Source organism: Streptomyces sp. NPDC001270 (genome assembly GCF_042896695.1).
GTDB lineage: Bacteria > Actinomycetota > Actinomycetes > Streptomycetales > Streptomycetaceae > Streptomyces.
In genome coordinates this window covers 337304-394974 of record NZ_JBIAXM010000001.1, presented here as the reverse complement: position 1 = coordinate 394974, position 57671 = coordinate 337304, and the positions used below count along the sequence as shown (strand labels likewise).

The window sequence follows — 57671 nt, the reverse complement described above, 5'->3', positions numbered from 1 at the left end:
ATCATCGCGAGCAGGACGATCGCCAGCCCCAGCACGCCGTAGGTGGCGATGTCCGTGAAGCGCGAGCGGACGGCGAGCATGCCGACGCCGGGCAGGAACCAGCGCAGTGCCGCGCCGGCCAGCAGGGCGGCGCCGACCAGCAGCATCCCGAACCGGAAGACGTCGAGTGCGGTCAGCAGCAGGCCGAGGGCGACCGTGCCCAGCACTATGAGGATCGGCCACTGGCGGGCCGGCGCCGGCAGGTCGCCGGAGGCGGCCCGGCCGCCGCCCTCGGGGCGCGCGGTGTCCCTGGTGAACAGCGGGAAGCGGCGCGTGACCCGCTTGGGGCGCCCGGCCGCGTCGGGTGCGCTGATCGCGTCGCGGACCGTCGGCTCCGTGTCGTGGTGGGTGTTCTCAGCCGGCACTGCGCTCCGCCGCCTCGACCACGTTGACGAGCAGTTGCGCACGGGTCATCGGGCCCACGCCGCCCGGGTTCGGGGAGATCCACCCGGCCACCTCGGCGACACCGGGGTGCACATCGCCGACGATCTTGCCGTCCGCGCTGCGCGAGACGCCCACGTCCAGGACCGCGGCGCCCGGCTTGACGTCCTCGGGCCGGATCAGATGGGCGGATCCGGCCGCCGCGACGATGATGTCCGCGCGCCGGAGGTGGGACGCCAGATCACGGGTGCCGGTGTGGCACTGGGTGACCGTGGCGTTCTCGCTGCGCCGGGTGAGCAGCAGCGGCATCGGCCGGCCGATGGTCACACCGCGGCCGACAACCACCACCTCGGCGCCCTTGATCTCCACGCCGTGGCGGCGCAGCAGGGTCAGCACGCCGTTGGGGGTGCAGGGCAGCGGGGCCGGCTCGTTCAGGACGAGACGGCCGAGGTTCATCGGGTGCAGGCCGTCCGCGTCCTTGTCCGGGTCCATCAGCTCCAGAATGCGGTTCTCGTCGATGCCCCTGGGCAGCGGCAGCTGGACGATGTAGCCGGTGCAGGCCGCGTCCTCGTTCAGTTCGCGGACGACCGCCTCGATCTCCTCCTGCGTCGCCGTGGCGGGCAGCTCGCGCTGGATGGAGGCGATGCCCACCTGGGCACAGTCCCGGTGTTTGCCGGCTACGTACTTCTGGCTGCCGGGATCATCCCCGACCAGGATCGTGCCGAGGCCGGGCGTGATGCCCCTCTCCTTCAGCGCCGCCACGCGGGCGGTCAGATCGGACTTGATCGCGGCTGCGGTGGCCTTGCCATCGAGAATCTGGGCGGTCATGCCCCCCATCCTCCAGGATGACCGCCCGTTGGTTCCAATCCGGGGCCGTCGGCGTCCCCTCCGTCGTGGCGGCCGGGGCCGCTTCGGTCCGGGACCGTCCGTTTCCTCCGTCTCCGGTTCGCCCAAGATCGTTGATGTTTCGCTTGCACAACGCCTGTCGTAAGTGGCTGGACAAGGGGTCTCCCAGCCATGACGATGAACGGCGCAGTACCGCGGTCCGTGTTGGGGGGCAAACCGCTCAAGTTCTGACGTTCCTCCGCGCCTGTCCGCGTCGTCCCCGCAGTGCAACGGAGGAAATCCGCCATGAGTTTCGGCTCGCCCCAGAACCCCTACGGACAGCCGCAGAATCCCCAGCAGGGTTACGGCTACCCGCAGCAGCCCGGCCAGCCCGGTCAGCCGGGACAGCCGGGTCAGCCCGGCTACGGCTACCCGCAGGCGCCGCAGGGAGTTCCGCCGCAGCAGGGTTACGGCTACCCGCAGCAGCCGGGTTACCCCCAGCAGCCGGGCTATCCGGGCGGTGTCGGCCCGCGGGTCGCGTCGATGGGCCGCCGCCTCGGCGCCCGCGTGATCGACGGTGTCGTCTTCGGCGTCGTCTACGGCATCCTGGCCGCCGCCGGCTTCGCCAGCCTCATCGGCGCGGCCAAGGACTGCGACCCCAACGCGGCCAACTACGACACCTGCATCAACAACGCCAGCTCGGACTTCGTCGCCAAGTTCGGCGCGGTGATCGGCGTGCTGGCGATCATAGGTCTGCTCTACGAGTGGCTGATGACCGCTCTGGTCGGGGCGACCGTCGGCAAGCTGGCCGTCGGCATCCGCGTGGTGAAGGTCGACACGGGCCGGAAGCCCGGCATCGGCTCGGCGCTCATCCGCTACATCATTCCGGTGATCGGCAGCTTCGTCTGCGGTATCGGGGCGCTGATCGTGTACCTCTCCCCGTTCTGGGACAAGTCGGGCCGCCAGCAGGGCTGGCACGACAAGGCCGCGAGCACGATGGTCGTACACAACAGCTGACCGGGGCGGACGCGGACCCGCGTCGGCACGCGAGATACGGCCAAGGGCCGTGTCCCACTCGTACGGTGGGACACGGCCCTTGGCCGTACCGGGCCGGCGACAGCGGCCGGCCCGGCCCGGCGGACGGGGGGGAATCCGTATCAGTGGAAGAAGTGCCGCGTCCCCGTGAAGTACATGGTGACGCCGGCCTTCTGGGCGGCCTCCACGACGAGTTCGTCGCGGACCGAGCCGCCGGGCTGGACGACGGCCCGGACACCGGCCGCGGTGAGGATCTCCAGGCCGTCCGGGAAGGGGAAGAACGCGTCGGAGGCCGCGTACGCGCCCCGCGCGCGCTCGGCGCCGGCCCGTTCGACGGCCAGCTTCGCCGAGTCGACCCGGTTGACCTGGCCCATGCCGACGCCCACCGACGCGCCGTCCTTGGCGAGCAGGATGGCGTTGGACTTCACCGCGCGGCACGCCTTCCAGGCGAACGCGAGCTGCGCCAGCTCGTCCGCGTCGAGCGCCTCGCCGGTCGCCAGCGTCCAGTTGGCCGGGTCGTCGCCGTCGGCCTGGAACCGGTCGGTGACCTGCACCAGGACACCACCGTCGAGCTGCTTGGTCTCCACCCGGCCGGACGGGCCGTCCGGTGCCTTGAGGACCCGGATGTTCTTCTTCTTCGCCAGGGCCTCCAGCGCGCCGTCCTCGTAGTCGGGCGCGACGATGACCTCGGTGAAGATCTCGGCGACCTGCTCCGCCATCTCCCTGCTGACCGGCCGGTTCACGGCGATCACACCGCCGAAGGCCGACAGCGGGTCACAGGCGTGCGCCTTGCGGTGCGCCTCGGCGACGTCCGCGCCGATCGCGATGCCGCACGGGTTGGCGTGCTTGATGATCGCGACGCACGGCTCGTCGTAGTCGTACGCGGCACGGCGGGCGGCGTCCGTGTCCGTGTAGTTGTTGTACGACATCTCCTTGCCGTGCAGCTGCTCGGCCTGCGCGAGGCCGCCGCCCGCGGCGGAGCCGCTGCCGGACGCCGTGTCGACGTAGAGCGCGGCGGGCTGGTGCGGGTTCTCGCCGTAGCGCAGGGTGCTCGCCCGCTCCCAGGTGACGCCGAGGAAGTCGGGGAAGCCCGACTCGTCGACCGGCGCGTACTCGCCCGCGAACCAGCTCGCGACCGCGACGTCGTACGCCGCCGTGTGCTGGAACGCCTCCGCCGCCAGCCGTTTGCGGGTGGCGAGGTCGAAGCCGCCGTCCCGCACGGCCGCGAGGACGTCGGCGTACCGCTCGGGGCTGGTGACGACGGCCACGGACGGGTGGTTCTTGGCGGCGGCCCGCACCATGGAGGGCCCGCCGATGTCGATCTGCTCGACGCACTCGTCGGGCGAGGCGCCGGAGGCGACGGTCTCACGGAACGGGTAGAGGTTGACGACGACGAGGTCGAACGGCTCGACGCCCAGCTCGGCCAGCTGCTCGCGGTGGCTGTCCAGCCGCAGGTCGGCGAGGATGCCCGCGTGCACCTTGGGGTGCAGCGTCTTGACCCGGCCGTCCAGGCACTCGGGGAAACCGGTGAGGTCCTCGACCTTGGTGACGGGGACGCCGGCCGCGGCGATCCGCCCGGCGGTGGAGCCGGTGGAGACGAGTGCGACGCCGGCCTCGTGCAGCCCGCGCGCCAGCTCGTCGAGTCCGGTCTTGTCGTAGACGCTGACGAGCGCGCGACGGATCGCCCGCGTACCGCTCCCGTTGCTCTCGGAGGTCACTGGATTACTACCTTTCGTCCCTCAATGCGATGGCCGTGGCGGGCGAGCCGGCCGACGACCTCGACGAGCAGCCTTCGCTCGACTTCCTTGATGCGCTCGTGCAGCGCGCTCTCGTCGTCCTCGTCCCGGACCTCGACCACGCCCTGCGCGATGATCGGCCCGGTGTCGACGCCGTCGTCGACGAAGTGGACGGTGCAGCCGGTGACCTTGACGCCGTACGCGAGCGCGTCCCGCACGCCGTGGGCCCCCGGGAAGCTGGGCAGCAGAGCGGGATGCGTGTTGACGAGCCGTCCGCCGTAGCGTGCGAGGAACTCCTTGCCGACGATCTTCATGAAGCCGGCCGAGACGACGAGATCGGGCCGGTGGCCGGCGACGGCCTCGGCGAGCGCGGCGTCCCATTCCTCGCGGGTGCCGTAGTCCTTGACCCTGCGCACGAAGGTCGGCACCCCGGCGCGCTCGGCCCGGGCCAGCCCCTCGATGCCGTCGCGGTCGGCGCCGACGGCGACGATCCGGGCGCCGTAGCGCTCGGCACCGGTGGCCGCGATCTCGTCGAGGAGCGCCTGCAGATTGCTGCCGGATCCGGAGACCAGCACGACGAGGCGTTTGACCTCGGGCTTGGCGGCCACGGTGGGGCCCTTTCTCGGGGGAACTGCGGGGAACTTCGGCACAGGACTTCGCTGGGGAACTGCGGTACGGAACTTCGTCACGGAACTTCGCTGCGGCGGCCGGACACCGTACGGAGGTTTGTACATTCGTACGATTGCTTCGCGCCCCTGGATCCGGGGAACCCTACGAAGCAGTCGGCCGTCAGCAACGATACCGGCACTCGGAACGGCCCCCGCGGGACGGGGGCGTGGCCGGAAGGTAGCGTCTGAGACGAAGCAACTCGGGAACGCTGTCGTCGGGCGGTGCGTTGCCGAAGTGTCAGCTCTTGTCGGACAGCCTTATTCACCTAGGGAAGACGCTCATTTGATGCCGGACCGCAGTCTGCGACTCCTCACGTTCCCCCCGCAGTCGGTGCAGGGAGGGGGGCTTGGTGCCGTGCTGGTGCGGGAGCGGCCGTCCTCGCCGCCCGACGCACCCTCGGGCGGACAGCACACCGGCACCCCCTCGGACAGGCAGAACGGGGACGAGCGGGGCGGCGCCGCGCAGGACGACAATCCGTTCGCGCCGCCGCCCGAGGGCACGCCGGACCGTCCCTGGCAGCCGCGGCGACCCGTCGGCGGCGGGGACGACTCCGCCCCGGACGAGAGCCGCCCTCCGCAGCGCCCCGCTCCCTGGGGCAGCCAGTGGAGCGACCAGCAGCCCGGCCGCTCCCCCGGCGGCTTCGGCGAGCGCCCCGGCGCCGGTCCCGAGGGTCCGGGCGGCGGTGCCCCCGGTCCCGCCATGCGGTGGGACCCGACGGACCCCGCCCAGCGCCGCGCGCGTTACGCCCTGCTGTGCGGCATGTGGGCCTTCTTCTTCGCCCTCTTCAGCTGGGCGTACGTGGCGCTGCTGCTGGGTGCACTGGCTCTGTACTGGGGCATCAGCGCGCTGCGCGCCAAGCCGCGCACCCCGGACCCGGACCGCCCGGCGCCCGTGCAGACCGGCCGCCCGCAGACCACGGCGGCGATCAGCGGTCTGGTCACCGCCCTGCTGGCGCTCGCGGTGGTCGCCGCGACCTTCACGGCGCAGCTGGCCTACCGCGACTACTACACCTGTGTGAACGACGCCCTCACCAACGAGGCCAGACAGTCCTGCAACCACCTGCTCCCCCAGGAACTGCGCAGCCTGCTGGGCACGAACAGCTGACCGCGGGGGGGGCCGGCTGCCTCCTCGGTCCTCGCGGGTTTCGCGGCTTTTCCCCTCTCTTACGGGCCGTCCGGCGGTGCGGCTTCGCGCAGTGCCGCCCAGCGGGCCTCCCGGGAAGCCTCGTCATGCCGGGTCTGCACGCCCTGCTCATGGCCCGCATCGGCCACACCACCCGCACTGGCCACATCGGCCACCCCATCGGTCACGTCGGCCACAGCGACCGCTTCGGTCACGTCGGCCGCCTCAGCCGTATAGGTCGCACGGGGCGCGACCGCGGGCAGGAAGTCGTACGCCTCGGCGCCGACCGCCCCACCGGACCGAGCCCCGCCGGACCGCGCGGCGCCGACCGCCCTGCCGCCCCGGCCCGTGGGCTGTGCCGCCCGGCCCGCCTCCGGCTTGGCCGTGCCCGCACCCGTACCCCGCGTAGCCCGCTCCCGTCGCCGCCACCCGAGCAGCCGCCAGGTCCGCAACCGCCACGCCCGTACCAGCAGCGCCACCGGGATTCCCACCCCCGCGATCCAGATCCCCGCCGCGCCGCCCGACTGCCACCACACCGGCCCGAACCGGGCGAGCGCCGCGCTGCCGAGCGGGCCGCCGGCCGTCTCGGCGAGCAGCGCGAACACCGCCCCGCACAATCCGCCCGCCAACGCCACCAGACCCGCGGTCCGCGCGGCCGACCACTCGGACCGTGCCGCCCGCGGTGTCCGGCCCGAAACCGCACCCGAAGCCACAGCCGCAGCAGCCACGCCCGCACCCGCAGCGGTGTCTCCGTGTGCGGGCCGTCGTCCCACGGCCGATCCCGCCGTGAACCAGGCCACCGTCAGCCCCGCCACCACCGGAACCGCCCCGGCCACCCAGTTCAGCGGGCCGCCTGCCCCCGCGTCCGGGACCGCCGCCAGCAGGGGGAACGGCGGCAGCAGCGGCGCGGGATCGGAGGACAGCGGGGACACCATGTGCCCCGTGCCGAGGACGAACCCGGGCCCGAGACCGTAGGCGGCCGCCCAGACCGCCGCGTTCGGCACCAGCCCCATGCACAGCAGCAGCACCGCGCACCGCCCGGACCAGCCCTCCGTGAGCTGCAGAAATGCGCCGCGCGCTGCCCCGCCGTGGGTCACCAGGGACACCGTGAGCAGCAGCGCCCCGCCGCCCAGGAGCACCGCGGTCCCGGCCCCGGCGGCGCGCGCGGCGGTACCGAGACCACTGTGCGCGCCCGGCCCGGCAGCCGGTCGGCGCAGCCGCCCCGGCCACAGCGCCGACGCACCGGAGAGCCACCCGAGCGGGCGGCCGTACGCCGTCCACACCCCCACGCCCGATGCCCCCGCCGCGACCAGCGGCAGAGACAGCGCGGCCCAGACCCAGTCGGGCCGCAGTGCACCACCGGAGGCGTACAGCGTGGCGAGGACGCCGACGGTGAGGTAGCCGAGGACGACGCCGGCCCACGCCCTGCGCGCGGCGACCGGCGGCCCGTCGGAGTCCTCGGGCGCGTCCACCGCGTCGCGCGCCGCCCGGTACAGCAGCCACACCGGCGGCAGGAGCAGCAGCAGCGGGGTGATGCCCATGGGCGCGGGTGCACCTGACAGGGTGTCGGTACGGATCAGTTCGACGCCGTGCGCGAGCAGCCACAGCGATGCGGCGACGTGCAGCGCGCTGCCCGGACCACTGTCGGGATACGGCGAGCTGATCCACAGCACCGTCACCAGCGCGGCAGCCGCGCCGAGTCCGAGACCCGCGGCGATCACACCGCCCACGAGACTCGCGCCCCACCCGGGCGCGCGGTCGCGCAGCCGGGTCAGCAGGGACGACAACGACGGTCGGCGAGCGGTCATCTGCGTCACGCCGGCCATGCTCCCAACGACACGCGCTTTCCCGCTGTAACAGGCGAACCGCCGAAGTGTCGCTCAATATATGTTTATGTTCTTTTTCGCACGAAAGGGCGTACGGTGATGCGGAGTCCTGCGAGCCCACCACCACGGTCCGACGAGGAAGAGACGACGGACCGTCACCACATCGCGGGATCGGCAGAGGTGACGGCGCCCCAGCCCGGCCTGGCACCCTTGACGAACGAGGACGCGGCACTGCCCGGCCTGACGCCCGCTCAGGCGTTCGACGCGCTGTACGCGTTCTGTGCCCCCGCCCTCGTACGGCAGACGTATCTGCTCAGCGGGCGGCCCGAACTCGCGCGCGAATCCGTGGAGCGGGCCTTCCAACTGGCCTGGCAGAGCTGGCCGGAGGTGGCCCTGGACCGGGATCCGGCGGGCTGGGTACGGGCGGCGGCGTACGAGTACGCCCTCTCCCCCTGGCACCGTTTCCGCCCCCGATACCGGCGCCCCGATCCCCCGCCCGCCGACCCGGGCGACCGCGCGCTGCTCAACGCCCTTCTCGGGCTTCCGCCCTCCTACCGTCGCGCGCTCGTGCTGTACGACGGCGTCGGGCTCGGCCTGCCCGAGACCGCGGCGGAGACGGAGGCCAGCACCCCGGCGACGGCGAGCCGTCTGACCCGCGCCCGCGCGGAGGTGGCCGCGCGGGTCCCCGAGGTGTCGGACCCCGCGGTGCTGCACCGGCGGCTGGCGGAACTGGCCGCCGCGGAGCGGCTGCGCCCGGCGAAGCCGGAGCCGGTGCGGACCCACGGCGAGCGCCGGAACCGCTTCTGGACCCAGGCCGCCATCGCCTTCACGATCACGATCATCGGTTCGACGGCTCTCACCCTGCGCACCGCGCCGACGCACTACGAGCCCCCGCTCGCGCCGGCCCAGGCGATCCGGGGCGTTCCGGCCGAGGCGGCGCTGGGTCCGTTGTCGCACGCGGAACAGCAGCTGAGGACCAAGCTGCGGACGGCGACCACGAACGGACCGGAGCGGCTGGTGCCGGTGAGCCGGTGAGCCCATGAGCCGGTGAGCCCATGAGAAGAGGGCAGACGGAAGGGGTCCGCATCCGGTCGGGATGCGGACCCCTTCGTCGATGCGCCGGTCAGCGTCATGTGCCGGTCGGCGTCATGCGCCGGCGGGCCTCATGTGCCCGCTCGGCGTGGGCGCGGGTGCGCCCGGTGGTTTCAGCTGCCGAGGATGCCGCGGGCGAGCTTGGCGGTCTCGGTCGGCGTCTTGCCGACCTTGACGCCGGCGGCCTCCAGGGCCTCCTTCTTCGCCTGCGCGGTGCCGGACGAACCGGAGACGATGGCACCGGCGTGGCCCATGGTCTTGCCCTCGGGGGCGGTGAAGCCCGCGACGTAGCCGACGACCGGCTTGGTCACGTTCTCCTTGATGAAGGCCGCGGCCCGCTCCTCGGCGTCGCCGCCGATCTCACCGATCATGACGATCAGGTCGGTGTCGGGGTCGTCCTGGAAGGCGGCCAGGGCGTCGATGTGGGTGGTGCCGATGATCGGGTCGCCACCGATGCCGACGGCCGTCGAGAAGCCGATGTCCCGCAGCTCGTACATCATCTGGTAGGTCAGCGTGCCGGACTTGGAGACCAGGCCGATGCGGCCCGGCTTGGTGATGTCGCCCGGGATGATGCCGACGTTCGACTGGCCCGGGGTGATGATGCCGGGGCAGTTCGGGCCGATGATGCGGGTCTTGTTGCCCTTCTTGCCGGCGTACGCCCAGAAGGATGCCGAGTCGTGCACGGCGATACCCTCGGTGATCACGACGGCCAGCGGGATCTCGGCCTCGATGGCCTCGACGACCGCGTCCTTGGTGAACTTCTCCGGTACGAAGATGACGGAGACGTCGGCGCCGGTCTTCTCGATGGCCTCCTTGACGGTGCCGAAGACGGGTACCTCGGTGCCGTCGAAGTCCACGGTCTGACCCGCCTTGCGCGGGTTCACGCCGCCCACGACGTTGGTGCCGTCGCCGAGCATGAGCTTGGTGTGCTTCATGCCGGTGGCGCCGGTCATGCCCTGGACGATGACCTTGCTGTCCTTGTTGAGCCAGATAGCCATGGTGTCTTGATGTCCTCGTCCTAGGTGCTTACTTGGCGGCGGCCAGTTCGGCGGCCTTGTCGGCCGCGCCGTCCATGGTGTCGACGCGCTGCACCAGCGGGTGGGCGGCGTCGGAGAGGATCTTGCGGCCCAGCTCGGCGTTGTTGCCGTCGAGGCGGACGACGAGCGGCTTGGTGACGTCCTCGCCCTTGTCCTCCAGGAGCTTCAGGGCCTGCACGATGCCGTTGGCGACCTCGTCACAGGCGGTGATGCCACCGAAGACGTTGACGAACACGGACTTGACGTCCGGGTCGCCGAGGATGATCTCCAGGCCGTTCGCCATGACCTGGGCGGAGGCGCCGCCACCGATGTCGAGGAAGTTGGCGGGCTTGACGCCACCGTGCTTCTCACCGGCGTACGCGACGACGTCCAGGGTCGACATGACCAGGCCGGCGCCGTTGCCGATGATGCCGACCTCGCCGTCGAGCTTGACGTAGTTGAGGTTCTTCTCCTTGGCGGCGGCCTCCAGCGGGTTGGCCGCGGCCTTGTCGTGGAGCTCCTCGAAGTCCGGGTGCCGGAACTCGGCGTTGTCGTCCAGGGACACCTTGCCGTCGAGGGCGATGACCTCACCGGAGGCGACCTTGGCCAGCGGGTTCACCTCGACCAGGAGGGCGTCCTCCTTGATGAAGGTGTCCCACAGCTTGACCAGGACGTTCGCGACCTTGTCGGCGACCTCGGCGGGGAACTTCGCGGCCTCGACGATCTCGCGGGCCTTCTCCGGGGTCACACCGTCGATCGCGTCGATCGGGGTCTTGGCGACCGCCTCGGGGCGGGTGGCCGCCACCTCTTCGATCTCCATGCCGCCCTCGACCGAGGCGATGGAGAGGAACGTGCGGTTGGCGCGGTCGAGGAGGAAGGAGACGTAGTACTCCTCGACGATCTCCGGGGCGGTCTCGGCGATCATGACCTTGTGGACCGTGTGGCCCTTGATGTCCATGCCGAGGATGTCCGTCGCCCGGGCGACGGCCTCGTCCGCGGAAGCGGCCAGCTTGACACCGCCGGCCTTGCCACGACCACCGACCTTCACCTGCGCCTTGACGACGGACTTGCCGCCCAGTCGCTCGGTGATCCCGCGCGCCGCCTCAGGCGTGTCGATGACTTCACCGGCCAGCACCGGTACATCGTGCTTGGCGAAGAGGTCCCTCGCCTGGTACTCGAACAGGTCCACGCGCTTCCGTCCCTATCAGTGATCTCGCGGTTCGTTGGATGCGTGGGCGTGCCGCGAAGGGCAACGTGACGTCCGCATGTGTCACTAGGGAGGCGCACACGGTGTCCGAGCGCGCGGCATGTCCGTCTCGCAGGTTATCGCTGGTTCAGGGGGGCCTCTAAATCGCGGGTCACACCTGAGCGGTGATACCTGTCACATGATGCCGAGTTTGCTGGCACGGCGTGCCAGAGCGGGGCGACGGCGCGGGACCCCACCGGGCTGGGGTTGACCCGGTGGGGCCCCTGGAAGGGCCCCGAAGGGGCCCGGGGCGGCTGATCCCCACCCCAATGAGGACCGACCTGCCCGCCCGCGGGATACGGACCGGACGCCACACCCGTCACACAGATCACGCTCATCAGCCCCCTCGCGGTTGTCAGGTCACAGCTGTCAGGCTCGTCACTCTTGTCAGAGCCGTCACGCCCGTCAGTGGGGGCGTGACGGCTGTCAGTGAGGCGTCTGTGCCCGTCCGGACACAGACCGTCGGACCGGACACAGACGTCAGACCCGGCACAGACGTCGGACCGGTCCCGAGTGCCCCCATGGATCACACGATTCACGCAGGTCATGGCAGGTCACGCGCGTCACGTGACCCATGTGCGTCACACAACCCACTCCGCCGCCGAGGGAGGCAGACGAGGACCCCGCACGGGGGCCGCAGCGAGTGAGACGCGGCGGCCCCGCCGCACGCCAGGACTCAGGGCCAGGCCACGCCACGCCACGCCACGCCACGGGAACGGCTGCGCCGCGAGCCGAACCGTAAACGCCGACGCCCCACGTCGGGATGGGTTGTCACCCCCTCCGTCCTTGGCCTCACCCGCCGTCCGGTATCGGCAGCGGGCGCTTCTCGATCGCCGCCGCCATGATTTCGGGGAACAGGTCGGGCGTGCAGGCGAAGGCCGGTGCGCCCAACGCGGCCAGCGCCGCCGCGTGTTCATGGTCGTATGCGGGCGCCCCCTCGTCCGACAGCGCGAGCAGAGTCACGAACTGCACTCCCGACGCCTTCATCGCCGCGACCCGCTTGAGCATCTCGTTCCGTATGCCGCCCTCGTACAGGTCGCTGATGAGGACGACCACCGTCTCTGTCGGCCGGGTGATCTGCGACTGGCAGTGGGCGAGCGCCCGGTTGATGTCCGTGCCACCGCCGAGTTGCGTACCGAACAGGACGTCGACCGGGTCGTCCAGTTGGTCGGTGAGGTCGACGACGGCCGTGTCGAAGACGACGAGCCGGGTGTCGATGGACCGCATGGACGCAAGCACCGCCCCGAACACGGAGGCGTAGACGACGGACGCCGCCATCGATCCCGACTGGTCGATACAGAGGATGACTTCCTTCTTCACGGACCGCGAGGCGCGCCCGTAGCCGATGAGCCGCTCCGGCACGATCGTGCGGTACTCGGGCAGGTAGTGCTTGAGGTTGGCCGCGATCGTACGGTTCCAGTCGATGTCGTGGTGGCGCGGCCGGTTGATGCGGGCGCTGCGGTCCAGGGCACCGGTGAGCGTGGCCCGGGTACGGGTGGCGAGCCGCTTCTCCAGGTCCTCGACGACCTTGCGCACGACAGCCCTCGCGGTCTCCTTCGTGGTCTCCGGCATCGCCTTGTTGAGCGAGAGCAGTGTGCCGACGAGGTGCACATCGGCCTCCACCGCCTCCAGCATCTCCGGTTCCAGCAGCAGGGAGTCCAGCCCGAGCCGGTCGATGGCGTCGCGTTGCATGACCTGGACGACGGAGGAGGGGAAGTAGGTGCGGATGTCGCCGAGCCAGCGGGCCACGGACGGTGCGGACGCCCCGAGCCCCGCCGTACGGTCCCGTCCCGACTGAGGTCTGTCCCCCTTCCCGTAGAGCGCGGTCAGCGCCCCGTCCATGGCCGCGTCCTGTCCGCGCAGGGTGCATCCGGTCCCGTCGGCGGACTCGCCGCCGAGCACCAGGCGCCAGCGCCGCAGCCGCTCCTGGGCGGCCTGGCCGAGGTCAGCGGGAAGCGCCGGCTCGACTGCGGCCGTCGTGGTCTCGACCGCGCCCGCCGCCGGGAACGCGGCTGAGGCCGTCCCGGTCCCGGTGGCCGTCTCGGGCTCCGCGCCCGTCTCAGACTCCGCGGCCATCCCGGACTCCGCCGATGTCCCCATCCCCAGTGTCTCGATCGTCCCGGGCTTCGCGGCCGTGTCGGGCACCGTGGTCTCCACGGTCTCCGCCGTCTCCTTGACCGTCCTGGTCTGCGTGGCCGTCTTGGTCTCCGTGGTCGTCTTGGTCTCCATGGTCGTCATGTGCCTGCCCCCACCAGGTCGTTGCCGTGGGCGCCGACGGCGTCCGCCGGGCTCTCGCCGTTGACCCCCGTCTCCTGGGCTCCCGAAGTCCCCGGGATCCCACCGCCGTCGGTGTCGAGGCCGAGCAGCAGCCGTACCAGCGGCACTACTTCGTCCGCGCGCTCGGTGTCCGGTTCCGGGGCGAAGCCGGTCGTGCCCGGCGCCCGGCCCGCGCTCGCGTCGCCCCGTGTCCCAGGGCCGCGCCGTACCAGTTCGCCGAGGGTCCGCCGCACACCCGGCTCGTACGACGAGAACGTCCGCCGCAACAGTGGCAGTACGTCGGTGAACGCCTCCGCCGGCACTCCGGTCAGCCATGCGTCGACCAGCCCCAGCAGCCGCTCGTCGTGCACGAGCAGCATGCCTCCGCCGCCGCCCACGAAGCCTTCGATCCACGCGGCGGCGTCCTGCGGCGGTGTGCCCGGGGAGAGCACGAGCCCCATCAGCCGGGCCGCCTCGTCCTGGCCGACCTCCCCCTCGTCCAGCAGGAGCCGCACGGCCCGGCCGCGGATGATTCCGGGCACGCTGTCCCTGCCGGACAGCGACCGCAGTACGGAGCGCCAGCGGCTGCGCAGGTCACCGTGGCCGGCGGGGGAACTCTCGGCGAGGAGCCCCACCGCGCCGTGCACCGCGTCCACCTGCCCGCGCATGTGCTCGGCAGCGTCCGCGTCGAGGGCGGTGCAGGCGGGCGGCAGCCCGACGAAGATCCGCTCGGCGAGCCCCGCCGCGACCTCGGCGAGCGACTGGGTGTCCGTGCCGCGTACGTCGCCGTAGCGCAGGGAACGGACCAGGGCGGGAAGGGCCTGCGCCAGGTGACCGACGTCGGCGTCGAGTGCCGCCCGGTCGGCGAGGACCCGCATCACCACCGGGAGCGCGTCGCGCAGTCCGGCCAGCAGGCAGTGCTCGGCCAGCGCGGTCACCTCGGCGAGTGCCTGCGCGCCCGTCGCGTCCGCCTCGGCCTTGGCGGTCGCGGCGGCGGCGACGGTCGTGCCCCACACCCCGGCCTCCGCGACCCGGACGGACAGTTCCGGTTCCCAGCGCAGCCGCCAGGTCTCCCGGAACGTACCCGTACTGCCGCGTGACGAGACCGGCTCGCCCCAGTGGATGCCCAGCAGCCGCAGCCGGTGCAGCAGCCGGCTGCGCTCGCCGTCGGTCTCTTTGCGCAGGTCCAGCTCCGCCTCCCGGTCCAGTGCCTCGGGCTTGAGCCGCAACCGTCGTTGGAGCAGGGTCAGGTCCCGCTGCAACGGCACGGCGGGCGCCGTGTCCGGCACCTCCCCGAGGACGTCGCCGACCACCAGCCGGTCGTGCACGAGCGCCAGTGGCACGTCGGAGCCGTCGCACATCACGGCGCGCACCGCGTCGGTCGTCTCGGTCAGTCCCGGCAGCGGGCGTCCGCGCATCGCGGCGAGCGTCCCGGCCAGCCGGACCGCCTCGATGACGTGCGCGGACGACACGATCCGGTCCTCCTCGCGCAGCAGCTCCGCCACCTTGGTCAGCCACCGCTCGACGGGCCGGTCCCGCGCGCTGAACAGGTGTCCGTACCAACCGGGTGAGTCGATGCCCGCGCCGTAGCCGCTGCTGCGGGACAGCCTGCGGTGCGTCCACGGCACCCAGGTCATGTCCACCTTGACCTTGGGAAGGCCCTTCAGCAGCGCCCGGTCGGCGGTGACGGCGTGCCTCCGGCGCAGCGCCGGCACGTGCCAGGCCCCGCACACGACCGCCACGCCCTCACCGAACTCACGCCGCGCGGCCCGTAGTTGCAGGCGCATATGGGCTTCCCGCACCAGGTCCCGGTCGTGGCCACCGCAGCCGTACGTCTCCCGCAGCGCCCCCATCGCCTCCTCCAGGGCGGCGAACGGTGCGAGCGCGGCCTCCCGCCCCGCCGCCCCCTCCCCCGGGTCCGCGGCCCCCCGGTGCTCGACGACGTCCTCCCACCAGTGCTCGGGGTCGTCGTATCCGGCGGTCTCGGCGAGCACGGCCAACGGGTCGAGCCGAAGGGCGTGATCGACGGGAGGTGCGGAAGGAACAGCGGGGGCGGACGGGGTGGAAGGGGTGGAAGGGGTGGGAGGGTCGGCGGGCGCGGACGGCGAAGGCGACTCTTCGGGGCCGTCCGCGGGCGCGGGCTGTTCTTCCTCCTCTTTCCGCCACGCCAGGGTGTGCGTGGCGGGCAGGTCGACGAAACGGGCCGGCACGTCGTGTGCCAAGGCCCATCGGAGGGCCACCCACTCCGGGGAGAACTCGGCCAGCGGCCAGAACGCCGAGTGGCCGGGCTCGTCCACGGCATGGGCGAGGAGCGCGACCGGGGGCCGCATGTCCGGGTCGGCGGCCAGCGGGACGAGGGCGTCGGCCTCGGGCGGCCCCTCGATCAGCACGGCTCGGGGCGCGGCGGCGTCCAGCGCGGCCCGCACGGCCCGCGCCGAGCCCGGCCCGTGGTGCCGCACGCCGAGCAGCAGAGGTCCGGCGTCGCTCACGCGCTCACCTCCCGGCAGGCCCGGTAGAAGTCCTTCCAGCCGTCCCGCTCGCGGACGACGGTCTCCAGGTACTCCTGCCAGATGACGCGGTCGGCCGCCGGGTCACGGACGACGGCGCCCAGGATGCCCGCGGCGACGTCGCCCGCCCGCAGCACACCGTCGCCGAAGTGGGCGGCCAGGGCGAGCCCGCTGGTGACGACGGAGATGGCCTCGGCGGTGGACAGGGTGCCGCTGGGCGACTTGAGCTTCGTACGGCCGTCGGCGGTGATGCCGTCGCGCAGTTCACGGAAGACGGTCACGACGCGGCGGATCTCGTCGATGCCGTCGGGCGCCGTGGGCAGGTCGAGGGAGCGGCCGATCTGGTCGACACGGCGCGAGACGATGTCGACCTCGGCGTCGGTGTCGGCCGGCAGCGGCAGCACCACCGTGTTGAAGCGGCGGCGCAGGGCGCTGGAGAGGTCGTTGACCCCGCGGTCGCGGTCGTTGGCCGTGGCGATCAGGTTGAAGCCGCGGACCGCCTGCACCTCCTGGCCCAGTTCCGGTATCGGCAGCGTCTTCTCGGACAGGATGGTGATCAGCGTGTCCTGCACATCGGCCGGGATCCGGGTCAGCTCCTCCACCCGGGCGGTCATGCCCTCCGCCATGGCCCGCATCACCGGGCTGGGCACGAGGGCGTCCCGGCTCGGGCCGTGGGCGAGCAACTGCGCGTAGTTCCAGCCGTAGCGGATGGCCTCCTCGGGGGTGCCCGCCGTGCCCTGCACCAGCAGCGTCGAGTCGCCGCTGACCGCGGCGGCCAGGTGTTCGGACACCCAGGTCTTCGCGGTGCCGGGCACGCCGAGCAGGAGCAGGGCGCGGTCGGTGGCGAGCGTGGTGACGGCCACCTCGACGATGCGGCGCGGACCCACGTACTTCGGTGTGATCACCGTGCCGTCGGGGAGTGTGCCGCCGAGCAGATAGGTGGCGACCGCCCACGGCGACAGCTTCCAGCGGGCCGGGCGCGGGCGGTCGTCCTGCGCGGCGAGCGCCGTGAGTTCGGCGGCGAAGGCGTCCTCGGCGTGCGGGCGCAGCTCCTGCCCCGCGTTCGCGGGCGCGGAGTGGTTCTGGCTCGGTTCGACGGACGTAGGTTCCACGGACACAGACATGGCTGAGGCCCCCTCCAGCTCGGCCGGTTCGGATCTGGTGTCCACCGTGCACCACACCACTGACAATCCATTCTGACCTGCGAAAACGCTTTGGCCGGGGCGAATGTCAGTGGGGGGATCTACCGTCGATGGCATGACTCAGCAGGGGGTGCGCTGGACCGCGGACCAGGTGCTGGCACTGGCGCCTGACGCAGCATCACGCAAAGCGGGAAGCAAACTCGGCACGGCCGGGCCGTGGACCGGGGCGGGGAGTTCCGACGAGGGGACGGTGTGGGGACTGTGCAAGGGCAGTGGCAGCAAGCCGTATCAGACGGTGGTGGACGTCGCGGACGCGTCCGGCCCCGCGTACAAGTGCAGTTGTCCGAGCCGCAAGTTCCCGTGCAAGCACGCGCTCGGACTGCTGCTGCTGTGGGCGGGCGGGGACGCCGCGGTGCCGACGGGGCAGGCGCCGGACTGGGCGGAGCAATGGACAACGGGGCGGAAACAGCGCGCCCAGGAGAAACGGCAGTCGGCCGCGGCCGGATCCGCCGCCGGATCCGGTGATCCCGGGGCCGCGCGGCGCCGGGCGGAGCGCCGGGCCGAGCGGGTCACGGCGGGCGCGACGGAACTGGAGCAGCGCCTGGCCGACCTGCTGCGCGGCGGGCTGGCCGCCGCGGAGCAGGCGGGGTACGGGCTGTGGGAGGAGACCGCGGCCCGCATGGTCGACGCGCAGGCCCCCGGACTGGCCGCACGAGTGCGGGAGTTGGGCGCCATACCCGGTTCCGGTCCGGGCTGGCCGGTGCGGCTGCTGGAGGAGTGCGCACTGCTGCACCTCCTCGACCAGGGCTGGCTGCGCCGGGACCGGCTGCCGGACGGCCTCGCGGCGACGGTCCGTTCCCGGATCGGCCTGCCCGCCACGGCGGACGGCCCGGCGGTACGGGACCGCTGGCTCGTCCTCGCCCAGTACGACACGGCGGACGCGAAGCTGACGACGCGCCGGATCTGGCTGTACGGCGAAGAGTCGGCCCGCGTCTGTCTGCTCCTCTCCTACGGCGCGGCCGGCCGGGCCCCCGAGCAGGCCCTGCCGGTCGGGCTGGCGCTGGAGGCGGAGGTGTCCGTCCACCCCGGCGCGGGCCAGTCGCGCGCCACGCTGGGGGAGCAGTTCGCGCCACCCGCACCCGCCGCGACCCGGCCGCGGGGCGAGACGACTGCGCGGGCGATCGCCCGGTACGGCAAGGCGCTGCGGGACGACCCGTGGCTGGACGCGGTGCCGGTGACGTTGGACCGGGTCGTCCCCACGCCGGACGGCGGCTCCTGGCAGTTGGCGGACGCCGACGGGTCGGGTGCGCTGCCGCTGACCCCGGCCGCCCGCTCCCGCTCCGGGCTGTGGCGACTGGTCGCCCTCTCCGGAGGCGCCCCGGTCAAGGTGTTCGGCGAGTGCGGCCACGGGGGCTTCACTCCGCTGACGGCCTGGCCGGAGGGCGAGGGGAAGGCGGTGGCGCTGTGCTGAACCGACCGGAGACCGCGGGATCCCCGACCAGAAGGAGTCGCATGAACGGCGCCACCGTCCAGGAGTCCGGTATCGCCGCCCAGGATGCCGGTGCCACCCCTCAGGAGAGCGGTGCCGCCGGCCAGGCGTCCGATGTCGCCACCCGGGAGTCCGGGATCACTGCCCAGGTGTCCGATGCCGCCGGCCAGGAGACCGGCACCGCCGCTCCGCCGGGCGCCACGAACAGCGCGAACGCCACGGATGCCGTGAACACGACGGACGCCACGACCGCCACGACCGCCACGACCGCCGTCGGTGCCTGGGAGGATCTCGTCACCACGGCACTGCTCGGCACCGACCGGCGTCCGCCCACGGGCGGCGGGCACGGCCGCGAGGCACCCGTGACGCTGCTGGACGCGGCGGCCCTGGCGACCGTACGGCGACGGGCGGGCCTGCGCCCGGCCGCGGCGGCGCGGCGCCCGGAGCCGGCCGCCGAGGACCCGCGTCCCGCCCTGCCCGCCGCCGCGGCCAACCGGCTCGCCCTGCTGCTGGCCGACCGTCCCGGCACCGGCGGCGGTCGCCGCGGCACCGCGCCCGATCTGATGGAGCTGCTGCCCCAGTGGCTGGCGACGGCGAACGAGCACGGCTATGCCGCGCCCCCAGAGACCCTGCCCGCGCTGCTGGACGCGGCCCGGGGGCGCACGGACCTGCGCCCCGCGGCGCTCGCGTTCGCCGGGCCGCGGGGGCTGTGGCTGGCCCGGCTCAACCCGGACTGGCGGTTCGCCCTGCGGGCGGCACCGGGCGGCGGCGCGGCGCTGCCGGACCTCGACGACGCCGCCGAGGTGCAACGGCTGTGGGAAGAGGGCCTGTTCGCCGAGCGAGTGGCGCTGCTCGCGGCGATCCGCGCGTCCAGACCCGTGATGGGCCGCGAGTTGCTGACATCGACGTGGTCGGCGGAGCGCGCCGAGGACCGGCTGATGTTCCTCGACTCACTGCGCGCGGGTCTGGACGCCGCTGACGAGCCGTTCCTGGAGCGGGCGTTGGCCGACCGCAGCCGGAATGTGCGGGCGATGGCCGCGGAGTTGCTGTCCGCGCTGCCCGATTCGGCGCTGGCGGCGCGGATGGCGGTCCGGGCCGGGGCCTGTGTCGCAATCGACCACACGCTCGGCGATCCGACGATCGCGGTCGAGGCGCCGCCCGAGTGCGACGCGGCGATGGAGCGGGACGGCGTGGTGGCCAAACCTCCCACGGGGCGAGGCGAACGGTCCTGGTGGCTGGGCCAGCTGCTGGAGGCGGCACCGCTCGGTACGTGGTCACGGCGGCTCGGCGGGCGTACGCCGCGGGAGATCGTGGCGCTGCCGGTGGCGGACGGCTGGCAGGCCGAGCTGCACGCGGCCTGGTGCCGGGCGGCGGCGCGGCAGCGGGACGCGGAGTGGTCCCGGGCGCTGCTCGGGACGCCCGGCGCGCCCGAGGCGGGCGGGCCGGGCGCCGTGTCCCTCGCCGAGCGGGCGAAGCTGCTGGGCGCGCTCGGTGCCGGGGAACGGGCCGACTGGGTGGCCGGATTCATCGCGATGCACGGCCTGTCCGAGGCGTTCCAGCTGCTCGGGGTGTGCGCCGTGCCCTGGACGGAACCGCTCGGCCGGGCGGTGGTGGACGCACTCGACATCGCCCGGGACGCGGGGAGCTATCCCTGGAGTTTCAGCGGGGTGATGGGGCTCGCCGAGCGGTGCCTGGATCCCGCGGAGGCGTCACGGCTGGACGGGCTGCTGGCCGTGCCGGAGGAGGGGGAGGACGCGTCACCGGGCGCCGGCGGGTACTGGGCGGAAGCGTTCCAGCGGCTCGTGACGACCTTGCGGTTGCGGGCGGACATGGCCCGTGAGCTGGGCGGTCCGCTGGAGGAGCCGACATAGGTCGTTGCTCGGCTGCGGGCGGGTGGTGGCTGAGCACGCCGTCCCCCGCGCCCCTGCGCGGGCGCCCGCCCCCGCCGGGCCCGCCGCCCAGCCAGGCCCCCACTCGGGAAGGACCGGAAAAGGTCGTCGTCCGGCTGCGGGCAGCTCGTGGCTGAGCGCACCGTTCCCCGCGCCCCTGCGGGGCATGGAGGGGTGGGTCAGCCGCCGGAAGCGGCTGGTTGCCGTACGTTCGCCCGTACCCACTCCACGATCGACGCCGTGGTCGCGCCCGGGGTGAAGATCTCCGCGACGCCCTTCTCCTTGAGCGGCGCGATGTCCGCCTCGGGGATGATCCCGCCGCCGAAGACCAGGATGTCCGCGGCGTCGCGCTCCTTGAGGAGGTCGATGACGGCCGCGAAGAGGGTGTTGTGCGCGCCGGAGAGGATGGACAGGCCGATCGCGTCGGCGTCCTCCTGGATCGCCGTGTCGACGATCTGCTCCGGCGTCTGGTGGAGCCCGGTGTAGATGACCTCCATACCGGCGTCGCGCAGCGCCCGCGCGATGACCTTGGCACCGCGGTCATGACCGTCGAGCCCCGGCTTGGCCACCACCACGCGGATCGGACCGGCTGCCACACCCATCACTGCCTCCATGAAGCGATTGGATACACGATTGGATCCATCCGTACCGACAAGTACCGCACCATCCGTGCGCTCCGCCACCGGCCTGGAAGTGAACGAACGTTATCCCCAGCATCCCGCAACCGGCGGTTTTACGGTGGCGGCCGAGGGGGAAATCACACGGTGGGACATGTTCGGGAGCCGCAGCTTGGTCCACGGGAACACGAAAGGCATGCGGCGTGCACGACACGCACCTCGGTGACCCTGCGTACGGCTTCCCACAAGGGCACACGGGGACAGAGACGTCCTCCTGTGCCGACAGGAGGTCGGCCATGATGGTCACCAGGGCAGTGCAGCCGCTTCGTCCGCTCTACCAGCTCCTCCTGCCGGGCAAACTGGCGGGACTCTCCGTGACGCTGCTCAAGGCGACGGCCCTTGAGGTCACGATCCTCGCGGGACACCTCCTCCTCTATCCGACCGGCATCATCCAGGAACGCCGCTCCCAGTCCCCGTCCCCTTCGGACGGCACACCACGGCTGCCGGCCCGGCCCGAACTGCCGGTCGTCCTGCTGCACGGCTTCATCGACAACCGATCGGCCTTCGTCCTGCTCCGCCGCAATCTCGCCCAGCACGGCAGGCACCGGGTGGAGTCACTCAACTACTCCCCGCTGACCTGCGACATTCGCATCGCCGCCGAACTGCTCGGCCGGCACATCGAGGAAATCTGCCGACGGACCGGAAGTCCGCAGGTGGACATCGTGGGGCACAGCCTCGGCGGACTGATCGCGCGCTACTACGTACAGCGCCTGGGCGGCGACCACCGGATCCGCACGCTGGTGACGCTCGGTACACCGCACTCCGGCACCCGAGCCGTCCCGCTGGCGAACGCCCACCCGATCGTGCGCCAGATGCGGCCCGGCTCGGCGGTGATCGAGGAGCTGACCATGCCCGCACCCGGCTGCCGTACCCGGTTCGTCAGCTTCTGGAGCGACCTCGATTCGGTGATGGATCCACTGGACACCGCCTGCCTCGACCATCCCGACCTGCTGGTGGAGAACGTGCCGGTCACCGGGATCGGACACCTCGCGCTGCCGGTGCACCCCGCGGTCGCGGCCCGGATACGTCAGGCGCTCGGCGCCGAGCCCGCCGAGCCCGCGGAGGCGGGAGCCGAGACGGGAGCCGTCCCGGGGCAGGCCGGGCTGACCGTGGCCTGAGGACTGCGGCCTGAGGACCATGGCCTGACCGGGGGCCGAACGGAGCCGGAGCCGAGGCCGGGCCGATCATCCGCGCGAAGGCCGAACGGAACCGGAGCCGGGCCGATCATCCGTACGGAACCCGTACGGAACCCGTACGGAACCCGTACGGAAGCCGAACGGAGCCAAGCCGTAGCCGAGGCAGATCATCTGCACGAAGGCCGGGCTGATCACCTGCGCGGAGGCGGGCGGATCACCCGAATGGCCGTACCGGACGAACGGCACGGGGTCCCGGGCGGACGGCCGACCGGCACGAAGCCGGTTCACCCGATCGCCACGGCGCCCGTGCGTCCCGCCCGGCCGGCGGGACACGAGCCCGGCCGTCGGCCTGCCCCTGCCCTGACCATCGAACATCCTTCGAACACAAAGCCAAACCCGCGCCCGCGCTCCCCGAAACACGGCCGAATGCCCGTTTCCTGCGAACGCGAAACCAGCCGAAGATTGTCGCGCCCGCATACCGCCGGGTACAGTCGCCGCACTGCTCTGGCAGCCCCTGTTGTCGAGGCGAAAGAGAAGTTGGTGAACGACCGTCACCCGTCGGGGACTCTGACCACCCCGGCTCCGGCTTCCGAAGCCACCTCGGCGCACTACGCGTCGTACGGCGGACAGGAAGCCCAGTACGGCGACTTCACCACGTACGGCGGCTACGACGCCGGCGGCGCACCGCAGGGCGCGCACACCGCCGCCTTCGAGACCGACCCCCTCTTCGGCAGTCTCCCGGGCGATTCCGGGGCCACCGGTGCGTACGACACCACGCACTGGTCGACCGGCGCGCACCACACCCTGAACTACGACCCGTACGCGGCGCAGCACCATGCCGCCTACGACAGCGGCGCCTACGACGCCACGGCGTGGTCGGTGCCGCAGCAGCAGGGCTCGGGGGCCGACACGAGCGGCCAGTGGGACGCCGGTGCCTGGTTGCAGGCCGATCAACTCGGCGGTGCCGACCCGACCCAGCAGTGGGAGTGGGGCACCCAGGCGTTCGACACCGGCGCGTACGACGCCACGCAGTGGAACTCCGACGGCGCCCGGTCCGAGCATCCGGCCGAGCCCTTCGAGCACCAGGCGACCGGCGCGTTCGAGCAGCCCTCGTACGAAGCGGCCCCTTACGGGGAGACCGCCTACGAGGAGAGCCCCTACGCCCCCTCCTACGGGGACTCCGCCTACGACGACTCCGCCTACGCGACTGTCGCGGGTGAGGAACCCGCCCCGGGCGGGGGCGGGTTGACGGCCACCGGTGAGCTGCCTGCGGTGGCGCCGCTGCTCGACGGCCAGGAAGAGGTCACCCCGGTGCCCGTCCCGCGCGCGGGTTCGCGGTCCGCGTCCCGCTCGCGGCGCCGTCCGCCCGCCAAGCGCTCCGCACTGCTGACCATCGCCGTGCCCTCGGCCTGCGTGATGGGGGTTGCCGGGATCGCCGCCGCATCCGTGGGCGGCCTGACCGACGACGGTACGGACACGACCGCCTCCGCCCCGGACCCGCAAGCGGTGAAACCATCCACCGCCAACAACAAGCTGGACACCCAGCTCGAAAGCCTCTCCGCGGGCGCCGACGACTTCGCCGACCGGGCCAGCCGCACTCAGGAACGCATCGATCTCAAGGCCGAGCAGGACGCCGAGAAGAAGAAGGCGCTGGCCGAGGCGGCGCTCAAGGAACGGCTGCGGCCCAAGTTCGCGCTCCCGGTCGCCCAGCACGGGCTCAGCGCCTATTTCGGCCAGGCCGGTGTGAACTGGATGTCCGTGCACACCGGGATCGACTTTCCCGTTTCGTACGGCACGACGGTGATGGCCGCGACCGACGGCACCGTCCGCACGGAGTGGAACAGCGCCTACGGCAACATGATGATCGTGACGGCGAAGGACGGCACGGAGACCTGGTACTGCCACCTCTCCAGCTACCAGGTCGTCTCCGGTACGAGCGTCAAGGCCGGGCAGCCGATCGCCTACTCCGGGAACTCGGGCAACTCCACCGGCCCGCATCTGCACTTCGAGGTGCGCCCCGCGGGCGGTTCGGCCATAGACCCACTGCCGTGGCTGCGCAGCCACGGACTCGACCCGACGTAAGGGCTCCGCACTCGGGCACAAGGTCCGTCCCACGGGCGTACGGCCCGTCCTGCGGGCATGAGGGGCGGCCCTCCCATGGACGTACGGCTCCCATCCCACGGACGTACCGCTCCCGCCCCGCGAACGACACGACGCGGGGCGGGCCCCGTCTCAAGGAGCTACGGCTTCTCCACGGCGCTACAGCTTCTCCACCGGCGCGTACCGCAGCAGCAGTCGCTTGGGCTTCGCGTCGCCGAAGTCGATCGTCGCCTGGGCCTTGTCCCCCGTGCCGGCCACCGCGACGACCGTGCCGAGACCGAACTGGTCGTGGGTGACCCGGTCGCCGACGGCAAGGGACACCACCGGTTTCTCCGACGCCCTGCGCGTGGCGAACCCGGACGCGCCCGCCCCGGACGAGCGGGAGCGGGACGAGGACAGCGAGGACGCGACACCGGACGCGGGCCCGGAGGAGACAGGCGCCGGGGCCCCCGTCCGCTTCCACTCCATATGGGCGCCCGGGATCTCCTCCAGGAAGCGTGAGGGCGGGTTGTACGACGGCTGGCCCCAGGCGCTGCGCATCGTCGACCGGGTGAGGTACAGCCGCTCCCGCGCGCGCGTGATGCCGACGTACGCCAGGCGCCGCTCCTCCTCCAGCTCCTTGGTCTGGCCGAGGGCACGCATGTGCGGGAAGACGCCGTCCTCCATACCGGTCAGGAAGACCACCGGGAACTCCAGGCCCTTGGCGGTGTGCAGGGTCATCAGGGTGATGACGCCGTCGCCCTCCTCCTCGTCCGGGATCTGGTCGGAGTCGGCGACCAGCGCGACCTGTTCCAGGAAGTCGGCGAGTGTGCCGCCCGGGGCCGCGGCGCCCGCAGCCCCCTCGGCCGCCGCGCCTTCGCCCCGCTCCTGCTCGAACTCCAGGGCCACGGAGGCGAGTTCCTGAAGGTTCTCGATCCGGGTCTCGTCCTGGGGGTCGGTCGAGTTCTGCAACTCGGCGAGGTAGCCGGTGCGTTCCAGCACCGCCTCCAGGACGGTCGCCGGGCCCGCTCCGGACTCGGCGATCGTCCGCAGCTCCTCCATCAGCACGTTGAACCGCTTGATGGCGTTGGTCGACCGCGCGGCCATGCCGTACGCCTCGTCCACGCGGCGCAGCGCCTGCGAGAAGCTGATCTTCTCGCGCTGGGCGAGCGCGTCGACCATCGCCTCGGCGCGGTCGCCGATGCCGCGCTTGGGCACGTTCAGGATGCGGCGCAGCGGGACCGAGTCCTCCGGGTTGGCCAGCACCCGCAGGTAGGCGAGGACGTCCCGGACCTCCTTGCGTTCGTAGAAGCGGACGCCGCCGACGACCTTGTAGGGCAGGCCGACGCGGATGAAGACCTCTTCGAAGACACGGGACTGGGCGTTGGTGCGGTAGAAGACGGCGACGTCGCCGGACTTGGCCTCACCCGCGTCGGTCAGCCGGTCTATCTCGTCGGCGACGAACTGCGCCTCGTCGTGCTCGGTGTCCGCGACATACCCGGTGATGGTGGTGCCCGCGCCCGCGTTGGTCCACAGGTTCTTGGGGCGGCGGGACTCGTTGCGCTCGATGACGGCGTTGGCGGCGGACAGGATCGTCTGCGTGGAGCGGTAGTTCTGCTCCAGGAGGATCGTCGTCGCGTCCGGGTAGTCCTCCTCGAACTGGAGGATGTTGCGGATGGTCGCGCCGCGGAAGGCGTAGATCGACTGGTCGGCGTCGCCCACCACGCACAGTTCGGCGGGCGGCAGGTCGTGCTCCTGCGCGGGCACGTCCGCCGGGCGCTCGGCGGTCCCGACGAGTTCGCGCACGAGTGCGTACTGGGCGTGGTTGGTGTCCTGGTACTCGTCCACGAGGACGTGGCGGAAGCGGCGCCGGTAGTGCTCGGCGACGTCCGGGAACGCGCGCAGCAGGTTGACGGTCGTCATGATCAGGTCGTCGAAGTCGAGGGCGTTCGCCTCGCGCAGCCGCGACTGGTAGAGGGCGTACGCCTGGGCGAGGGTCTTCTCGAAGCTTCCCCCGGAGTCCGACTGGGACGCGCCCCCGGCCGCCTCGGCGGCGTAGTCCTCCTCGTCGATCAGCTCGTTCTTCAGGTTGCTGATCTTGGCGCTGAACGCCTTCGGCGGGAAACGCTTGGGGTCGAGGTCCAGGTCGCGGCAGACCAGGGCCATCAGGCGCTTGGAGTCGGCGGCGTCGTAGATCGAGAAGGACGAGGTGAAGCCGAGGCGCTTGCTCTCGCGGCGCAGGATGCGCACGCACGCGCTGTGGAAGGTCATCACCCACATCGCGTTCGCGCGCGGGCCGACGAGGTGTTCCACGCGCTCCTTCATCTCGCCCGCGGCCTTGTTGGTGAAGGTGATCGCGAGGATCTGCCCGGGATGCACCTTGCGCTCCGCGAGCAGGTGGGCGATGCGGTGCGTGAGCACGCGGGTCTTGCCGGAGCCGGCGCCGGCCACGATGAGCAGCGGGGAGCCGGAGTGCACGACGGCCGCGCGCTGGTTGTCGTTCAGCCCGTGCAGGAGCGCGGCCGGGTCGATGACCGGCCGGGGGGCACCGTCCCCGTAGTAGGAGTCCGGGTCCGGGGGCACGTCGAACTTCCCGCCGAACAGATCGTCCGGAACCGGCTCCGGAGCGTGCTCGTCCTCGGGCGGTGGGGGCTCCCCCTCCTGCCCGCGGGGGGCCTGGAGGTCCGCCAGGAAGCTGTCGTCAAAAAGGCTGCTCATCGCTCTCCGAGTCTAGGGCGCACCACTGACAACCCGCTGCCGCCCCGAGAACATGACCGGTGCCGCTCGCAGAACTTCGCCGGTGCCGCCCCGCCGCCCCAGCGAAGTCCCAGGCCGATCCCAGGCCGATCCCAGGTCGATTCGAGGCCGGCCGCAGACCGCCGCAGACCGGCCGCAGGTCGACCACGATCCCAGGTCGCTCACGGGTCGGTCCCAGGTCGCCGCCGAAGCGTGACCCATTCCGTCCGGCCGGGATCCACCCGGTCACATCCACGCCCGATCCGCTCACCGTACGGAATCACCCGATGACCCTGGAGGAAACTCACCACCAGGTCACGAAAATGTATCGGGCATATCACCCACCAACCTTCACAGGGGCCACACGAGTTGGCTAGCGTGCCGGGCGGGCCGTACGACCCCCACCGGCGAACCTCGCCGGGCCGTGCGGCCTCCGCCGAGTCCGGCGTGTCCCCGTGGCACGCGGGAGCCGGGGACCCACACCGACTTTGGGGTGAATCGGCCCAATCCCTCACAAGGGAAACGGCCGTAGGGCAAACCTTCCGAACCACCCGCCCGAACCCGACAGCTAACTCGGCAGGCGGAACACGGAAGGAGTCGCCTCTCTTGGCGTCGCACCGCAAGCCGCGCTCCGCGGGTACGCGCGTAGCAGGCATACGCACCCCCGCCCTGGCCACCGTCGCCCTCACCTCCGTAGCCCTGCTCTCCCAGACGGCCGTCGCCGCCCCCACCGACGGCAAGCCGAGCGTGGAGGAGGTGCAGAAGAAGGTCGACGACCTGTACCGGCAGGCCGAATCGGCAACCGACCACTACAACGCGGCCAAGGAGCAGACCGGCCAACAGCGCAAGCGCGTCGACACCCTCCTGGACGACGTCGCCCGCGGCACCGACCGGCTCAACAAGGCCCGTGACGAGCTCGGCTCGTTCGCCGCCGCGCAGTACCGGACCGGAGCCTCCGTTCCCGACAGCGCCTCCCTCCTGCTCGCCGACAACCCGCAGGACTACTTCGACCAGAGCCAGCTGATGAACCGGCTGACCGCCCGCCAGAAGACCGTGGTCGACGACTACGTCACCGAGCAGTCGGCGACGATGAAGAAGCGGCGGGAGGCCACGCAGAGCCTCGAAACGCTCACCAAGTCGCAGGACGAACTCCAGACCGCCAAGGCCACCGTCCAGAAGAAGCTCTCCACCGCGCGCGAGCTGCTGACCAAGCTGACGGCGGAGGAGAAGAAGCGGCTCGCCGAGATCGAGAAGCGCCGGCAGGAGGAGGCCGCGCGGAAGGCGGCGGAGCTGGCCAAGGAGCAGCAGGCCGCTCAGCAGAAGAAGGACGCGTCGTCCGCCACGGACACATCGTCCTCGCCGTCTTCCTCCTCTTCGTCCTCTTCTTCCTCGTCGGCCACCAAGGCCCAGAAGGCGATCGACTTCGCCCGCGCGCAGATCGGCAAGCCCTATGTCTGGGGTGCCACCGGTCCGGGCTCCTACGACTGCTCGGGGCTCACCCAGGCCGCCTGGAAGGCCGCCGGCGTCAGCCTGCCGCGCACCACCTACAGCCAGGTCGACGCCGGAACCACGGTCTCCCTCGCCGATGCCCAACCCGGTGACCTGGTCTTCTTCTACGACGACGTCAGCCACGTAGGCATCTACATCGGCAACGGGATGATGATCCACGCCCCGAAGCCTGGCGCCTACGTCCGCGAGGAGTCGATCTACTACGGCGGTGATTCGATCATCCACAGCGTGGTGCGACCCGCCTGACGCGGCGCGGGCCCGCGTCGAACCGACCCGCGCGGGCCGCGTCGGCCGAACCGTGCGGGCCCGCCTCTTTCCGCTCCCGCGCGGGCCCGCATCGCGCTGCTCCCGCGCGGGGCGCGGGGGCTGCCGCCGGGGGCGTCATTGAGAAGAAGCTGAGAGTTTCATGTGCCACGCTGACGCCCCCTATCCCGCTCAGGAGCGCCTCGATGACCCTGATCAACGGCCTGCCCGCCCATGTCCTGCTGGTCCACGTAGTCGTCGTACTGGTACCTCTCGCGGCGCTGGCGCTGGTGGCGGCGGCACTGTGGCCGCGCGCCGCCCGGCGACTGGGGCCGCTGCTGCCGGTCCTGGCACTCCTCGCCCTGGTCAGCGTGCCGTTGACGACGCAGGCGGGCGAGTGGCTGGAACGGCACGTGGAGAGCGACGCTCTGGTGCGTCGGCACACCGAGCTGGGTGACGGGCTGCTGCCGTGGGCCGCCGGGCTGTTCGTGCTCGCCGCGGTCGTGTGGTGGGCGGGGCGGTCCGCGCCGGCCGGGGAGCCGGGCGAGGCCCGCGGCATACGCTGGTCCGCCCTGCCCGTACGGATCGTCGTGGGGGTGCTCTCGGTGGCCGTCGCGGTGGGAGCGGTGGTGGACGTCTACCGGATCGGCGACTCCGGAGCGAAGGCCGCCTGGCACGACTCCTACTCCAAGACGGCGACGGGATCGAAGGACTAGCTGGTCCTGGTCGAGGGCCACGCCTGGAGATGCGCCCTCACGCGCGCGTGCCGCCACGTACGTGACGAGTGTCCGTACCTGAGCGCCACGCGCGCGTGAGGGCGTTCTTGTCCCGCACCCGCGCGTTTTTGCGGCGCGCGCACGCGTGCCATGCCGCCGACCCGCCCGGCGCTCCCTAGCATCGGGCGCATGCCCGGCCCCTCTCCCCTCCGCGCCTGGTGGGCGCAGCGACCGCCGGCGGCCGGTGCCGCCGTGATGGCGACCGGCATCGTCTCGGTGGCCCTGCGGCTGACCGGCTACGAGGTCCTGTCACTGATCGCGCTCGCGCTGGGCTGTGTCGCCTGGCTGGCGCTCGCCGCCGACTTCGTCGCGGGTCTGCTGCACGACCGGGAGCGGTGGCTGGCCGAGGCGAAGACGCCCGGCGCGCTCACCGCGGTGGCCGCGACGACGGTGCTCGGCACCCGTTTCGCCCTGCTCGGCTGGTCCACCCTCGCGGAGGCGCTGCTCGCGCTGGCGGCCGTGCTCTGGCCGGTGCTGCTGTTCCTCGTCGTACGGAACAGGAAGCGGCGCATGCCCGGAGCGGTGTTCCTGATCTGCGTGGCCACCCAGGGGCTCGCCGTGCTCGGCGCCACCCTGGCCGCCACGGAGGCGACGGCGTGGCTCGCGCACACCGCGCTGGTGCTGTTCTGGCTCGGTCTGCTGCTCTATCTGGTCGCGCTGGCCCGGTTCGACCCCGGGCAGGTGCTGAAGGGGGCCGGGGACCACTGGGTCGCGGCCGGTGGGCTCGCCATCTCGGCGCTGGCCGGAGCGAAACTGCTGTCCGCCGACAGCCCGGCCCTGTACCTGTGGAACAAGGACGACCGGGGCGTCCTGCACACCGTGACCATCGGGCTGCTCGTCCTCGACCTGGCCTGCTACGCCGTACTGCTGATCGCCGAGGTGCTCAGGCCCCGCCTCCGCTACGACGTGCGTCGCTGGTCCACGGTGTTCCCCTTGGGGATGACCGCGGCGGCCTCGCTGGCCGTGTCGGCCGCCGCCGGGATCTCGTGGCTGCGGGACCTCGGGCAGGTGCTGCTGTGGGTCGCGGTCGCGGCCTGGCTCGCCGTCGGCGCGGGCGCGGTCGTGGCGGCCCGCGCGGGGATCAGGGCCGCGGGCCGGGCGGAACGTCCCCGGGCGCACCATCGCCGGGCCTGACGTCCCCAGGAGTTCCTGGGACACCCTGGACGCGTCGTAAACATCCAAGAACGTTCAAGACGTTCTTGATACCCAAGACGTTCAAGACGTTCAAGACGCGTTCAAGACGTCCATCGGGATCTCCGGGAACCCGCGGTGCCCCCGATGTCATATTCCGGGCGTCACGTCCACAGCACGGCGATGAAGATGTTCACCGCGGTCAGCAGACCCACCACGCCGAACATGTTCTTGTCCACGCGCTCCTCGTCCCGCTTCACATAGACGAGACCGAGGATCACGATCAGCACGAGCAGCTTCACGCCGATCTTGATGTTGTTGACGTGGTGGTGGTCGGCCTCGTTGAGGCCGACCAGGATCGCGCCGGTGACCAGCATGGTCAGCGCGCCGTGCAGCATGGCGGGGACGAAGCGCGCGGTGCCCTGCCCCATCGCCTTCATCTGGGTGAGGAAGCCGCCGAGGAGGGCGGCGATGCCGATGATGTGCAGCGCGACGAAGATATGGATGAGTACGCCCATGCCCGGAGCCTAATGAGGGGCGGGAAGGCGGCCGGGCACCGGCCCCCGCCTTCGGGCACCGCACGGCATATGCCTGCCTCATAGCACCCGGCGGACCGCGTGCGCCCCGGAAGCGCCACTTCGGTCAGTGCGTCACGTGAAGTCGGCGGTTCCACAGCGTCCTCACGGTCACATACGGTCACCATCGGCACCCCCGGCACCAGTTCCGTACATTCCGTTACCGACTCGTCACAGTCGGGCCTAGCGTCCTCCACCAGCGGCCGGCACTCCTCCGCCGGCCGCGCCGACCGCTCGTAGGACAGCAGGAAAGGACGTGACGGTCCAGGTGGCAGCCCACCGCAAGCCCCGGAACCGCCCGCTCGGCGGCAGCACGGCCCGGACGGCCGCCACCCTGGCCCTGGCGGGCGCGGCGACCGCGACGGCCTTCGACGGCACCGGACACGCCGAGCCGCAGCGGACACCGGACCAGGTCAGGGCCGAGGTGGACGAGCTGTACCAGGAGGCAGAAGCCGCCACCGAGAAGTACAACGGGGCGAAGGAGAAGGCGGACGCGGCGCAGCGGCGGCTGAGGTCCTTGCAGGACGAAGCGGCCCGCCGGGAGGACCGGCTCGACTCGGCACGGGACGCGCTCGGCACGGTCGCGGCGGCGCAGTACCGCAACGGCGGTCTCGCCCCCGCCCTCCAACTGGCACTGTCCGCGGATCCCGACCAGTACCTGGAGGGAGCCGAGTTCGCCGAGCGGGCGGGCGACCGCCAGTCGGCGGCGGTGACGCGGGTACGGGACCAGTTACGGGAGATCGAGCGACTGCGCGGCGCCGCGCGGATCGAGCTGGCCTCGCTGCGATCCCGGCAGGCCGAACTGAAGCGGAGCAAGCGGACGATCAACGAGAAGCTGGGCACGGCCCGGCAACTACTGGACCGCCTGTCGCCGCCGGAGCAGGCCGGCGTGACCACCGAGGGGACCGGAGGCAACCGTGCCTCGCGTGCGGATCCCGGGGACGGGCGCACCGCCCTGCCGGTCGCGGGGCCGGTCGCGGCGCCCGGTCCCCGCGCGGCGGCGGCCGTGGCGTACGCCTATCAGAAGATCGGCAGCCCGTACGTGTGGGGCGCGACGGGCCCGAACGCCTTCGACTGCTCCGGTCTCGTCCAGGCGGCCTACCGATCGGCCGGCGTAGCCCTGCCCCGTACGACCTACGCCCAGATCAGCACGGGCCGACGCGTCTCCCGTTCCGAACTGCTCCCCGGTGACCTGGTGTTCTTCTACTCCGGCATCAGTCACGTCGGCATCTACGTGGGCAACGGCCAGATGATCCACGCCCCGAACCCGTCGGCTCCGGTGCGGCTGGCCCCGGTCGGCCAGATGCCGTTCGCGGGGGCGACCCGGGTGGTGTGAGGCGGATCAGGACCAGGACACCCGGCGGCTGCCGCTCGACACGGCATCGCTCCACCCGGCCCCCGGGACCGCTCGGAGCCCGGTGCGAGTTACTCCGGTTCCTTCCGACTCCTTCCGGTTCCCCTCCGATTCCGCTCCGAGAATTCCAGCATTCGGCAAGCACTAAACTGAGGTCTGTTCAACTTCGGCATGTGCCCTCGCCATTGGACGCGATCGTCGACTTCGCCATTGACTTCATCTTTGGCCTAGTAATTGACCTTCACCGTCGGAACTCCCCACCGGCTTCGCCGATCGGCTTCACCAACCCTGCCGACACCATTGCCGTCACGTGGGCCGGATTTGGAAGTCCTTTTAGCGTCGCAGCCCTGATGCCCCGTCATCTTCGCAGCCCGGTGCACCGTCGACACGCAGCGTGGCAGGTACACCTATCGTTCCTGCGTGGCGTCGGTGTGCATATCGGTTCAGTTTGTTCGGCATTCACGTCCTCTCAACAGGATTCCGGCGGACATCGGACGCCATACGGGCGGCCGGCAACGGCCACCCCGGAGGAATACAGTTCATGCGCAGACCGAAAAAGGGCCTCCTCTCCCTCGTCGTCGTCTCGACCGTGGCCGTACTCGCCTCGGCCACGGGACTGACGTATGCCGAAGGAGGATTCGGCAACACCAGGCTCGGCGACAAGACCGTGGGCCGGCAGACCGACGGCTCGTACCTCACGCAGACCAACCAGTTCGTGACGCCCGTCGGCGACGTCATCAAGGAGAACGGCCAGCCTCTCGGGCTGACCCTGAACCCGGATGGCAAGACCGCCGCGTCCCTCAACACGGGTGGCGCCAGCACCGGCATCGTCACCGTCTTCGACCTCGTCCACAACAAGGTGCTCCAGCCATACGGCGGCGACCCCGGCCCGTCCCTCGCCGACCGGCCCGGCGGCGGGGTCTCCGACGGCGGCATCGTCTACTCCCCCGACGGCAAGCATCTGTGGGCCGCTCAGCAGTCGAAACTGGCACGCTTCGACGTCGCCACGGACGGGACCCTGTCGAACGAGATCACGGTTCCACTGCCGGGGGTTGACGGCCGCAAGGCCGTCCCGGCCGGCCTGGCCTGGGCTCCGAACGGCACCGACCTGCTGGTCACCCTCAACGCGAACAACACGCTCGGCGTGCTCGACACCACGACCGACACCGTGACCAAGCAGATCACGGTGGGCAATGTGCCCAACAGCGTCGCCGTGATCGACGGCCGGGCGTACGTGAGCAACCAGGGCGGCCGGCCGGCCCAGCCCATGCCCGGCAGTCTGCTGGACCAGGTCGGCGACGTGACCACGAGCGGCGAGAACTCGCCGAGCGAGGTCGCCGCGAACCTCAAGGACCGCAACCGGCCACCAAGTGGCTGTCGTTCAGTCCGAGCGGCTGGGTCACCTACCACCTCGCCAAGCCCAAGGCGGTGGTGCAGTACTCGTTGACCTCGGCGAACGACACGCCAGGCCGCGACCCCAAGGACTTCACCCTCCAGGGGTCGAACGACGGCAGCACCTGGACCGACCTGGACCAGCGCACGGAACAGAGCTTCAGCGGGCGGTACGCCACCAACAGCTACACCTTCCACAACACCACCGCGTACAGCTACTACCGGCTGAACGTCACCGCGAACTCCGGTGACTCGCTCCTCCAGCTCGGCGACTGGGACATCAGCGACTCGACCGCCCCGGCGGACCGGACCGACGACTCCTACGGCACCCCGGTGGTCACGAACAACGACATGGCCGTACCGTCCACCGGCACGGTCTCCGAGGTGGACCTCACCGCCGGGAAACAGATCAAGACTTTCCCCGTCGACCTGGAGCCGAGCGCCCTGCTCGCCGTGGGCAAGAACCTGATCGTCGCGAACACCGACGACGACTCGGTGACCACCATCGACACCGCGAAGCAGCGACTCGGCCGGACCTTCACCACCAACCCGGCACCGGGCGCGCCGTTCGGCGCCCAGCCCAACGCCCTGGCCATGCTCGACCCGACGCACCTCGCGGTCAGCCTGGGCATGTACAACACGGTGGCGGTCTACGGGTACCACGGCGCGTACACGCAGCCCACCTTCGAGGGCCTTGTCCCGACCGGGCAGTACCCCTGCGGAATCGCCCTGAACCCGGCGACGAAGAAGCTCGTCGTGGCCAGTGACGAGGGCCTCGGCTCGGCCGGCGCCGACGGCTCGGTCGACGAGGGCACCGGCACCAGCGAGGACGACTCGCAGAACGGCGTCGACCACGTCGACGGGCACCGCAACCCGACGCTCGTGATCAGCCCGTACGCCAGGCGTGGCGCGGTCGTCCACGACTACTACAGCCAGCTCAACGTGTTGCGCACGATCGAGCAGATCCTCGGTCTGCCGCCGATGAACCAGGAGGACATGGCCGCGGAGCCGATGTACGACGCGTTCACCAACAAAGCGGACTACACGCCGTGCACCTATCTGCCGAACCAGGTCTCGCTGACCTCCACCAACCCGCAGCCGTCCCAGACCAGCAGCCCGATCGCGAAGGCATGGGCCCAGTGGTCGGCCCAACAGGACTTCAAGACCGAGGACATGGTGAACGTGGCTCAGGAGAACCGGGACATCTGGTACTCCACGAACAACTTCACCAAGCCCTATCCGGGTGACAGCAAGGTGCTGCTCCCCAGTGAGGTGTCCGGCACCAACCCCCTGCCCGACGACGACTGACGGCCACCGGCTGGCGCCCCGTCCGCAACCGTCCCGGTGGGCGGGCCGGCCGTCTCGGCCGGCCCGCCCACCGGACGTTCACACCAGCCGGCGTGCCGTGGCCCATCGCGTCAGCTCGTGCCGGTTGGACAGCTGGAGCTTGCGCAGGACCGCGGAGACATGGGACTCGACCGTCTTCACCGAGATGAACAGCTGCTTGGCGATCTCCTTGTACGCATAGCCGCGGGCGATGAGGCGCAGCACCTCGCGCTCGCGCTGGGTGAGCCGGTCCAGGTCCTCGTCGACGGGCGGGGCGTCGGTGGAGGCGAAGGCGTCGAGGACGAAGCCGGCCAGCCGCGGGGAGAAGACGGCGTCGCCCTCCTGGACGCGGAAGACGGAGTCGACGAGGTCCGTGCCGGTGATCGTCTTGGTGACGTAGCCGCGGGCGCCGCCGCGGATCACCCCGATCACGTCCTCCGCCGCGTCCGACACGGACAGCGCGAGGAACCGCACGGGCCGCTCGGCGTCGGCCATCAACGCGGCGCAGCGACGCAGCACTTCGACGCCGCCGCCGCCCGGCAGGTGGACGTCGAGGAGGACGACCTCGGGCCGGGTCGCGGTGATCACCGTGACCGCCTGGTCGACGTCGGCGGCCTCACCGACGACCTCGACACCGGTCTGCTCGGTCCGGCCGATCTCGGCCTGGACGCCCGTGCGGAACATCCGGTGGTCGTCGACGAGGACCACCCGTACGCGGCGCTCGTCCGCGCCGTCGGAGGGCTGCCCGTCGGCCTGCCCGGCCGGGTCCGCCGCTGCCGCCGTGCCGTTCGCCTCGGTCGGGTCGCTCATGACGTCTTCTCCGCCCTCTCCATCTCCAGCTCGACCTCCGTGCCGCCGTCCGGCACCGCGCGCAGCCGCGCCGTGCCGCCGTTGCGCTCCATACGGCCGATGATCGATTCTCTGACGCCCATGCGGTCGGCGGGTATCGAATCGAGGTCGAAGCCCGGACCGCGGTCGCGGACGGACACGAAGACCGTCCTGCCCTCCACTTCGGCGTAGACCTGAACGGCACCGCCCTCGCCACCGTACTTGGCCGCGTTGACCATCGCCTCACGCGCGGCCTGCATCTGGGCCGTGGTCTTCTCGTCGACGGGGCAGTCGCCGACCACGACGACCTCTATGGGCACGCCGTGCTTGTCCTCCACCTCCGCCGCGTTGCGCCGGACCGCGTCGGCGAGGGTGGCCGGCTCGTCGTCCTCGTCCTTGCCGGTGCCCTCGGGTTTGTACAGCCAGGTGCGCAGGTCGCGTTCCTGGGCGCGGGCCAGGCGACGGACCTCGCCCGCGTTCTCCGCGTTGCGCTGGATCAGGGTGAGGGTGTGCAGCACCGAGTCGTGGACGTGCGCCGCGACCTCGGCGCGCTCCTGGGCGCGGATGCGCATCAGCCGTTCCTCGGACAAGTCCTGGGTCATACGGACCAGATAGGGACCGGCGAGCAGGGCGATGCCGACGATGACGGCGAGCGCGGCCTGGAGGACCGAGCCGAGGTGGGCGGCGGAGCCCTGGAGCACGAAGATCGCCGAGACCCCGGCGGTGACGAGTAGAACGCCCGCGCCCGCGCGCAGCAGCGTGAGCGTGCGGCGACGGCCGCCGACCTCGACCCAGCGGGCCCGGCGGGCGTTGTCCGCCTGGCGCCAGACGAGGGCGACGCCCGCAGCGACCAGGACGGCGGGTACGAGGTACGCCTTGGCCCCGCCGCCGAGCTTGACGTTGCTCACGAAGACCATCGCGACGACGACCATGAGGAGCAGCGCGAGGATCTGGCCCCGGTCCGGTTTGCGGGTGACGAGCCTGCGCCGGCCGTCCGGCGCGGTCTCGGCACCGACCAGGGACGGCGGCTTCTGGTCGCCGACGCCGCCGACGCCGAGTGGGACGAAGAACCAGAACGCGGCGTACAGCAGCCCGCCGAGGCCGTCGGCCATGAACAGGCCGACGAAGACGAGCCGCACCCAGATCACAGGCAGCCCGAGGTGCCCGGCGAGCCCTCGCGCGACGCCACCGAGCCAGCGGCCGTCGCTGCTGCGGTAGAGCTTGCGCGGTGCCCGCGGTTCGACGAGTGGCGCTGCTGCGGCTTCCGGCATGCCATCGATGGTCACACGGCGGCAGGGGCAGGGCATCAGGGTCTACCCCAATACGCCCCTGATCTTCGCGGTACGGCGCCGGGCCCGGTGCGAAACGGGGGCGCGGCGGGTCCGGGACCGACGTAGAACGGAGGGGCACGGCGGGGTCCGGGACCGGCGTAGAAGGGGGGACGGCAGGGTCCGGGACCGGCGTAGAACAGGGGGGACGGCAGGATCCGGGACCGGCGCCGATCACCGGCCGCAGCGGGGGCCCGAGAACTGGCGCGGCACCGGCGCAGCAAAGGGTCCGGAACCGACGCGGCACGGCCGCAGCAGAGGATCCGGAACCGGCACGGCACCGGCCACAGCAGGGGTCCTGGGCCGATGCGACCCGGCCGAGGAGTTCAGGTCCGCGCACCGGCGCGACCGGCCGCGGAACGCGCCCCTGGCATCGTCTCAGGGCGATTTCAGGGTTCGGCCAGGGTCGCCGTGACTGCCGTCGCGGCGGCCGGGCCGTCACCATGGAGGCATGACCGATCACGACCACGCCGCGACGGGTCCGGGACCCGGCCCCGGCCCGCGCCCCGCCCCGGGCAGCGGGCCGCCGGGTGCCGCACCCGCCGCGGCCGACACGAGCGGGGCGCGCGGCGACACGGGCGCGCCCGGCACCGAGGGGACGACGGGCGAGGGCGCCGGGCCCCTCGTCGGGGACGGCGTGCCGCCGCTCCGGGCGTTCCGCCGCGACCGGCGGCACAGGGTGCTGGCGGGGATCTGCTCCGGCCTCGGGCGGCACACCGACATGGATCCGGTGATCTTCCGGATCACCCTGGCGGTGCTGGCCGCCAGCGGGGGCGTCGGGCTCATCTTCTACGGGTTCGCCTGGCTTTTCGTGTCGTACGACGACGAGGAGGAGAACGAGGTCCGCAAGCTGCTGACCGGCCGGGTCGACGGGCAGGCCCTGGCGGCCGTGCTGTTCGCCCTGGTCGGCTGCGGGGTGTTCCTGGCCATGCTGAGGAACGGCGGCGTGCTCACGTTCGCCGTCGTCGTCTCCTTGCTGCTGGCCGGTGCCGGGTACTGGTCGCAGCGGCGCGGCGTCCCCGACCCGGACCCTTCGCCAAGCTCTCGGCAGCGCTCGGGCCGGGGTGGCCCCGTCACCGCCCCGGTGTTCCCGGACGCCCCGCCGGAGGCCCAGGCACCGCCCGCGCCGCCCGCGTACCCGTCCTGGTGGCGCGACCCCATAGTGAAGGACGGCACACACGTGGGCGGCACCGGATATCTGTGGGGTCCGGGCGACGCGGTGGGGGCGGATCCGTTCCGGCCCGTCGGCCCCGGCGTCTTCCGGGATGCCCGCGGCGGCGGGCGCGCCCCGCGCCCCGCCGTGCCCCGACCGCGCGGCCCGCGCTGGATCGGCGGCTGGATCTTCCTGCTCGCGCTGCTGGCCGGCGGCCTCGGCACGGGCGCGATGTGGGACGGGCACCCGCTGGGCACCAGCCTGCAGACCGGGCTGGCCTGCGCGCTCGCCGTCTTCGGTCTCGGCATCGCGGTCAGCGCCTTCCTCGGGCGCACGGGAGCCGGTTCGGTGTTCCTCGCGCTCGTCACGGCGGCGCTGCTCGCAGGCTCGGCGGCGCTGCCCAAGGACATCACCACGCACTGGCGGACCACCTCGTGGCAGCCGGCCGCGGTGGCGGAGGTACGGCCCAAGTACGACCTCGGAACCGGGGTCGGCACGCTGGACCTGACGGGGGTCCGGCTCACCGAGGGGCAAACCCTGTCGACCAGAGCCCAGGTGGGTGTAGGCCGGCTGCGGGTCGTCGTGCCGCCCGACGCGACCGTGCGGCTGAGCGTGGATGTGGGGGTCGGCGACATCCAGTTGCCCGGGGACGGCAAGGAGGACATGGACGTGGCGCCCGGCAAGCACAAGGAGGTGACGCTGTCACCGACGACGCCGTCCGGCAAGAACGGCAAGAGCGGCGGCACCCTCGACGTCGACCTCCAGGTCGGTGTGGGACAGGTGGAGGTGAGCCGTGCAGGGTCATGAGTTCCAGCCGGGCAAGCTGATCATCGGTGTCTTCCTGAGCGGCGCGGCCGTGGCGTACGCCGGTGACGCGGGCGGCCTGTGGGACACCCCCTGGTTCGCGATGGTCCCCCTCGTCGTGTGCGGCCTGTGCCTCGCGGGCGCGGCAGCCGTGCTGGCGCGGCTCATACGCAGACGACGCACGGCGACCCGGCCAGTGCCGCGAAGAGACACGGGCAACTGAGCGCCACCGGCGGCCACGACCGGGCCCAGGACCCCGGACGACCGACGGGCCGACGGGCCGATACCGCACCACGGCCCGTACGGCGAAGCGCTCGGCAGGGCAGCACTCGGCGGCGGAGCACTTGGCGGCGAAGCGCTCGGCGGAGTGATCAGCCGAGCACTGCGCCGGGATGGTCAGTGGAAGGTTCCCGACTGCCGCCTTGTGTGCAGGACCGCGTCCAAGGAGAGATAGGGCGCCCCGGCCAGGACGAGGGGTAGCCAGGCCATGAGATAGGCGAGGTCGTTGCCGTAGTAGTAGGGGGTCGCGGCCCAGCTGACGGTCAGCCACAGGCTGAGCGAGATCAGCGCACCGCCCAGCGCCGCCAGCCGGGAGAACAGGCCGATCAGGATGCCGATGCCGACGGCGAGTTCGCCGAAGGCCATGGCATAGCCGAAGCCGACGGGGTTCTTGAGGGCCAGGTCGACCAGGGCCGGGACGGCCGAGGAGTCGCGGACCGCTCGCATGGTGTCACCGATGGAGCCGGAACCACCGGACTTCAGGAAGGCGCTGTCGGTCAGCTTGTCCAGGCCGGCGTAGATGAAGGTGACACCGAGGAAGATGCGCAAAGGAAGGAGGGCGTAATGGGTGGCGTTCTCCCGCCAGTCATGGCGACCGTCGACATAGGACGTATGCATTTCGGAACAAATACCATGAGTCATTGCAAACTGCCGCCTCTCACCCGCGTGTCAGGCCCTCGCCAGACCATACGTATGACAAACGGCGTCTACTCAATCCTCTCCCCGGACGTTTTTCCGACATCGGAGGACGGATGTACGCCGGTCGGACCGTAGCTCTCGCACCCGCTCACCGGCCGGTCGGACCGTGCTCCCCGCACCAGCTCACCGGCCGCTCACTCCGTGACCTCGACGACACAGCGGTTGGTCACCACGCCCGCCGCGGTGACCACCTGCACCTCCACCGATCCGGGTTCCACCTCCGCCGGGACCGGGACCGTCAGCACACCGTCCGTCGGATTGCTGAAACCGCCCGCGACGGGGATCAGCGGGACGTGGACGTTGACCGCGCCTATGCGGACGACCATGCGGGAGAGGCGTTCTGCGCTCTGGGCGCCGGGCGGGACGAAGCCGGCGCCGCGGATCTCGATGTCGTCGCCCGTACGGATCGGCCCGTCCAGGTCGCCGGCCTCGCGGGCGCGGACCACGGAGAGGATCACCGGACGCCCGCCCTCCGCGTACTTCCCGGCCAGATAGGTGGCGGCGGACACCAGGACGAGTACGGCCAGCCCCCAGGGCAGGTCGGGGAGCTGGTCGGGGCGACGGGCGAGCCGTACCGCGGCGAAGACCAGGGCCACCGCGCCGATCACGACGTACTGGATGTCGGTGAACGTGCCCCGGCCCGCGTCGTCGGTCAGCAGGTCGGCCGCGCGCGGCCGGTGTGCCCGTGCCTTCTGCAAGCGCTGGCCGAGGATGCGCAGGCCCACCACCCGCCGGACGAGTACGGCGATCCCGCAGACCACCGCGAGGACGGTCACCACGCCCGCCCCGCGGGCCAGGTCGAGACCGGAGATCAGCGCGTCGCGCTCGGCCGGGTCGGAGGCGGCGGCGAGCCGGCCCGCCAGGACCAGGACCGCGTACGCCACGAACAGCACCCAGGCCGCCGCGACGGTCCGGGAGGTGGAGAGCCGGTTGTCCTCGCCGATGACAGGAGCCAGCGCCCCGCCCCGGGCCCGGTGGAACCAGGAGGCGGCACTGAGCGCGCAGACCACCACCAGCGCGGCGAGCAGCCCGGCGGTGCGCGCGCCGGTCCAGCCCGCGCCGACCGCCGTCAGCGCCTGGACGAGCAGCAGCAGGACGACGGCCGCCCACAGCACGTAGAGCGTGCGCAGCCACAGCCGTGCCAGCCAGGCCGTGCCCTCCGCCCGGCCGCGCTCGGCGACCGCCACGGCCGACTGCGTCAACTCCTCGGAGACCCATTGGCGGGAGGCGGAGGCCGAGTGGGCCACCGCCGCCGGCAGGCCCCGTCCGGCCGCGAACTCGTCGCGTCTGGCGACGAATTCGGCGACCGCCCGGCGGTGCCCCTCGCGTGCCCCGTGCGGGCAGTCCCCGCAGGTGCAGCCACCCCCGTGGGCGGCCGTCCCCGCACCCTGCCTCGCCTCCTGCACCGCCACGCCCGACGCCCGCCTTCCCCACGACCCGCGGCGCGACCGGCGGGCCCCCTCGGGGCTCGACCGCCGTCACGCAACTCCCTTGTGCTGACTGCGAATTGTGCCCTATGCCGAGGAACCGGCGTCCGGCAGGTACGGTCACCGGGGGTGAGGCACGGCCGGCGTGTTGACCCGGCTCGGGGAGATCGCCGTACCGCGCGGGACCGGTCCGCTGCCGCAGACCCCAGGCGGCCGGCTGCCGGGCTCCTCCGCCCGGACCGGCCTCGGCGCCACCGGCCGACGGCAGCCCGCGGTGCGTCCGCCGTACGTCCGCCGTACGTGGACAAGGCGGCAGCCGCCCGTGCGCCCTGCGGCCCCCGCGCGTGCGCCGTACGTCCGCCATACGTGGACCAGGCGGCAGCCGCCCGTGCGCCCTGCGGCCCCCGCACCCACGCCCGTACTCACGCGCGCATCCACGCCCGTGCCTGCGCCGGTACCCGCACCGGTCGGCCACCACCACGGCGTACCGCTGCTGCGGGCACCACGGCGTACCGCTGCTGCGGCGGGGGCTGGGCAGGTTCCGAGGGCTTCGGCCAGGACGGCGCGGGCTAACTGAGCAGATCCGGCTCGCTGCGGCTGATGTCCTGCCACAGGGGCTGGTAGTTGATCCAGGCCACCAGGTCGCCGCCCAGTTGCTCGCGGGTCGCCACCGCCAGCCTGTGGTCGATCAGGACCGGCCGGCCGGCCGCCTTCGCCGTCAGCTGCACCTGGCAGGACCGTTCCATCGACAGGAACCACCAGGACGCCGCGTCCACCGAGTCACCGACCGTGAGCAGCCCGTGGTTGCGCAGGACGAGCGCCTTGCGGCTGCCGAGCGCGGCCGCTATCCGGCGGCCCTCCTCGGCGTCGACGGCGACACCCGTGTAGGCGTCGTAGAGGGCGTGGTCCTCGTAGAAGGCGCAGCTCTCCTGGGTGATGGGGTCGAGCAGGTCGCCGAGCGCGGCCAGCGCCCGGCCGTGCACGGAGTGGCAGTGGGCGACCGCGACGACGTCCGGGCGGGCGGCGTGCACCTGGGCGTGCACGGTGAACGCGGCCTGGTTGACGTGGTAGCGGCCCTCGATGACCTGCCCGTCCTGGTTGGCCAGGACGAGATCGCTGACGGTGACGTGCTTGAACGGCATCCCGAACGGGTTGACCCAGAAGCAGTCGGAGTACTCCGGGTCGCGCGCGGTGATGTGTCCCGACACCCCGTCCTCGAATCCGGCCCGCCCGAAGAGCCGCAGCGCGCCCGCGAGCCGTTCCTTGCGGTGCCGCCGTTCGGCGGCGAGCGAGTCGTGCATGGGCGGCATCGCGAACTGCAACTGGTCGGTGGGCAGTGGCAGCGGCGGGGTGGGGGTCGGCCCGTGCATAGGTCCTCCAGCACTGGGTTGCGTTACGGGGCGGAAGTTACCGTCGGTCAGCGCAGGAGAACAGAGAAGTTGCGCAAAGATGACGTCCGCAAGGGAAACCCGACAGGAGATGTCCGGTATGGCAGCGAGGGTGGGGGCATGAACTGGGCAGCCTTCAGCACCACCGCACCGGAACTCGCCAGCATCGCCGAGCGGCGCTTCGGCGCGTTCCGTCACCACGTCCTCGCCACCCTGCGTCGCGACGGCTCACCGCGCACCAGTGGCCTGGAGGTCCGCTTCCTGGACGGCGAACTCTGGCTCGGCATGATGCCGCACTCGCTCAAGACGCTCGACCTGCGCCGCGACCCGCGCTTCGTGCTCCAGGCGAACCCCGGCGACGGCACGGACCTCGGTGACGGCGACGTCCGGGTCGGCGGACGCGCGGTCGAGGTGGAGGATCCGGGTGTGAAGGAGGCGTACGTGAAAGAGGTGGAACCGCCGCAGCCGTTCCACCTCTTCCGTGCCGAGCTGACGGAGGTCGTACGGACCTACATCGCGGACGGCACCTTTCTGGTCACCGAGAGCTGGCAACCGGGCCGGCCCCTGCGCACGCTCAGGCGCCGCTAGGGCCCCGGCGGTACCCGGGGCTCACTCCCACTCGATGGTGCCCGGCGGCTTCGACGTCACGTCGAGCACGACGCGGTTGACGTCGGCGACCTCGTTGGTGATCCGGGTCGAGATCCGCGCGAGGACGTCGTACGGCAGCCGGGACCAGTCGGCGGTCATGGCGTCCTCGGAGGAGACGGGCCGCAGCACGACCGGGTGGCCGTAGGTGCGGCCGTCGCCCTGGACGCCGACGCTGCGGACGTCCGCGAGCAGCACCACCGGGCACTGCCAGATGTCGCGGTCCAGGCCGGCCGCGGTCAGCTCCTCGCGGGCGATGGCATCGGCCTCGCGGAGCAGGTCGAGCCGCTCCTTGGTGACCTCGCCGACGATACGGATGCCGAGGCCGGGGCCCGGGAAGGGCTGGCGCTGGACGATCTCCGCGGGCAGCCCCAGCTCCTGGCCGACCATCCGGACCTCGTCCTTGAACAGCTTGCGCAGCGGTTCGACGAGCTGGAACTCCAGGTCCTCCGGGAGCCCGCCGACGTTGTGGTGGGACTTGATGTTGGCGGTGCCGGTGCCGCCGCCGGACTCGACCACGTCCGGGTAGAGGGTGCCCTGCACCAGGAACTCCACCGCGGGGCCCTCGTCGGCGATGATCTCGGCCTGGGCCTGCTCGAAGACCCGGATGAACTCCCGCCCGATGATCTTCCGCTTCTCCTCGGGGTCGGCGACCCCCTTGAGGGCGGTGAGGAAGCGCTCCTCGGCGTCGACGACCTTCAGCTGGACGCCGGTGGCGGCCACGAAGTCCTTCTCGACCTGCTCGGTCTCGCCCTTGCGCATCAGGCCGTGGTCGACGTAGACGCAGGTCAGCTGGGAGCCGATGGCCCGCTGGACGAGGGCGGCGGCCACCGCGGAGTCCACGCCGCCGGACAGGCCGCAGATCGCGCGCTTGTCGCCGACCCGCTCGCGGATCGCGGCGACCTGCTCCTCGATCACACTGCCGGTGGTCCAGGACGGGGTCAGGCCCGCGCCGCGGTACAGGAAGTGCTCAAGCACCTGCTGGCCGTAGGTGGAGTGCATCACCTCGGGGTGGTGCTGGACGCCGTACAGCCGCTTCTCGTCGTCCTCGAAGGCGGCGACCGGTACGACGGCGGTGGAGGCCGTGACCGTGAAGCCCGCCGGGGCGGCGGAGCAGGCGTCGCCGTGCGACATCCACACGGACTGCTCGGCCGGGGTGCCCTCGAACAGGGTGGAGGACGGCTTGGAGACGTGCAGGTCGGTGCGGCCGTACTCGCGGGCGCCGGTGTTGTCCACCGTGCCGCCGAGGGCCCGGGCCATCAGCTGGAAGCCGTAGCACATGCCGAAGACGGGGACGCCCGCCTCGAACAGTGCGCGGTCCACGGTCGGGGCGCCCGCCTCGTACACCGACGAGGGGCCGCCGGAGAGGATGATCGCCGCGGGGTTCTTGGCGAGCATCTCGACGACCGGCATGGTGCTCGGCACGATCTCGCTGTAGACCCGCGCCTCGCGGACACGACGGGCGATGAGCTGGGCGTACTGCGCGCCGAAGTCGACGACCAGGACGGTGTCGGGGGTGGCGGCAGCGGGAGTCGCTGATGACACGGGGTGCCTTCCGGCGGGTTGGGGCGGGGGTTGCTGGTTCCCGATTCTAACGGCGCGGGCGTGACTGCCTCGCCGCGCCGGAACGCGGCCCGCTCCGGAGCCCGGCCGGACTCCCGGCCCCGCCGCCGAAACCCGTGCCATGGCATACTGGACCCATGCTCACGCATGCGACCTTCCTGTTTACCTATGGCAACCGGCCCACCGGCTGCCATGGTCGTGCTGCTTGAGCAACTGACAAGCGACTTCCCCAGGCGCCCCGGGCCGACAAGGCCCGGGGCGCCTGGCGTTTGCGGAGCCTGCCGGGCCGGGGTCCACCGACAAGGAGCCCCGAGATGACCACCAGCACCGAGAAGACCGGCGCCCGTACGGCCGAGGCCGCCGGCACGATCAGCGACGCCCGTGAACGCGTCGACGCGCTGGACGACCGGATCATCGGCCTCGTCCAGGAACGGATGGCCGTGTCCTCCGTGATCCAGGAGGCACGGATCGCGTCCGGCGGACGGCGCGTGAACCTTTCCAGGGAGATGGAGATCCTCGGCCGCTACCGGGAGGAACTGGGCAAGCCCGGCACCGCCCTCGCCATGACACTCCTCGAACTGTGCCGTGGTCGCATCTGAGTTCGGTCCCCCTCTCACTCGTACGGCGCGTGACCGCCCCGCGCACCGCTTCGTTGGTCCCGGTGTCCGTGCCAGCCAGGGGCGGGCCCGAAGAACCACGCGTGGCTCGCTGGAGCGATGAGGCGTGCGGATCATGCCGTGCGTCGTGGGACCTCGCTCCAGGCAAGTGACCGGACCGCAGGGGACAGCAGCCCGGTCGCCCAAGAGAACCGACCGGCTCCGGGGACGCCCGGGGCCGGTCGGCGGAAAGTGCAAAAATGCGCAAGGGCTGGGTCAAACGGTTGCGGATGCCGCGTCCATCCAGCACGATGCGGAGAAACCCCCAAGTCCCCGGAACAGACAACCGCATGGCGATGCACCCCCGTCTGCCAGAGGTCGAGACCATGCGCACACCCCGGGTGCGCCGGGGCGCCGACCGAGGGCACGAGGGGCGCAGGGCTGACGTAAGGACGAGCGGCGCAACCCCCCGGCGCCGCTTCCGGGCACCGACGCTGCCCTGACGTCGGTGCTGACGGAGAAGGGCCCCGCGGATTCCGTCCCGCGGGGCCCTTCGACATGGGGCCCACGGCACGTACGCCGGCACCCCTCCGACAGACACACACAAGGCACCCCTCAGCCATCAGGCACACACAAGGCACCCCTCAGCCATGCGGAAATGTGATCCAGCCCACATAAGAATTCCGTGAGGAAGTACGCAACCGTAGCCCGGTCTCACTGATCAAACCTGCTGGATCCAAGAGATCGACAAGCTCTCCGGGATCCAGCCGTGAGCATGACCGAGACAGAGGAGAGGCAGCTGCGCTCGGAGGGGGGCGCAGCTCCCTCTCCTCTGTTCTCGGCCTCACGGTCGGCGGTGGCGGTCGGCGGTCGGCGCGCTGTCTCCGGCCTACTGCTTGGGCGGCACCGCCGGTATCCCCAGGAACGGCAGGCGCAGGGCACCGAAGGCGTCCGCCGGGACCGCCGGACTGCGCGGCTCCACCGGCTCCAGGCGCTCGTAGCCCGCCCCCTGGACCGGGCGGGGGTCCGGCTCACCCTTGTTGGGCCAGTACGACATCGCCCGTTCGGCCTGCGCGGTGATGGTGAGGGACGGGTTGACGCCCAGGTTCGCCGACACCGACGCCCCGTCCACCACGGAGATGCCGGGGTGGCCGTACAGCCGGTGGTACGGGTCGATGACGCCCGTCTCGCGCGAGTCGCCGATCGGACAGCCGCCGAGGAAGTGGGCGGTGAGGGGCGTGCCCATCAGCTCGCCGACGTTGCTGCCTGGGAAGCCGTTGATCTCCTCCGCGAGCACGGACGCCGCCTGCGAAGCCGCCTTGATCTGCTGGGGGTTGGGCGCGCCATGGCCCTGCCGGGCGGTGAGCAGCCCCTTGCCCACGCCGTCCGGTCTCAGATACGTCGTCAGGGAGTTGTCCAGGGACTGCATCACCAGGCCGATGATGGTCCGCTCCGACCAGCGGCGGTTGGACAGGGAACGGACCACCAGCCATGGGTGCCGGGCCGCGCTGCCCAGCCAGGCCAGGAGGCGCGAGGAGCCCTCGGCGTAGGGGACCTGGAGGATCGAGAGCCCGCCCATCGAGTTCGAGCCCTTGCCGTAGCGGACCGGCTCGATGTGGGTGTCGGCGTCCGGGTGGATGGACGATGTGATCGCCACGCCCCGGGTGAAGTCGGCCCGCGCGGTGCCGTGCGCCTTGCGGTAGCGCCGGTCGTCGGTCTGCGCACCCACCAGGGCCTCGGAGTTGGTGCGGGTCAGTTCACCCAACCGGCGCGAGAGGTACGGCAGTTGTCCACTCGCCTTCATGCGGTGCAGCAGGGTCTGGGTGCCGTAGGTACCGGCGGCCAGCACCACCCGGCGGGCCGTGAAGGTCCGGCCCTCGCCCTTCTTGCGGTCGTCGGTCGGCAGGGTCGCCACCGCGTAGCCGCCCCGCGAGTCGTCGGTGACCGACACGACCGTCGTCATGGGGTGCACCACCGCGCCCGCCTGCTCGGCGAGGTGGAGGTAGTTCTCGTTGAGGGTGTTCTTCGCCCCGTGCCGGCAGCCCGTCATGCACTCGCCGCACTCGGTGCAGGCGCTGCGGGCCGGGCCGGCACCGCCGAAGTACGGATCCGCCACCTGCTCCCCCGGCCGCGCCTGCGCCTTGCCGTCGGCGTCCTCGCCGTCGCCGAAGAACACGCCGACCGGGGCCAGATGGAAGGTGTCGCCCACGCCCATCCGCTGCGCCGCGGCCTTGAGGTGCACGTCGGAGGGGGTCATGGTCGGGTTGAGCCGTACGCCGAGCATGCGCCGCGCCTGGTCGTAGTACGGCTTCAGCTCCTCCTGCCAGTCGGTGATGTCCTTCCACTGCGGGTCGTCGAAGAACGCCTTCGGCGGTACGTAGAGGGTGTTGGCGTAGTTCAGCGAGCCGCCGCCCACACCCGCGCCCGCGAGGACCATGACATTGCCGAGCAGATGGATGCGCTGGATACCGTACATGCCGAGTTTGGGCGCCCAGAGGTAGTTCTTGAGGTCCCAGGAGTTCCTGGGGAGGGTTTCGCGGGTGAAGCGACGGCCCGCTTCGAGGACGCCGACACGGTAGCCCTTCTCGGTCAGCCGCAGGGCCGTCACGGAGCCGCCGAAGCCGGAGCCGACGACGATGACGTCGTAGTCGTAGTCATAGTCGTCGGCGTGGTCGTCGGCGTAGACGTCGGCGTAGACGTGCGTATGGTCAGGTGCAGGGGCCGGGTCGTGTGGGTCGTGATCGCGCGCGTCATGGTCCTGTGCGGCCCGATCCGGCGCGGTGTGGTCCTGGGCCTCGTGGTCCTGGGCCTCATGGTCCTGCGCGGAAGCGTCCTCAGGCACGTGCCTTCTCCCCTTTGAGTGTGCAGTGCTTGGAGCGAGTGGGCCGGGCGTGCGGCCGTCCGTGGCCGGACGCGCGGTCTGCCGCGCCCGCGGCGCGACCGCCTACTTGAGCCGCAGTGCCTTCATGACCCGCAGACTCGTGCTCATGAACGCCGCGTACTTCTCGTCGTCCATGCCCAGCGAGGGCGCCAGCGGCAGCAGGCGCTGCTGCGCGACGGTCTGGGACTCGGTGTACTTGAGGATGCCCTCGGAGCCGTGCCTGCGGCCCAGGCCGGACTCCTTCATGCCACCCATCGGGGACTGCACGCTGCCGTACGCGGACGCGTAGCCCTCGTTGATGTTGACCGTGCCCGTGCGCAGCCGCGCGGCGACGGCCCGGCCCCGGCCGGCGTCCTTCGTCCACACCGACGAATTCAGCCCGTACGGCGTGGAGTTGGCGTGCTCGACCGCCTCGTCGTCGGTCGCGAACCGGTAGACCGACACGACCGGGCCGAAGGTCTCCTCGGCACAGACCGCCATCGGCGCCTCGACGCCGTCGAGGATGGTGGGTTCGAAGAAGTACGGCCCGATGTCCGGGCGGGCCACCCCGCCGGCGACCACCTTCGCGCCCTTCGCCACGGCCTCCGTGACATGCCGCCGCACGGTCTCCAGCTGACGTTCCCCGACGAGCGAACCCATGTCGGCGCCGTAGGCCAGGGAGTTGCCGAGCCGCATGGCCTTCGTACGGGCCGCGAACCGCTCCAGGAAGGCGTCGGCGACCGACTCGTGGACGTACAACCGCTCGATGGAGATGCAGAGTTGGCCCGCGGAGGAGAAGCAGGCGCGGACGGCGCCCGCGGCGGCCTTCTCGATGTCGGCGTCCGCCAGCACCAGCATGGCGTTCTTGCCGCCGAGTTCGAGGGAGACGCCGACCAGCCGGGCGGCGGCGCCCTGGGCCACCTCGCGCCCGGTGCGGGTGGAGCCGGTGAAGGAGACGTAGTCCGCGTGCCTGACCACCTCCGGGCCGACCACCGGGCCGTCGCCGAGGACCACCTGGAAAACGCCGGCCGGCAGCCCGGCCTCGATCAGCAGGTCACGGGCCCACAGCGCGGTGAGGCAGGTCTCGGTGTCCGGTTTCATCACGACCGCGTTGCCGGCGACGAAGGCCGGGAGCGCGTCGCCGACCGACAGCTCCAGGGGGTAGTTCCAGGGGACGATCTGGCCCACGACCCCGCGCGGGTGGCGCAGTTCGGTGACCTTGGTGAGGGTGGGCACCGCGCCGGTGTGCCGCTTGGGCCTCAGGTAGGCGGGCGCCTTGCGGCCGTAGTGCCGGGAGGCGATGGCGACGGCCTGGACCTCCTCGTGGGCGTGCAGCCGCGCCTTGCCGGTCTCCAACTGGATCAGGTCGAGGACCTCGGCCTGCCGGTCAAGGACCAGGTCGTGGAAGCGCAGCAGCACGGCGGCCCGCTGCCGCACCGGGGTCCGTGCCCATACGGCCTGGGCGACGCGGGCCGCCTCGAACGCCTTGAGTACGTCCTCGGGCGTGGACTCGGGCAGGTCGGCCAGCTTCTCACCGGTGAACGGCGTGTGGTTGGCGGTCCGGCCGGAACCGATGATGCCCTTGGTGAGCTGGGCGATCAGCTCCGGCGTGACCACGTCCGCGGCGGTCCGCGCGCCCTCGGGGGCGGGAGCCAGGGGGTTGGTGCCGGCCGCGGTCGGCGCCGGAGCCTGTTCCCGGGTCTGCGAATCGTCCTGGGCCGGAGAACCGTCCTGGACCTGCGAGTCGTCCTGGGCCTGCGAGTCGGTCATGAGCGGCAGGGTATTCCGGAGCGGAAACTTTGGGTACCCGTCGGTAACGGCCATTCACGGAGTGCTCACATGACGCCAGTGATCACTGGCAGCAAATAGCCTGATCAGGGCGTTGTATGTAGGTGCCGGGTCGGTGGAAGGACCTTGAGGCGACACGCGCGACGGAGCGCGCCGTCACTCGGGTCGCGCCTGCGCCTCAGTGCACGCCCGCACTCTCACGTTCACCCTCGCGCTCACGTTCACCCTCGCGCCCCGCCGTGGCGACGGCGCGCAGTACGGCCGCGACCTCGTCCGGCTCCGGCCGGTCGGCCGGTTCGCGCGCCAGGAGCCGGGTGAGCAACGGACCGAGCGGACCGGCGCGCTCGTAGCCGGGGGGCCGGAGTTCGGCGGCCGTGGCCTCGGACAGGCGGGACAAGGGCACGCCGGACGGAAGCACGCCGGACGCGGAGGCTACGGACGTAGAGGCTCCAGAGCCAGAAGCTACGGAGGCAGAGGTTCCGGAGACAGAAGGTCCAGAGACAGAGGTTCCGGAGACAGAAGGTCCGGTCCCCGAACCGGCGGTCGTCCGGGAAAAGGGCGCGTGGCCCTCGACGGTCACATACAGCAGCGCGCCCAGGGACCAGAGATCGGAGGCGGGTCCGGCGCCCGGCCGGGACATCCGCTCAGGGGCGAGGAAGTCACGGGGGCGGCCGAGGGGGTCGACGGGGTCGGAGGGGGCCGTGGGACTGCCGTACCAGGTGCCGAAGTCGGTGAGGACGATGCGGTCCGTTCCGGACTCGATCAGGACGTTGGCCGGTTTGACGTCCCGGTGCACGATGCCGACGGCGTGCGCCGCGCGCAACGCGCCGAGGACGGCGAGGCCGATGCGCGCGGTTTCGGCGGGCGGCAGCGGACCGCGGCGCAGCACCGTGCCGAGCGACTCTCCGTGGATCAACTCCATGACGATCCACGGGAGCCCGTCGTCGAGGACGACGTCCAGGATGGAGACGGCGGACGGGTGGTCCACCCGGGCGGCGGCGCGTGCCTCGTGCTGGAGCCGGTTGGCGACGCGCGGGTCCGGCGGGTACGACGGGCCTGGCGGGTACGAGGGGTCCGGCAGGTCCGACGGGTACGACAGCGGCGACAGCGGCTGCTTGACGGCGACTTCGCGGTCGGCCGCCTCGTCGACGGCCCGCCAGACCCTGCCGGTGGCGGCGCCGTCGGCCGCTCCGCCGGAGCCGACGCGCTCCAACAGCCGGTACCGGCCGCCTATCAGACGCCCGTCGGCCTCAGGTGCATCTGCACCGTCATCACTCATGCCCCATCAGTACCGTGCGCGGCGCGTCCTTGTCGACGCGCGCGGCCACCGCCCGCGCGTGTCGTCGGCCTTCGTCCCACGGCAGCCGGTCCGGTGCCCCCGGCGCCGCGTGACCGTGGCGTCGCAGAGCAAGTGGTCGTGGTCGCCTCGCGGGTGCGACGTCATTCCCGGACGAAGGTGTCGAGTGCCACGTCGAAGTACTCCCGGGCCTCGCGGGCCTTCCCCACTGGCGCCGACACCCACACGTCGTACAGCCGGCCGTTCTCCTCCCAGCAGAGGTCGTAGGTGTGCCGTGGGCCTTCCACCACGTTGAAGCCGCCCCAGCTGAACTCCCAGAGCGCGGCCGGAAGTCCGTCGTGCGTCGTACGGACGACCCGGCCGTCGCGGTAACCGGGGTTCGTGCGCGGGCCTTGGTCCGCCGCCCGGCGCATCACCCCGAGCGGGCCGCCCGGTCCGGGGGCGGTGACCTTGACGCCGAGCCGGAAGGTCTCCCCCGGTGACAGGTAGAAGACGCGCTCGCCCTGGCGTTCGCGGGTGAAGTCCTCGGGTACGGCGAAGGAGAAACCGGCCGGGTCCTGTGCGGTGCGATAGCCCGCGGGTGCCGGGCGGATGCCGGAGGTGGTGACGGGGTGGTCGGCCGCCGCGGTGGGCGAGGGCGGCCCGTTCGACGCCCCGGACGCGGTCGCCGGGTCCGACCCGGTCGCCGACACGGACGCGGTCACCGAGGTGGACGCAGATGCCGGGGTGGACGCGCTCGCCGACGTGCCCGGCGCCGGCCCCGGCGTGCCGCCGCCCTCTCCGCTGCGGTCGAGCAGCAGCACCGCCGCCGACACGCCCGCCCCGGTCATCGCCGCGACCAGCAGCGCCGCCACCAGCACGGCCCGCGGGGACGGCCGTACCGGCTGCCGGTCGGGGAGCGCGGGCCTCGGCACGTCCCGCTGGGTCGGCGTGTACAGGCTGGCCGGCCGGGACACGCCGGCCGCCGGCGGTGTGCGGCCGGTCTCCCGGAACGCGCGCAGCATCCGCTCCGCCTCCGCCGCGTTCAGCCGCCGCTCCGGGTCGCGTTCCAATAGGCCCCGGACGACCGGCAGCAGCGGCTCGGCCTGCGCGGGCGGCCGGATCTCGTCGGACACGACGGCGTGCAGGATGCCGCCGAGCGAGTCGCGCCGGAACGGCGACTCGCCGCTGAGCGCCGTACACAGCAACGCGCCCAGCGACCACAGGTCGGACTCGGGCCCGGTCCGGGTCCCGGCCATCCGTTCGGGCGCGGTGTACTCGGGCGAGCCCACGAAGGAGCCGGTCTCGGTGAGCGTGGTGGCGCCCGCGACCTGGGCGATCCCGAAGTCGGTGAGGACGACCCGGTCGGTGTCGGACTCGATCAGGACGTTCGCGGGCTTGATGTCGCGGTGCAGGACACCGGCGGCGTGCGCGGTGCGCAACGCGCTGAGCAGGCCGATGCCGATGCGTGCGGCCTCGTCGGCGTCGACCGGTCCGTGTCCCGCGATCCGGTCGGCGAGCGACACGCCGTCGATCAGCTCCATGACGATGTAGGAGCGTTCGTCGTGTTCGACGACGTCGTGCACGACGATGATGTGCGGATGGTGCAGCTGGGCCACCGCGCGGGCCTCACGCAGGGTGCGGTCGCGGTAGAGCCGGGCGTCGTCGTCCGCGAGGGAGGCGTCCTGGGTGAGTTCCTTGACCGCCACCAGTCGCCCCAGCAACTGGTCGGCCGCGCGCCACACGACGCCCATCCCGCCACGCCCGAGTCTGGCCTCCAGGCGGTAACGGTCCGCGATCACGCGGAAGTCGTCCCCGTCGGTCCCCATGGGGCCATCATGCCGCACCGGACGCTCCCCTTCCGGGGCGTCGACCGGCCAAGCGTGTCAGCCTTCGGCCGGTTGCCGACTCTGCGGCACTCAGGGGGAACTGTTTGCTCGTCGTCGCCCTGAGTCATTCCCGAGGTCATTCCCGAGGTCGTTCCTCAAGTCGTTCCCGGGCGAGATCCGAACCCTGGTCCCCCGGGCCGACGGCCCGGGGGACCAGGATGTTCGTCCGGCCGGACGCCGCTACGGCTGTTGCCAGCTCTGCAGAACCGTCTTGAACTGCTTGTTCGTCGTCGCCCAATCCGACTCGGGCGACGACATGTAGATCGCGTACTCGATGCCGTCCCGGGACATGTACGCCTCGTCGATGGCGTGCCGCGGTCCCGGGAATTGCGTGTCCTTCGCCTGTGCGGTCCAGGTGTACTCCCACAGCGACCCCGGGCGGTCGCGGTAGGTATTCTGCTCCAGGGACACCTGCTGGTAGTCGACGAGCCCGGACAACTGCTGTTGCAGGTCCATCTGGTGCTGATGGGGGTCGGCGAAGTCCGGCGAGCCGTCGACGGAGATGCGGATGAAGTGCTCGCCACCGTCGGGTGTGTAGTCGATCTGCTTCAGGTCGCCCTCGATGCTGTACACCTGCCGCTCCCAGGTCTTCGGCAGCGCCAGGCTGAAGCCCAGAGGATCGTTGACGGTCTTCCAGTCGGCCGGGATGGAGCCGGCGGGGTCGGACGCGCCGTCCGAGGGGGCGGGGGTGGACCCGCCGCCGGCGGGTGCCGCGGTGCCCGTGCTGTCCGGCGTGGTCAGGGCCGCGCCGTCGTCCTTGTTCCCGGAGCCGAATTCGTGCAGCGCCGCCGCGGTGCCCCCGCCCAGGACGGCGGCCAGGGCGACCACGAGGGCGAAGGTGCGCAGGCGGCGGCGCCGGGGCCGAGGTCCGGCGGGTGCCGCCGCGTCATCCGGTACCGCGGCGTGGTCCTGTGCCGTCGCCACCGTGCCAGGGGCGGGCGGTATCGCCGAGTTGGACCAGCCGGTCCCGGTGGCCGAGCGGTACTCGATGTACTCCGCCGGGTGGACCGACACGTTCTGCGTCGGTACGTACGCCTGCGCGGCGCCGGGCCGCCGGCCCTCCGCCGCCTCCGCGAGCATCTGCTCCGCTTCCCCCATGTCCGGCCGGTCCGCGGGGTCCTTGCTCAGCAGAGCGGTGATGACGGGCCCGAGCGGACCGGCGTGGACCGGGTCCCCGGCCTCCTCCTCGACGACCGCCTGCATAGTGGACAGCGGTGAGGTACGGCGGAACGGCGACCGGCCTTCCACCGCCGTGTACAGCGTCGCGCCCAGCGCCCACAGGTCGGAGGAGGGGCCCGGGTCGTGGCCGCGTACCCGCTCCGGGGCGAGGTAGTCGACCGAGCCGACGACCTCGCCGGTGCGGGTGATGGTGGAGTCGCCCTCTATCTGGGCGATGCCGAAGTCGGTGAGCAGGACACGGCCGTCCCGTCCGAGCAGTACGTTGCCCGGCTTGACGTCCCGGTGCAGCACACCGGCGGCGTGCGCGGCGCGCAGCGCCCGCAGCACCCATATCCCGATGCGCGCGGCCTCCCGCGGCTCGACCCGCCCCCGCTCCTTGACCTCGTCGGCCAGCGAGTTGCCCTCGACCAGCTCCATCACGATCCACGGACGGCCGTCGTGTTCCAGTACGTCGTGCACGGTGACGACGGCCGAGTGGTTGATGCGGGCCGCCGCACGGGCCTCCGCCCGGGTACGGGCGAGCAGCACGGCCTGGTCACTGTCGGAGACGTAGAGGGCGGCGGTCAACTCCTTGATGGCGACCGCCCGGTGCAGCACCTCGTCGTGTGCACGCCATACCCGGCCCATGCCCCCGCTGCCGATGGATTCGGCGATCCGGTAGCGGCCCGCGATGAGCAGGCCCTGCATCTGATTCACGTTGCCCCGCAATGCTCTTGACAGGCTCAGACTAAGGACCGGCTGACGTTCATGGAACATCCGGGGCACCACGGAGACCGCACTGTGACGGTTTTCGCTTCCGCAAGCCCGCGGGAACCGATCCGGGGTGGGCGTCAGCGGGTGAACTTGTACGACTGCGACGCCTGCTCATACAGCCTTGTGACCTCGTCCCGCTGGGCCTCCGGACCGCGCACCTGCACCACGTGGTAACGGCCGTTCAAGAGGATCGCGATGTTGCGGACGAACAGGTCGCGCCCCTGCTCGTCGGTCCAGGTGAACTGCCCCTCCGCCATGGTCCGGCCGCCCACCTCGATGGTCCTGAGGCCGGAGGCGGTGGCCCAGCTGGAGGCACGGTAGGGCCGCAGCTCGCTCTCCTTGTCCCGCTGGTAGACCATGGGGTCGCTGCCGTACTCGGCCGTGCTGTCCCGGCCCGGTACGACGATGAGCTGGAAGTCACCGTGGCTGTAGACCACCTGGGCGCGGCCGTTGCGGGGCGTGCGGTCCCAGCCGTCGGCGACGGCGATCTGGAAGCCGTCGGGGTCGTTGCGCAGGGTGAAACCGTCCGCGACGGAGGCGCCGGAGGTGGTCTGCGTCTCGGCGGAAGGCGCCGAGGAGGACTCCTCGGACGCGCCCGCCGAGGGGCCGGTGCCCGGCTCGCCCGAGGGCGTGGCCGTCCGGCCCACCTGTCCGGTGGTCCCGGTCCGGTTGCCGTCGGAGGCGCCGGTACTGCCCGCCTTCGGCATGAACAGCATCGCGTACGCGACCCCGCCCACCATCAGGAGCAGGACCAGCAGGAGCAGGGTGCGGCCCAGGCGGCGCGGGGAACCGGTCTGGTCCCGGGCCCGCTTGTGCCGCCCGTGCGGGCTGTCGGCAGACAGCCGGGCCCGCCGTCTGCGGACCAGTTCGCCGCGGCGGCGCAGTATCGGCAGCCGCTTCGGGTCGGCGGGCGGCGCGGGGACGACGTGCGTACCCGCGTCCGGCTCGGGCGCGGACCGCACCAGCGAACGCAGCCAGCCGCTCAGCTCCTCGAAGTCCGGGCGCTCGGTGGGGTCCTGGCGCAGCAGTGACTCGACGACCGGGCGCAGCGGCCCGCACTCCTCCGCGAAGGCGGGCGGCTCCGCGCACACCAGCTGGACCAGCTCGGCCGTCGACTCCTCCGGGTACGGCGCGTGGCCCTGGACGGCTCTGAACAGCAGCGCGCCGAGCGCCCACAGGTCGGTCACGGGACCGATCGGGGCGGCCAACTGCCAGTTCTCGTGCACCGGTCCGGCCTGCTCGGGCGCCCAGCGCTCGGTCACCGGGCCCACCACGGTCATCCGCACCTGACGCGCCCGTTCCGCGGCGAGCGCGGTGGCGGGGCCCCGCCCGGCGGGGACGGCCGGTCCGCCCCAGTGGGCGGGCGCCGGTGCGGAGTCGGCGGCGGCCCGGGGCGGCTGGGCCGCGCCGGAAGGCACCGGCGGGTGGCCGCCCTGCGGGAGCGCCGTCCGCTGCGGGTCCCCGCCCTGGGTGCCGCGCGGGGACGCCCCGTGCCAGGGCGTGGCACGCACGCCATAGGGGTCGGCTATCTGTCCGGGGGATGTGTCACCGGTCCGTCGGTCCGTGTCCTGGCCGGGGGGATACGGCGCCGGGGCGGCGCCCCCTGCCCGGTACGCGGCACCGGTGTCGCCGTCGGCGGGCGGCCGGGCCCCGGGCAGCGCGGGGCGCCCGTTCTGCTGTGCCTCCTGTACGCGGGCGGCGGCCCGGGCGCCTGCCCGGTACGCGGCGATCGCCCCGGCGCGGGCGGCCCTGATGTCCTCGCCGCTCTCCGGCGCGGGACGGCCCTGCGCTCCCGGGGTCCCGGTCCCGTCGGTGCCCTCCGCACCGGGCGCCGGTCGCCCGCCCACGGCTCGCGCCTGGATCGCGGCTCGCCGGGCGGCCTCGGGATCGGCGCCCTCCGACGTCCCGCCACCGCCTCCGCCGGTCCGGCCGACATCGTCCCCGCTCCCGCCGGGCACCGCGGAACCGCCCCGCCCGACGACACCACCGGGCCCGTCGGGACCGCCGGCCCC

41 protein-coding genes, 1 pseudogene and 1 riboswitch (2 of these 43 running past the window's edge) are annotated in these 57671 nt (G+C 72.0%); of the genes and pseudogenes, 17 read left to right on the top strand and 25 right to left on the bottom strand.

Annotated elements, in window-relative coordinates:
• A protein-coding gene (locus ACFY2B_RS01845) for a DUF3017 domain-containing protein (protein WP_390761152.1) crosses the window boundary here: on the bottom strand, positions 1-404 show its 5' portion. Its footprint begins 70 nt before the window's first position; the window shows 404 of its 474 coding nt (coding positions 1-404); the start codon lies at positions 402-404; its stop codon lies off the left edge, out of view.
• Positions 394-1248 (bottom strand): bifunctional methylenetetrahydrofolate dehydrogenase/methenyltetrahydrofolate cyclohydrolase, encoded by an 855-nt coding sequence (locus tag ACFY2B_RS01840; RefSeq protein WP_390761151.1) that lies wholly within the window; start codon positions 1246-1248, stop codon positions 394-396. The genes ACFY2B_RS01845 and ACFY2B_RS01840 overlap by 11 nt, the downstream gene beginning before the upstream one ends.
• 303 nt (positions 1249-1551) lie before the next feature.
• Between ACFY2B_RS01840 and ACFY2B_RS01835 the strand changes: the two genes are divergently transcribed.
• A complete protein-coding gene (locus ACFY2B_RS01835; protein ID WP_390761150.1) occupies positions 1552-2262 on the top strand; it encodes an RDD family protein in 711 nt (236 codons plus the stop codon).
• Positions 2263-2402: 140 nt separating this feature from the next.
• Here ACFY2B_RS01835 and purH read toward each other — a convergent pair whose 3' ends face one another.
• On the bottom strand, positions 2403-3998 hold the full coding sequence (gene purH / locus ACFY2B_RS01830) for a bifunctional phosphoribosylaminoimidazolecarboxamide formyltransferase/IMP cyclohydrolase (RefSeq protein WP_390761149.1): 1596 nt from the start codon (positions 3996-3998) through the stop codon (positions 2403-2405).
• Positions 3995-4624, bottom strand: coding sequence for a phosphoribosylglycinamide formyltransferase (gene purN, locus ACFY2B_RS01825; protein ID WP_390761148.1), 630 nt, complete (start codon positions 4622-4624; stop codon positions 3995-3997). Before purN ends, purH begins: the two co-directional genes overlap by 4 nt.
• A gap of 346 nt (positions 4625-4970) precedes the next feature.
• Here purN and ACFY2B_RS01820 point away from each other — a divergent pair, with 346 nt between their 5' ends.
• Positions 4971-5789, top strand: a complete 819-nt coding sequence (locus ACFY2B_RS01820) for a hypothetical protein (RefSeq protein ID WP_390761147.1) — start codon at positions 4971-4973, stop codon at positions 5787-5789.
• Between the two features lie 59 nt (positions 5790-5848).
• Here the strand turns inward: ACFY2B_RS01820 and ACFY2B_RS01815 are convergent, their stop codons facing one another.
• Positions 5849-7633 carry a DUF6350 family protein gene (locus ACFY2B_RS01815; RefSeq protein ID WP_390761146.1) on the bottom strand — a complete coding sequence of 595 codons (1785 nt, stop codon included), beginning with the start codon at positions 7631-7633 and terminating at the stop codon, positions 5849-5851.
• Between the two features lie 99 nt (positions 7634-7732).
• Between ACFY2B_RS01815 and ACFY2B_RS01810 the strand changes: the two genes are divergently transcribed.
• On the top strand, positions 7733-8668 hold the full coding sequence (locus ACFY2B_RS01810) for a sigma factor-like helix-turn-helix DNA-binding protein (RefSeq protein ID WP_390761145.1): 936 nt from the start codon (positions 7733-7735) through the stop codon (positions 8666-8668).
• A gap of 170 nt (positions 8669-8838) precedes the next feature.
• Here ACFY2B_RS01810 and sucD read toward each other — a convergent pair whose 3' ends face one another.
• The 5 genes from sucD to ACFY2B_RS01785 all read right to left on the bottom strand — a co-directional run bounded on the left by sucD (position 8839) and on the right by ACFY2B_RS01785 (position 16874).
• Entirely contained in the window at positions 8839-9723 is an 885-nt protein-coding gene (gene sucD, locus ACFY2B_RS01805; RefSeq protein ID WP_376524161.1) for a succinate--CoA ligase subunit alpha, read from the bottom strand.
• 28 nt (positions 9724-9751) lie between these two features.
• Complete coding sequence (gene sucC / locus ACFY2B_RS01800; protein WP_376524160.1) at positions 9752-10930, bottom strand: ADP-forming succinate--CoA ligase subunit beta; 1179 nt, start codon at positions 10928-10930, stop codon at positions 9752-9754.
• A gap of 849 nt (positions 10931-11779) precedes the next feature.
• On the bottom strand, positions 11780-13063 hold the full coding sequence (locus ACFY2B_RS01795) for a VWA domain-containing protein (protein ID WP_390761518.1): 1284 nt from the start codon (positions 13061-13063) through the stop codon (positions 11780-11782).
• Positions 13064-13221: 158 nt separating this feature from the next.
• Entirely contained in the window at positions 13222-15732 is a 2511-nt protein-coding gene (locus ACFY2B_RS01790; RefSeq protein ID WP_390761144.1) for a DUF5682 family protein, read from the bottom strand.
• Positions 15729-16874, bottom strand: coding sequence for an AAA family ATPase (locus tag ACFY2B_RS01785; RefSeq protein ID WP_390761143.1), 1146 nt, complete (start codon positions 16872-16874; stop codon positions 15729-15731). The genes ACFY2B_RS01790 and ACFY2B_RS01785 overlap by 4 nt, the downstream gene beginning before the upstream one ends.
• A 133-nt stretch (positions 16875-17007) precedes the next feature.
• On the opposite strand from ACFY2B_RS01785, the gene ACFY2B_RS01780 reads away from it, so the two are divergent.
• Both ACFY2B_RS01780 and ACFY2B_RS01775 read left to right on the top strand, forming a co-directional pair.
• Positions 17008-18363 (top strand): SWIM zinc finger family protein, encoded by a 1356-nt coding sequence (locus ACFY2B_RS01780; protein WP_390761142.1) that lies wholly within the window; start codon positions 17008-17010, stop codon positions 18361-18363.
• A 41-nt stretch (positions 18364-18404) separates the two neighbouring features.
• Positions 18405-20252, top strand: coding sequence for a DUF5691 domain-containing protein (locus tag ACFY2B_RS01775; RefSeq protein ID WP_390761141.1), 1848 nt, complete (start codon positions 18405-18407; stop codon positions 20250-20252).
• 197 nt (positions 20253-20449) lie between these two features.
• On the opposite strand, the gene ACFY2B_RS01770 is transcribed toward ACFY2B_RS01775, so the two are convergent.
• Positions 20450-20872, bottom strand: coding sequence for a cobalamin B12-binding domain-containing protein (locus tag ACFY2B_RS01770; protein ID WP_390761517.1), 423 nt, complete (start codon positions 20870-20872; stop codon positions 20450-20452).
• A 311-nt stretch (positions 20873-21183) separates the two neighbouring features.
• Between ACFY2B_RS01770 and ACFY2B_RS01765 the strand changes: the two genes are divergently transcribed.
• Both ACFY2B_RS01765 and ACFY2B_RS01760 read left to right on the top strand, forming a co-directional pair.
• The gene (locus ACFY2B_RS01765) at positions 21184-22065 is read left to right on the top strand and encodes an esterase/lipase family protein (protein ID WP_390761140.1); all 882 of its coding nucleotides are present in this window, start codon (positions 21184-21186) and stop codon (positions 22063-22065) included.
• Between the two features lie 558 nt (positions 22066-22623).
• A complete protein-coding gene (locus tag ACFY2B_RS01760; protein WP_390761139.1) occupies positions 22624-24165 on the top strand; it encodes a M23 family metallopeptidase in 1542 nt (513 codons plus the stop codon).
• 177 nt (positions 24166-24342) lie between these two features.
• On the opposite strand, the gene pcrA is transcribed toward ACFY2B_RS01760, so the two are convergent.
• Positions 24343-26880 (bottom strand): DNA helicase PcrA, encoded by a 2538-nt coding sequence (gene pcrA / locus ACFY2B_RS01755; protein WP_390761138.1) that lies wholly within the window; start codon positions 26878-26880, stop codon positions 24343-24345.
• 442 nt (positions 26881-27322) lie between these two features.
• Positions 27323-27496, top strand: a riboswitch (cyclic di-AMP (ydaO/yuaA leader).
• A gap of 8 nt (positions 27497-27504) precedes the next feature.
• Here pcrA and ACFY2B_RS01750 point away from each other — a divergent pair.
• The 3 genes from ACFY2B_RS01750 (at position 27505) to ACFY2B_RS01740 (ending at position 30560) form a co-directional block, all read left to right on the top strand.
• The gene (locus ACFY2B_RS01750) at positions 27505-28653 is read left to right on the top strand and encodes an NlpC/P60 family protein (RefSeq protein ID WP_390761137.1); all 1149 of its coding nucleotides are present in this window, start codon (positions 27505-27507) and stop codon (positions 28651-28653) included.
• Between the two features lie 203 nt (positions 28654-28856).
• Complete coding sequence (locus ACFY2B_RS01745) at positions 28857-29366, top strand: DUF2231 domain-containing protein (RefSeq protein WP_390761136.1); 510 nt, start codon at positions 28857-28859, stop codon at positions 29364-29366.
• Between the two features lie 189 nt (positions 29367-29555).
• Complete coding sequence (locus tag ACFY2B_RS01740) at positions 29556-30560, top strand: tellurite resistance/C4-dicarboxylate transporter family protein (protein ID WP_390761135.1); 1005 nt, start codon at positions 29556-29558, stop codon at positions 30558-30560.
• 161 nt (positions 30561-30721) lie between these two features.
• Here ACFY2B_RS01740 and ACFY2B_RS01735 read toward each other — a convergent pair whose 3' ends face one another.
• Entirely contained in the window at positions 30722-31075 is a 354-nt protein-coding gene (locus ACFY2B_RS01735) for a hypothetical protein (RefSeq protein WP_390761134.1), read from the bottom strand.
• 325 nt (positions 31076-31400) lie between these two features.
• Here ACFY2B_RS01735 and ACFY2B_RS01730 point away from each other — a divergent pair, with 325 nt between their 5' ends.
• The 3 genes from ACFY2B_RS01730 to ACFY2B_RS01720 all read left to right on the top strand — a co-directional run bounded on the left by ACFY2B_RS01730 (position 31401) and on the right by ACFY2B_RS01720 (position 35186).
• Positions 31401-32468 carry an NlpC/P60 family protein gene (locus tag ACFY2B_RS01730; RefSeq protein ID WP_390761516.1) on the top strand — a complete coding sequence of 356 codons (1068 nt, stop codon included), beginning with the start codon at positions 31401-31403 and terminating at the stop codon, positions 32466-32468.
• Positions 32469-33027: 559 nt separating this feature from the next.
• The gene (locus ACFY2B_RS01725) at positions 33028-33933 is read left to right on the top strand and encodes a YncE family protein (protein WP_390761133.1); all 906 of its coding nucleotides are present in this window, start codon (positions 33028-33030) and stop codon (positions 33931-33933) included.
• Complete coding sequence (locus ACFY2B_RS01720; protein WP_390761515.1) at positions 33861-35186, top strand: alkaline phosphatase family protein; 1326 nt, start codon at positions 33861-33863, stop codon at positions 35184-35186. The genes ACFY2B_RS01725 and ACFY2B_RS01720 overlap by 73 nt, the downstream gene beginning before the upstream one ends.
• Positions 35187-35264: 78 nt before the next feature.
• Here ACFY2B_RS01720 and ACFY2B_RS01715 read toward each other — a convergent pair whose 3' ends face one another.
• Together ACFY2B_RS01715 and ACFY2B_RS01710 are read right to left on the bottom strand one after the other, a co-directional pair.
• On the bottom strand, positions 35265-36014 hold the full coding sequence (locus ACFY2B_RS01715) for a LuxR C-terminal-related transcriptional regulator (RefSeq protein ID WP_390761132.1): 750 nt from the start codon (positions 36012-36014) through the stop codon (positions 35265-35267).
• On the bottom strand, positions 36011-37303 hold the full coding sequence (locus ACFY2B_RS01710) for a PspC domain-containing protein (RefSeq protein WP_390761131.1): 1293 nt from the start codon (positions 37301-37303) through the stop codon (positions 36011-36013). The genes ACFY2B_RS01715 and ACFY2B_RS01710 overlap by 4 nt, the downstream gene beginning before the upstream one ends.
• A gap of 508 nt (positions 37304-37811) precedes the next feature.
• Between ACFY2B_RS01710 and ACFY2B_RS01705 the strand changes: the two genes are divergently transcribed.
• Both ACFY2B_RS01705 and ACFY2B_RS01700 read left to right on the top strand, forming a co-directional pair.
• Positions 37812-39320: a PspC domain-containing protein gene (locus tag ACFY2B_RS01705; protein WP_390761130.1), complete on the top strand. Its 1509-nt coding sequence runs from the start codon at positions 37812-37814 to the stop codon at positions 39318-39320.
• On the top strand, positions 39307-39540 hold the full coding sequence (locus tag ACFY2B_RS01700; RefSeq protein ID WP_390761129.1) for a hypothetical protein: 234 nt from the start codon (positions 39307-39309) through the stop codon (positions 39538-39540). The genes ACFY2B_RS01705 and ACFY2B_RS01700 overlap by 14 nt, the downstream gene beginning before the upstream one ends.
• Positions 39541-39713: 173 nt before the next feature.
• On the opposite strand, the gene ACFY2B_RS01695 is transcribed toward ACFY2B_RS01700, so the two are convergent.
• From ACFY2B_RS01695 to ACFY2B_RS01685, 3 genes are all read right to left on the bottom strand, one after another.
• Positions 39714-40238, bottom strand: coding sequence for a DoxX family protein (locus tag ACFY2B_RS01695; RefSeq protein WP_390761128.1), 525 nt, complete (start codon positions 40236-40238; stop codon positions 39714-39716).
• A gap of 191 nt (positions 40239-40429) precedes the next feature.
• On the bottom strand, positions 40430-41707 hold the full coding sequence (locus ACFY2B_RS01690) for a hypothetical protein (protein WP_390761127.1): 1278 nt from the start codon (positions 41705-41707) through the stop codon (positions 40430-40432).
• A 584-nt stretch (positions 41708-42291) separates the two neighbouring features.
• Positions 42292-43092, bottom strand: coding sequence for a class II aldolase/adducin family protein (locus tag ACFY2B_RS01685; protein ID WP_390761126.1), 801 nt, complete (start codon positions 43090-43092; stop codon positions 42292-42294).
• A 138-nt stretch (positions 43093-43230) separates the two neighbouring features.
• On the opposite strand from ACFY2B_RS01685, the gene ACFY2B_RS01680 reads away from it, so the two are divergent.
• Positions 43231-43698 carry a pyridoxamine 5'-phosphate oxidase family protein gene (locus ACFY2B_RS01680; RefSeq protein WP_390761125.1) on the top strand — a complete coding sequence of 156 codons (468 nt, stop codon included), beginning with the start codon at positions 43231-43233 and terminating at the stop codon, positions 43696-43698.
• A 21-nt stretch (positions 43699-43719) separates the two neighbouring features.
• On the opposite strand, the gene guaA is transcribed toward ACFY2B_RS01680, so the two are convergent.
• Positions 43720-45300, bottom strand: a complete 1581-nt coding sequence (guaA, locus tag ACFY2B_RS01675; protein ID WP_390761124.1) for a glutamine-hydrolyzing GMP synthase — start codon at positions 45298-45300, stop codon at positions 43720-43722.
• Between the two features lie 296 nt (positions 45301-45596).
• Between guaA and ACFY2B_RS01670 the strand changes: the two genes are divergently transcribed.
• Positions 45597-45917 carry a chorismate mutase gene (locus ACFY2B_RS01670; protein WP_390761514.1) on the top strand — a complete coding sequence of 107 codons (321 nt, stop codon included), beginning with the start codon at positions 45597-45599 and terminating at the stop codon, positions 45915-45917.
• An 886-nt stretch (positions 45918-46803) separates the two neighbouring features.
• Here ACFY2B_RS01670 and ACFY2B_RS01665 read toward each other — a convergent pair.
• The 6 genes and pseudogenes from ACFY2B_RS01665 to ACFY2B_RS01640 form a co-directional block, all read right to left on the bottom strand.
• Positions 46804-48552: a GMC family oxidoreductase N-terminal domain-containing protein gene (locus tag ACFY2B_RS01665; protein WP_390761513.1), complete on the bottom strand. Its 1749-nt coding sequence runs from the start codon at positions 48550-48552 to the stop codon at positions 46804-46806.
• A gap of 306 nt (positions 48553-48858) precedes the next feature.
• Positions 48859-50544: a succinic semialdehyde dehydrogenase gene (locus tag ACFY2B_RS01660; RefSeq protein ID WP_390761123.1), complete on the bottom strand. Its 1686-nt coding sequence runs from the start codon at positions 50542-50544 to the stop codon at positions 48859-48861.
• A 259-nt stretch (positions 50545-50803) separates the two neighbouring features.
• Positions 50804-51841 (bottom strand): annotated as a pseudogene (locus ACFY2B_RS01655) (serine/threonine-protein kinase); the annotation flags it as partial.
• Positions 51842-52002: 161 nt separating this feature from the next.
• A complete protein-coding gene (locus ACFY2B_RS01650; RefSeq protein WP_390761122.1) occupies positions 52003-53667 on the bottom strand; it encodes a serine/threonine-protein kinase in 1665 nt (554 codons plus the stop codon).
• Positions 53668-53907: 240 nt separating this feature from the next.
• The gene (locus ACFY2B_RS01645; protein ID WP_390761121.1) at positions 53908-55593 is read right to left on the bottom strand and encodes a serine/threonine-protein kinase; all 1686 of its coding nucleotides are present in this window, start codon (positions 55591-55593) and stop codon (positions 53908-53910) included.
• A 143-nt stretch (positions 55594-55736) separates the two neighbouring features.
• Positions 55737-57671, bottom strand: partial view of a protein kinase gene (locus tag ACFY2B_RS01640; RefSeq protein WP_390761120.1) — the 3' portion only. The gene runs 1077 nt beyond the window's last position; only the last 1935 of its 3012 coding nucleotides appear in the window; the start codon falls outside the window, past its right edge; its stop codon occupies positions 55737-55739.

Coding starts and splice junctions, on each gene's coding strand:
- ACFY2B_RS01840 (WP_390761151.1), bottom strand. CDS start 1,248: ATGACCGCCCAGATTCTCGATGGCAAGGCCACCGCAGCCGCGATCAAG.
- ACFY2B_RS01835 (WP_390761150.1), top strand. CDS start 1,552: ATGAGTTTCGGCTCGCCCCAGAACCCCTACGGACAGCCGCAGAATCCC.
- ACFY2B_RS01820 (WP_390761147.1), top strand. CDS start 4,971: ATGCCGGACCGCAGTCTGCGACTCCTCACGTTCCCCCCGCAGTCGGTG.
- ACFY2B_RS01815 (WP_390761146.1), bottom strand. CDS start 7,633: ATGGCCGGCGTGACGCAGATGACCGCTCGCCGACCGTCGTTGTCGTCC.
- ACFY2B_RS01810 (WP_390761145.1), top strand. CDS start 7,733: ATGCGGAGTCCTGCGAGCCCACCACCACGGTCCGACGAGGAAGAGACG.
- sucD (WP_376524161.1), bottom strand. CDS start 9,723: ATGGCTATCTGGCTCAACAAGGACAGCAAGGTCATCGTCCAGGGCATG.
- ACFY2B_RS01795 (WP_390761518.1), bottom strand. CDS start 13,063: ATGGCCGCGGAGTCTGAGACGGGCGCGGAGCCCGAGACGGCCACCGGG.
- ACFY2B_RS01785 (WP_390761143.1), bottom strand. CDS start 16,874: ATGTCTGTGTCCGTGGAACCTACGTCCGTCGAACCGAGCCAGAACCAC.
- ACFY2B_RS01780 (WP_390761142.1), top strand. CDS start 17,008: ATGACTCAGCAGGGGGTGCGCTGGACCGCGGACCAGGTGCTGGCACTG.
- ACFY2B_RS01775 (WP_390761141.1), top strand. CDS start 18,405: ATGAACGGCGCCACCGTCCAGGAGTCCGGTATCGCCGCCCAGGATGCC.
- ACFY2B_RS01770 (WP_390761517.1), bottom strand. CDS start 20,872: ATGGGTGTGGCAGCCGGTCCGATCCGCGTGGTGGTGGCCAAGCCGGGG.
- ACFY2B_RS01765 (WP_390761140.1), top strand. CDS start 21,184: ATGATGGTCACCAGGGCAGTGCAGCCGCTTCGTCCGCTCTACCAGCTC.
- pcrA (WP_390761138.1), bottom strand. CDS start 26,880: ATGAGCAGCCTTTTTGACGACAGCTTCCTGGCGGACCTCCAGGCCCCC.
- ACFY2B_RS01745 (WP_390761136.1), top strand. CDS start 28,857: ATGACCCTGATCAACGGCCTGCCCGCCCATGTCCTGCTGGTCCACGTA.
- ACFY2B_RS01740 (WP_390761135.1), top strand. CDS start 29,556: ATGCCCGGCCCCTCTCCCCTCCGCGCCTGGTGGGCGCAGCGACCGCCG.
- ACFY2B_RS01735 (WP_390761134.1), bottom strand. CDS start 31,075: ATGGGCGTACTCATCCATATCTTCGTCGCGCTGCACATCATCGGCATC.
- ACFY2B_RS01725 (WP_390761133.1), top strand. CDS start 33,028: ATGCGCAGACCGAAAAAGGGCCTCCTCTCCCTCGTCGTCGTCTCGACC.
- ACFY2B_RS01715 (WP_390761132.1), bottom strand. CDS start 36,014: ATGAGCGACCCGACCGAGGCGAACGGCACGGCGGCAGCGGCGGACCCG.
- ACFY2B_RS01710 (WP_390761131.1), bottom strand. CDS start 37,303: ATGCCGGAAGCCGCAGCAGCGCCACTCGTCGAACCGCGGGCACCGCGC.
- ACFY2B_RS01705 (WP_390761130.1), top strand. CDS start 37,812: ATGACCGATCACGACCACGCCGCGACGGGTCCGGGACCCGGCCCCGGC.
- ACFY2B_RS01695 (WP_390761128.1), bottom strand. CDS start 40,238: ATGACTCATGGTATTTGTTCCGAAATGCATACGTCCTATGTCGACGGT.
- ACFY2B_RS01685 (WP_390761126.1), bottom strand. CDS start 43,092: ATGCACGGGCCGACCCCCACCCCGCCGCTGCCACTGCCCACCGACCAG.
- ACFY2B_RS01680 (WP_390761125.1), top strand. CDS start 43,231: ATGAACTGGGCAGCCTTCAGCACCACCGCACCGGAACTCGCCAGCATC.
- ACFY2B_RS01660 (WP_390761123.1), bottom strand. CDS start 50,544: ATGACCGACTCGCAGGCCCAGGACGACTCGCAGGTCCAGGACGGTTCT.
- ACFY2B_RS01650 (WP_390761122.1), bottom strand. CDS start 53,667: ATGGGGACCGACGGGGACGACTTCCGCGTGATCGCGGACCGTTACCGC.
- ACFY2B_RS01645 (WP_390761121.1), bottom strand. CDS start 55,593: ATGCAGGGCCTGCTCATCGCGGGCCGCTACCGGATCGCCGAATCCATC.